This window comes from Shewanella sp. ISS20 (genome assembly GCF_056522965.1).
Genome location: NZ_JAWRZK010000001.1, coordinates 1 through 57,165, shown reverse-complemented (window position 1 = coordinate 57,165; position 57,165 = coordinate 1). Strand labels below are relative to the sequence as shown.

The following is a 57,165-nucleotide window of genomic DNA, read 5'->3' as shown; positions in this document are numbered from 1 at the left end:
TGTATTTAGGCGAAGCTGTGTGCAGCAAAAGACGCCAATTAAAATTTAAAGATTATTGGGCCATGGCGCTCGACTTAAAAGACAGTGGCAAGCAAGTGGTATTAACCACCCAAGCTTTGTTGGAAGCGGGCTCTGAACTCAGCCATTTAAAACAGATTATCGATAATGGCGAATTTATGATTGAAGCCAACGATATGGCCGCCGTTGCTATGGCAAGGCAAGCTAAGGTCGGTTTTATCGCAGGTGCTGAAATTAATCACTATAACCCTGCGACATTAAAGCTGTTACAAAGCTTTGGCATGCAAAGGTTTGTTATGCCTTATGAGTTAGATAAGGAGTGGTTAACGGATACATTAAGCGCGCAGCCAGGTTTGCGCGCTGAAGTGTTAGGATTAGGTCACTTACCTTTAGCCCATTCCGCGCGCTGCTTTACCGCCAAGCAAGCTGGGGTTAATAAGGATAACTGTCAAACCTTGTGCATCAATTACCCGCAAGGCATAGATATCGCCACGCAAGAGCAGCAACAATTATTGCGCTTAAATGGCATTCAAACTCAATCGGCCAGCCGCTGTAATTTATCCGCCCAATGGCAGCAACTTGAAGCCCTTGGCGTTGAATATTTTAGAGTATCAGTGGATAGCGAGACTGGCCTTAATGATGCGCAAATGCTAACGCGCGGCGAGAGCATCGCAAGCCAAGCGCAAGACTCCAACGGATATTGGTTTAAACAACCAGGTATTTCACTGCAAGCATCTGTAGCTAACAGCTAATCAATCGTTAATTAGGCCACTATTGCAGTCACTATTTATCAAGTGTTCAATAGTAGATGCAGCCAAAGGCATAAATAAGCCACTGTAGATTTGCTTATTTATGCCCTTTTTCATTTGAAGTTTAATCCCTGCTTGGGAGTCACTAAAAGCACCTTACTAATGCTACGCCGCAAATCTGCTCAAGTTCTCAATCAGCCGCACTCAAGTTCAAGTTCAAGTTCAAGTTCAGTGCAATGTATCCTGAAAAACACCTGTGCTCACAGTTAAATTCTCACTGCTAAATATTCACAGATAAGTTGATGGCAAGCCCATTTCCAAGCAAGATTAACTCAAATTTATGCGTAAGTATTGACATTGATACTGACTCCCGACGGCAGCACTTGGCTCCTATTGCCCAATAAATCTACAAGCTACAAGACTATAGCCAACCAAATAGAGTACTATTTGAGCGGTTAGACCCGTATTATCTCAACATTGTGAAATTATTAAAATTAATTAGTGCCATCAGACTTTTTTTAAGTAAAATATATCTAGTCACTTTATGATGATAATTATTCGCTATCGAAGTTGAGCTAAATTTACTAGCCAAAGCCTTAGCACGACGCAGGTTGATAAGTATTTATCAGTCTATTTTTACTGAGTTACTGACTGAATGAAAATGCACACCTAACGCATATCCGCATTGTATTTAGTCTTTTTTAAGGGTTACTGCCGTGGCTACAGAACAACAAAAATATAGCTTAAAGACGATGTTGACCTTCATCGTCCCTTCTTTCATCGGGATCTTGCTGTTTATGATCCCTGTGAGTTATCAAGATGCCATTACTATTCCTGTCGCCGTAATTGCTAAAGGCTTACTCGCAGCCTTAGGTGCATGGTTACCTAGCATAATTACTGTCGTGGTATGTATGACGGCATTATTTAGTGTGCTGTTTAAATTATGGCAACCTAAATGGTTTGAGCGTCACCACTTCATTCGTGACTTATTTAGTGTGCATTTACTCTGGGTCATAGTGCGAATTTTAGGCGCTATCTTCATTGTCATGAGCTTATTAAAAGTCGGCCCAGAAGCCATTATTTCTGGCAGTACTGGCTCATTAGTTCTTAATGACTTACTGCCGATTTTATTCTGCGTGTTTTTGTTTGCCGGCATGCTGCTACCGCTGCTGCTTAACTTTGGTTTACTTGAACTGTTAGGTGCCTTGCTTACTAAAATCATGAGACCTTTGTTTAACTTGCCAGGACGTAGTGCCATTGATTGCATGACATCATGGTTAGGCGATGGCAGTGTCGGGATTTTATTGACTACTAAGCAATATGAAGAGAAGTTTTATACCCAAAGAGAAGCGGCCGTAATTGGTACTACTTTCTCTGCGGTATCTATTACCTTTTCATTGGTCATCATCTCGCAGGTGAATTTGGCCCACATGTTTGCTCCTTTCTACTTAACTGTGTGTTTAGCCGGACTTGCTGCGGCGATTATCGTACCAAGACTGCCACCGTTATCACGCAAGAAAGATGCTTACATTGATGGCACGCCAAGAAGCTCAGTCGCCGAACTTAAGCCAACCGATAAGTCATTATTAGGCTGGGGCTTAGATTTAGCCATGCAAAGAGCTCAGAACTCTGGCGGCGTAAAACAGTTCCTTAATGAAGGTGTTAAAAATGCCGTTGATATGATTTTTGGCGTACTGCCAGTAGTCATGGGTATTGGTACCTTGGCATTAATTGTGGCCGAATACACACCTATCTTTACTTGGTTAGGTATGCCATTCATCCCATTTTTAGAATTATTACAGATTCCAGAAGCCGCTGAAGCCTCAAAAACTATCGTGGTCGGTTTTGCCGATATGTTTATTCCATCGATTTTAGCAGCATCGATTGAATCCGATATGACTCGCTTTGTGATAGCCGCTATGTCAGTGACTCAGCTTATTTATATGAGCGAAGTGGGCGCGTTACTGTTAGGCAGTAAGATTCCGGTCAACTTTGCTGAACTGTTTATGATCTTTATTTTGCGTACCTTAATCACGCTGCCAGTGATTGCAGGTATGGCGCACTTATTCTTTTAAGTCGTGCGTCTAAATAGTCTTAGATAAATATCAACTGTCATTTTGGCTGCCAAAATTAACCCAACGAGTAATTTAGGCAGCCAATTTTTGCAGTATCTCCGCTACACTTAGCCCATTCATCCATACTTCCCATTTTTAGTAAAGCCATAGTATAGTTATGAAATAATTAATGTTTTTGGTTTAATCATAGCGATTAATCCCTATTTTCAGGATGAAAATATGCAAGTAAGTCACATGATGAGTAATAGACTAGTCACAGTGGAAATGGATGACAAAATTAGCTTAGTCAAAGACATATTTAATCACAGTAAGCTGCATCATTTGCCCGTGGTCGAGAATCACCAGTTAGTTGGTCTAGTATCCGAGCGAGACTTATTGCGTGCACTCAATCCCAACGTTGATAACCCGCTAGCTAAAGACAGCGAACTCATATGTCTCAACAAACGAGTCCATCAAATCATGAGTCGAAAAGTGATAACCATTACAGCTGACAGCAGCTTAGCCCAAGCGGCAAGCCTGTTGGTCGAGCACAATATAGGTTGTTTGCCTGTACTTAGAGATAATCAACTGGTAGGGATTTTGACGTGGAAAGATGTGCTGAAAAGCCTTTATCACCAAGGCTTAGCAGCACAATAAATCGAGGATGTTAAATTGCCCAACCACCTAAGTAGAAGATGGCAAGACCGACGGTAATAGTGATTACTGCGACATTTAAACGGCGCCACTCACCCGCCAGTAAGCGCCCTATGGTTAAGGTCACAAAACCAAGCATAATGCCAGTGACAATATTGCAACTAAGCACAATAAATACGGCGCAGGTTAAGCCTGCCATTGCATCTATGCTGTCAGTAAAATCAAGCTTGCTGACGTTAGATAGCATTAGTAATCCAACATACATTAAGGCTGGCGCAGTCGCGTAGGCTGGTACTAAATAGCTTAATGGTGCTAAGAACATCATCAATAAAAATAACACGCCGACCACAGTGGCGGTCAAACCAGTCTTACCACCTGCAGCTGTTCCTGCTGCCGATTCAATATAGACAGCCGCTGGCGAGCCTCCAACGAGACTAGCAAAAATGGTACTCACTGAGTCTGAGGTTAAGGCTTTATCACCATCAATAATTTGATCTTTACTATCAAGTAACTTGGCTTGGCCAGCAACAGCGCGAATAGTACCTGTGGCATCAAAAATTGCTGTCATTACTAACGCTAACACTATCGGCAATATCACAGGATTAAGCGCGCCCATAATATCTAATTGCCCTATTAAGCTATGCTCGTTAGTAAAATTAGGCAGGGCAAAAAAGCCTTGGTAAGTCACATTAGGATCAAAGATTAACCCAAAAATAGATAACACTACGATGACTAACAGTATGCCGCCTGGTACGCGCTTCTTTTCAAGCCCGATAGTCGCAGCTAAACCTACGATTGCAGCTATCACGCCAAATGAATCAATGTTCCCAAGTTTTACTGGTAAGCCCGCAGAATTACCTACGATTAAGCCGACACTGTTAGCGGCAATCAGCAATAAAAACAGACCAATACCTATCCCTGTACCATGAGCAATACCAGCCGGTAAGTTAGTTAAAATCCACTGCCGTATGCCAGTGACTGAAATAACAGTAAAAGTTACCCCAGTTAAAAATATCGCCCCTAAGGTCACTCCGATACTCATGCCTTGGCCTATCACTAAACTAAAAGCTGTAAAGGCAGTCAGTGAAATAGCGCAGCCAATGGCCATAGGTAAATTGGCCCATAACCCCATAAGGAGCGAGCCAAACGCCGCAATTAAACAGGTAGCAATAAATACCGCGCCGGTGTCAAATCCAGCTTCGCCTAACATTTTCGGCACTACGATAATTGAGTAGACCATAGCGAGGAAGGTCGTTAAACCAGCAATCAACTCACGTTTTACCGTGGTTCCACGCGCTGTGATATTAAATTGGCGTTCAAGCCAGCTTGGTGTAGGAGTGTTATTTGGAGCGGAGTTATTCATGATTATCCTTGTACGATCTCTTAATTTGGGTCAATTGACCTAGGCCATGGCAGGTTAGAGCCCCACATTACTGTGGGTGAGAGATCCACAAACCCTAAGGCTTATGACCTGCAACCATCATTAAAATCGCAATAATAGCGTCATGACCTTGGTTGGCGGCAGTGTACTTGATTTTTACTCAAGGAGAACTAGTAATAGATAAAACTGAGCAATATCCAACAGTTTTTCGACTCCCCTCAGCATTTTAGTTATCTAAAGCTTCTGTTCACATCCTTTCATATTTAGACGTGATCCATTCATAGCACTAAACATTCGGGTTCATATTCTTAGTCTATTATTGATGAAGGCCAAAATTGTTGCTTCGGAGAGTCCTATTTATGAATAACAAAAACCAAGACGAGACAACCAAAGGGGGCGAGCTTAAAGCCCTAGGATTTGTCGTAGTGATCTTGTTCCCACTTCTGACTATCGGTCTGATTTCAGCCTATGGCTTCTTTATCTGGTTTTATCAAACTTTCTACGGAATTCCAGGCCACTAGATTTTAAAAAATAAATTATTGAGGACATGTCTATGAAGTGGTTACGCAATCTGTGGCGAACCTTAAGCTCGCCAGCCAAATATTTATCGTTAGGTACCATTATTCTGTGTTCTTTTGTGATGGGCATAGTGTTCTGGGGAGGTTTTAACACAGCACTGGAACACACCAACACCGAAGAATTTTGCATTAGCTGTCATGGCATGCAAAAACCCTATAAAGAATTACAAAACACAGTGCATTGGTCGAACCATTCAGGAGTGCGTGCCACCTGCCCTGATTGCCACGTCCCCCATCAATGGACCCAGAAAATTGGTCGTAAGATGGAAGCCTCAAAAGAAGTATTTGGCTGGCTAGTCAATACCATAGATACCGATGAAAAATTTGAGAACAAACGCTTAGAAATGGCAGCCCGCGAATGGAAGCGTTTCGATATGACTAATTCATTGGCTTGTAAAAACTGCCATCAATATAAATCGATGAAATGGGACACTATGTCCCCACTTGCCGTAAAACAGATGAAGCATGCGGCTGAAATCGATCAAAGTTGTATTGATTGTCATAAGGGTATTGCTCATAACTTACCTAACATGGGTACTGCCAGAGCACCTGAATTGATTGCCCAAGTTGGCCGAGGTGTTACTAGCCTGCAAATCAATGCTGACTACTACACTGCGCTCACTAAACCTCTGTATCTCGATGCTAGCTCAAAAGAAGATCAAGGCACAATTAACATTGCGACCGAAGTGAACATCTTAGAGAACAAAGATAATCGCGTTAAAGTGGCCATTAAAGGCTGGCGTAAGCGTGTTGGTTTAGGCCGCGTTATTTATGCTGATTTCGGCGTCAATATCTTAACTGCACAATTATCAAAAGATGCCGCGGCTAAAGAAGGCTTAGTTAGAGTCTTTGAAGAAAAAGTCGACCCATTAACCGGTTTAACCTGGCAACGCGTTGAAGCGGATATGTGGACAGACAAGGATTACTTATTGACTAGTGATGCGCCGCTGTGGAGCTACGCCGCTGAAACCTACAATACTTCATGCAGTGTTTGTCATACCCAACCTGCACCTAACCACTTCGATGCCAACACTTGGCCTGGAATGTTCCAAGGCATGCTCGCGTTTGTGAATATGGATCAAGATACTACAGCTCTAGTGCAGAAATACCTGCAAGAGCATTCATCCACCTTCGATAAAAGCGCTCAGCACTAGTAGGAAACTAAGATGAATAGAAGAGAATTTCTGAAAGGATTGTTATCTGTCTCGTGCGTATCTATTGCTGGCAGCTCGCTACTGTCCCCCTTTGAAGCCCTAGCCGCTGCAGGCGAAGCAGGCTCAAGCGATTACTTGGTAACAGGCTCACACTTTGGCGCCTTTAAAATTAGTCGTAAAAATGGGGTGATAGATAAGGTATTACCCTTTGATTACGATAAATACCCAAGTGATATGATCAATGGCATTAAGGGCTTGGTTTATAACAATTCCCGCGCCCGCTACCCTATGGTGCGCCTCGATTATTTAACCGGTGGTTTTGGCGCCAATCCAGATACTCGCGGCGATTTTCGTTTTGTACGCGTCACTTGGGACAAAGCCTTGTCAATGTTTATTGAGGCATTGAATCAAGTACAAACTCAATATGGACCATCAGGTTTGCACGCAGGCCAAACCGGTTGGCGCGCGGTAGGTCAGTTGCACTCATGCACCAGCCATATGCAAAGAGCCGTGGCTATGCATGGTAACTTCGTAAAAAAGGTAGGGGATTACTCAACTGGTGCGGGGCAAGTGATCTTGCCTTACGTTTTGGGTTCGACGGAAGTGTATGCCCAAGGCACCTCGTGGTCGCTGATTTTAGAACACTCAGATACCATTATTCTGTGGTCGAACGACCCCTATAAAAACTTACAGGTCGGTTGGAATACTGAAACCCACGAATCTTATGCCTACTTAGCTGAACTTAAGCAATTAGTGAAAGACGGCAAGATTCGGGTGATCAGCATAGATCCTGTAGTCAGCAAAACTCAAAATTATCTTGAATGTGAGCACCAGTACGTTAATCCGCAAACTGACGTGCCCTTAATGCTGGCTATCGCCCATGAGATGGTGACTAATAACAGGTATGACAAAGAGTTTATTGAAGGCTACAGCTTAGGCTTTGAAGAGTTTTTACCTTATATCACAGGCGAACAAGACGGCGTGCCTAAGACCCCTGAATGGGCGAGTCCTATTTGTGGCATTAGCCCCGATAAAATCCGTGAACTCGCCAAAATTATGACCACAGGTCGAGTGCAAATCATGGTGGGTTGGTGTATTCAGCGCCAGCAACATGGTGAGCAGCCGTATTGGATGTCAGCCGTGCTTGCCACCATGATAGGTCAAATTGGCTTACCTGGCGGCGGCATAAGCTATGGCCACCATTATTCAGGCATAGGCATTCCATCATCAGGGGCTGCTATGCCAGGCGCGTTCCCGCGTAACCTTGATGAAGGTATGACACCAATTTACCCAAGTGAAGACTTTAAAGGCTATTCAAGTGTTATCCCAGTAGCGCGCTGGGTTGACTCCATTTTAGAACCCGGCAAAGTGATTGATGCCAATGGCAGTAAAGTAAAATTGCCAGATGTCAAAATGATGGTGTTTTCTGGCTGTAACCCTTGGAATCACCACCAGCAACGTAACCGCATGAAAGAGGCCTATCGCCAATTAAAATGCGTGGTTACCATAGACACTAACTGGAACGCGGGTTCGCGTTTTTCAGACATAGTTCTGCCCGCTTGTACCACCTTTGAGCGCAACGATATTGATATCTATGGCGCTTATGCTAATCGCGGCGTTATTGCCATGAAGAAAATGGTGGAGCCGTTATATTCTAGCTTGTCAGATTTTGAAATCTTCACGCGCTTTGCCCGTATGTTAGGCCCAGACAAAGAGAAGCAATACACTCGCGGCATGAATGAAATGCAATGGCTAGCCATGCTCTATAACGATTGCAAAAAGGATAATGCCAAAAAATGGGACATGCCTGATTTCAATACTTTCTGGCAAAGTGGTTACTTTGATTTTGGCCCAGGCGAGCCTTGGGTTAGACACCAAGCGTTCCGTGATGACCCTGAAATCAACCCATTAGGCACACCATCTGGTTTAATTGAAATATTTAGCCGCAAGATAGCTAGCTATAACTATGATGATTGTGCAGGTCATCCGAAATGGATGGAAAAAGTGGAACGCAGCCACGGCGGCCCGGGCTCCAAGCAGCATCCTATCTGGTTGCAATCATGCCACCCAGATAAGCGCTTGCATTCGCAAATGTGTGAATCAGATACTTATCGAGAAACGTATACAGTCCAAGGGCGCGAGCCATGCTACATCAATGCTAAAGATGCTAAAGCTCGCGGCATTAACGACGGCGATATTATCCGTGTCTTTAACGACCGCGGTCAGTTACTGGCAGGCGCTATTATCTCAAGTAATTTCCCTGAAGGAGTAATTCGTATTCAAGAAGGCGCTTGGTATAGCCCTGTGGGTAAAGATGGCAGCAAACAAGGCGGCAATGAGATAGGTGCTATGGATTCTTATGGCGATCCAAATACTTGCACATTAGACATTGGCACCTCGAAATTGGCTCAAGCTTGCTCGGCATATACTTGCTTAGTCAATTATGAGAAGTATCGCGGCAAGGTGCCTGAAGTCAGCGGATTTAGTGGGCCAATCGAGGTATCAATATGAGTCAGCTAGCTAGCAGCATTAGCGAACTTGACCAAGTGAGAGCGCTGGTTTACCAGCTGCTTTCATCGCTATTTGCCCGAGAATTAGATGATGTTAGGCTCGCCGAGCTAACTCAGCCTCAAGCAACAGCTTTTTGGTTACAATTGGCGCAAGATCCTGTCGTCAAACACGACGTACAAATCATCATGGAGCAATTGTCGCAAATTAATAATGAGCGGCAATTGTTGGAGCTGGCGGCCGATTACTGCGGATTATTTTTAATTGGCAATAAGCACGCCCCAACGCCTTATGCTAGCCATTACTTGACAAAAACTAAGGAAGCGTTAGTGTTTGGAGAGCAACATCATTTGATGTGTGATTTCTTAAAACAAAGCCAATTAGCAGTGCAAAGCGATTTTAAGGAACCAGCCGATCATCTAGCGGTAATGCTTTCGTATATGGGGCATTTATGCACCCATGCAAGTTACGAGGCGCAGATGGCATTTATTGATAATTGCTTACTGTCTTGGTTACCTGCGTTTTGCCGCCAAGTTGAGCAACAAGATGCAGGGCAATTTTATCAAGCACTAGCGCGGATAACCTTATACTGGGTTAAGTCTGATAAAAGCTAAAGCTTAGTTAGCTTAGTTAGCTTAATTGGCAAAACCTAGATATTAATGAAAACACGGCTTAGGCCGCGTTTTTTTGTGCGCTTGGCATAGTCGCAAACAAATATCCTTCACCATGGACTGTCACAAATAAACCTGAACACAACTTTTGCCGTAGGCGCCGAATAATCACATCTATGGTTCTCTCATTAACATAGCTATGACGGTGATGAGTGTGCTGCATCAATCTATGGCGACTCAATACTTGCTGAGGGTAGCGCGTGAAGGCTTGCAACAATTCAAACTCAGCTTTAGTTAAGCTGATTGCTTCTTGATTGCGAAATAATTGCCGACGATTAACGCATAAATGGTAATCATCAAAATACACATCTTGGCCATAGCCGCTATTTTGCTGCAATTGCTGCCGAGTCTTAATTAACAACTGCTGGCGCCAAAGCAAATTGCGCATTCGCACTTGCAACTCTCTTAATACCAAAGGCGCCGCCATATAATCATCCGCCCCCATTTCTAATGCAATTATGGTATCAAACACATCATTGTTAGGACTGATGACCAAGATAGGAGTGACTGTAAGGCTGCGAATTTCACGAATCAACCTAATGCTATCTTGCGGCATAGTATGAGTATCAAACAAGATAAGCTCAGGGCTATGCAAGTTAAGCTCATACCACAACGGCTCTTGATTACACACTCGTCGCAATTGATACCCTAACGGCTCAAAGAACTCATAAGGTAAATGGCTTGCATCGGAAGCGGCTTGAAATAGCAAAATAGTTGGCAATATGTGTCTCCTTGGTTAGAAGACAAGTGTATTCACAATTTTTCATAAACTCAGGTTAAAATTTCATAACAAACTGATATTACGCATTAATTCCTATTAACTATTAAGCATAAATTACCTTAAGTTCCTTTTTATCGGCGTTAAACAAGCATTTTAATCGCTAAGACATATACTTATGTTTGTTAACAGGGGCTGCAAGGTAAGAAAACATGGATGATAGACGTAAATTCTCAAGGATTTTTTTTAATGCTAATGCCTATATTGCGCAAAGTAACATACGCTGGCCAACGCGAATTATTGATTTATGTTTGAATGGCGCGCTGGTTGAGCGCCCTCCGGAACTGAATGTAAAAAGTCCAGATCTGGTATTGCACTTCACTTTGCCAAGCTCAGATATTTCCTTACAAATGAAGGTTGAAACTAGTCATCAAGAAAAGGAATGGTTAGGTTTACGCACCCAACATATTGATGTGGAATCTATCAGCCACTTACGCCGCTTGATTGAATTAAACCTAGGTGACACTAGCCTGTTGGACCGAGAGTTGAGTCTATTTATTGAGCAGCACCGCAGCGGTGCTTTTAAAGAATAATCATGAGTTAAATTAAAAAGTCGTCAGCGCAGTCATAAAAACTGCGCCTGACTCGATTAAATGCGTGTTACGCGTAATTGAAGAGTCATTTAAATGATGGCATCTAACGCTTGGCTTAGCTTAGATACACCAATCACTTGCATGCCAGCAATAGGTTTTTTAGGCGCGTTCGCTTTAGGAACAATAGCGCGCTTAAAACCATGTTTAGCCGCTTCAATTAAGCGCTCTTGCCCATTAGGTACCGGACGAATTTCCCCTGATAACCCCACTTCACCAAAGACAACTAAGTCTTGATCTAAGGTATGATTTCTAAAACTTGAAACCATGGCTAGTAATAAGGCTAAGTCAGCACTGGTTTCGGTCACTTTGACGCCACCAACTACGTTCACAAATACATCTTGATCTGCCATTTGCAGGCCGCCATGACGATGCATCACAGCTAATAGCATGGCGAGTCGATTGCCATCCATCCCCACAGCCACTCGCCTTGGATGAGACATAGCAGAACTATCGACTAATACTTGAAGCTCCACTAGCAAAGGCCGAGTCCCTTCCCAAATGGACATGACTAATGAGCCTGGAGCCGCTTCATCGCGGGTTAAGAATATCGCCGACGGATTAGCAACTTCTTTCAAGCCTTTCTCTGTCATGGCAAATACCCCAAGCTCATTAACCGCCCCAAAACGGTTTTTATGAGAACGCAAAGTACGATAGCGACTATCGCTATCACCTTCAAACATGACAGAGCAATCAATACAGTGTTCAAGCACTTTAGGGCCAGCTAAGCTGCCATCTTTAGTTACATGGCCAACCATGATCACAGCTATGCCTTGCTGCTTAGCAAAACGCGTTAAAAAAGCCGCAGACTCGCGCACTTGCGACACGCTGCCAGGAGATGATTGCACATCGTTAATGTGCATCACCTGAATGGAGTCGACCACCATCACCTTAGGTTTTTCTTGTAAGGCAATATCACAAATTTGTTCGACACTGGTTTCCGATAACATTTTTAGCTGATCTATCGGTAAACCTAAACGGTGGGCTCGCATCGCCACTTGTTGTAACGATTCTTCACCCGTAACGTAGAGCGCGGGCATTTGCTGCGACAATCGACATAGGGTTTGCAGCAATAAAGTACTCTTACCAGCGCCAGGATGGCCACCAATTAAGATGGCAGAACCTGGGACTATACCGCCGCCCAGTACTCGGTCAAATTCAGCAAAGGAACTCGCTATGCGCGGCAATTCATTTAAATCAATTTGAGCTAAGGTTTGCACCTGACTACTGCCAGAACCTGCGAAGCCACTGAAATTTGCACCGCGACTTGCAGGTGCACTTCCTAAACGCACCTCAGTAATAGTGTTCCATTCTTTACACGCGTTACACTGACCTTGCCATCGAGGAAAGTCTTGTCCGCACTCATTACACACAAAGGCCGTTTTATTCTTTGCCATAATTCTCAAAAATTCGTATAAGCTAAGATAAAGTAAACAAATTTACTGCCGATAAAAAGCTTGGATGCTTTTATAAGAAACATAAATGATAATTAAAGAGTACAGCAGCCTAATAGACCAGCTCAAACCTCTCGTCATGGAAGAACACTTTCAGGAGCTGTTTGAGCAATTAACCGCGGGCGAATCGAGTTCCGATCGCTTTCTCATCAAAATGGAACTCAATCGTCTTGCGACTCACTGTACTCGAAATATTGATTTACGAGATAAAACTGAACTGCCCTGGGAGGAAGTGCTAGTAGATCAACAGAAGCATTTCTTAGATCTCCCCGCCAAAGCCATATTACTAGAGTCGATGTCACTCTATCAGCAGCATTATACCTTAGGCGTCTATGAAGAGGTCATCAATAGCCATAAACGTCGCCGCGAATCACTAAGGCTAGCAGCAAGCGCCAAAGCTAAGCAAGTGCTCGATTCGCCATTTTTTATGCCATTAAAAATACTTGGCAGCTATTTTAATCGCAATGAAGAGCGGATGCATTATAGCCTCAAGGTCGACATTCATTATCAAGGCCAAAGTTACGTGGTAAATTCCACTGATATTTCAGTCAGCGGCATTCGTCTTAAGTTACCAAAAAACCACGCCCTTTCTCTTCAAGCTAAGGTAAAGCTGTTTTTAGTGGAACTGATTAACGATGGTGTGGCTGATGAGATAAAGCAAGGCGTTGAATATCAAGTGGTACAAATTGAATCCACTGCAAATGCCGATTTCGTAAGCTTCAAACAACTTGATGCTATGCCTGCACTTTCAGAGTTATTAGAGCAGCTGCTGCAAACCTATAAGGGCCGCTATAAAATCGATGTCAGTGACGTATTAAATACCGCCACAGGTTTGGGGATTGAACGTCAATATCTGCCACACTTTCCGCACTTAGCTGTGTTTACCACCAAAAAAGAACAGCAATGGCACTTAAGTTATTTGTTATTAAGCCAAGAAAATCAAAGCATTCTGAATGACTTTGTCGACCAAAATGATATCAATCAATTACCTGCCATGTTAACTCATGCACGCATTGATAGATTACTCAAAGCGCCACAAGACATTCGCCAGCAACTGTTCATATGCTTCTCCCATAACACCAATGGTAAGCTATTTTTTTACTCCGCCACTCTGTGGGAATTAGAGCAGCAGCAATTACAGAATTTATTTTTAGGCTTCGGCGCTCGCAAAACCAGCTTTAGAATTTATCGCATCAATCCTTACGCCATCGACCACCAAATTCCTTATAAGGCTTCAGTTCTGCCGCTAGAAAGCAGCGATTACAGCCCTGGAGTTACCGAGCAGTTAACCCAGCTGCAGCACAGCTTAATAGTGCAAGATCTGGCCAATGAACAAGCTCGGTGCCTCTATCAAGCGCGCTTAGATGCAGAAAATGCCAATGCGTTAAAAGTCTTTGCCCAAGTAAAAATTAATGCTCACCAAATTCAGCAAGTGGCGATGGAGTTTTCGGAGCGACGCATGGAAGCGCGCTTTGCTTTCAAGACCTTAGTGCATATTCGTCAAGGTGACATAAATGCTAAAGCCATTTCTCAGGATATCTCTGGCCGCGGCATGCAGCTTAACCTTGATGATGTGATCGAATTTAACACTGATGAACCTTTGCTATTAAGCTTCCCGAAACTGCAGCCCTTAGCCGGTAAAGTCATGTTGGTGGAAATGCCCTATAAGCTAGTGCGCAGCAGGCGCAATAATCAAAGCTTACATCTAGTGGCAATTATGGGGCATGAGCCTCATATGGGCGTAGCGTTTTTAAAGAAACTGATTGAAGCCAATAAAGAAAAACTGCAAAAATTGACTGAAAATAATGCCGAGGCCAAAGAGCTGGCGGAAGCCTTGAAAAACTTGATGATGCGCAGCCTCCCAGGCGTACTCTGGTTTGTGGAAAAAACGATTAACAATGCCAAGCTGTCATGCCTGGCAGCCACCACAACTAAGCATTTACTTACCAATATCTTTGATAACTTTCCGCAAGGAATTGATTTAACCGCCATGCTAGGTGATGGCGTGCTTAAACGTGACTTTTTAGATCCAGTGCGGACTATGAATCCAGATTATGAGATGGATTTTTTTGAAGTGTTTATTTCAAAGCCCGCCACAGGTAACTTAACCTGTCTGCAACCGCGGATTATTGGCGATATTCATGCGCAGCTCAATTATATTGTGAAGGCGCAGCAACAAGGTCAATTCTACGCACTGCGCATTTATCGCAGCGCCGCGCATAAGCCGGATATGGCCTATATTCGCCGTGAAATTGAATATATGCGCCCTCATGCTCCGCAAAAAGTAAAAGAGTTAGAGGACATGCTTTGGCAAGTGATTGGCCTTGGCGAGATATTAGATATTAGCTCGGAAGTACTGCTGCGTTACCCTGCACTTCCGAGCAAGCAAAATTAGTTTGAGTGATATTAGTTTGAATGATTAGCCGCGGCATTTAACTCCAACCACCAATCTTTAAGCGCAGGGAAATGATCGCTGATTGCTAATGGCGAGGTGAGCATTTCTCCATGGCCATAATCCGCGCTATGACCATTAGCTTTAGCAAGCAAGGTAAACTTAGCCTGAGTTAACTGGCATTCAGCCATCATGTCTTGTACATCCCGAGGATTCCCAAGCACAGTATCGCGCGCGCCGGCAAAAAACCATGCTGGCGGCCAAGTGCAGCGTTTGGCGGCTTCACAGTAATCAAAACCATCTTGATGACCAATCCAAGGGCCTGCGACCCAGTCAATAGTTTCAAGTAACGAGGCTTGGCTTTCATTGTCCATGCCAAGGCGCCAATGGCGCGCATCAAAGTAGCCGTGCTTACGCGCTAATCGCGGCGCAATGCGGTTCCAAAGTAAATCAACCATCAAGTACTTTTTCAAGGACTGAGTCTTAATGGTGCGTTTACTGCCAAAACATACCAAAGATAACACGCTTGGCGCTATGTCTGTCATGCGCACTAAGCTACTTGCCATCAATACTCCGCCCCAGGAATGCGCGCACCAATGCACGCCCTTAGCCTTAGAATGGCGCTGCAATATCCATCGTTGCACTAATGGTAATTGCTGGCAAATCACTGATTCTTGCTGCGGATTATTATGGCGATTAAGGCTGGGCTCGCTCTGCCCGCGCCCAAAGGTATCCATGACGTACACGGCCATACCATTACGCGCCAGATAACAGCCCAAGCCTTTACCGCTATCACTATAAAACACCTTGCCATTGGACATGGCGCCATGAAGCAGCAACACCACAGGCATATCGGCGCGCACTTGCTGCGGCGCTAATATTGAGCGGACATGCAGCGCCCCATCTTCAAAGGGCAAGAAGTGAGATTGCTGCTCTAGATGAGTAATGCTCACATGCTCGAAGTGATTATGCTTAGCGTTAGTGTTTATGCTGCTCATTATGCTTGCAACCAAAATAGCAGGGCTTGTAAATCAAGGCGGTTTATCTTGGCCGCAGCAATACTTTGCAGCTTAGGTTTAGCATGAAAGGCAATGCCAAAATCAGATGCTTGCAGCATAGGAATATCATTAGCGCCATCGCCTATGGCCAAGCGCTGCCCTTGTGCTATGTGCCAACGCTGCGCGCACTGAGTTAATACCGACGCTTTATAGTTAGCATCAACTATTTCACCCAGCACTTGCCCAGTGAGTTTGCCATCCATGATTTCTAAGTGATTGGCATAAGCATCATCTAATCCCAACTTATGCTGCAGCAAGCTTACGAACGGAGTAAAACCACCTGAAGCGAGTACCAATTTCCAACCATTGTCTTTAAGGGTTTGACACATTACAGCTAACCCAGGCGTTAAAGGTAAGCGCTGGCATAAGTCAGTAATAATGCGCTCATCTGCGCCCGCTAATAATTTAACCCGTCGCCGTAAACTTTGCTCAAAATCTAACTCACCCTGCATGGCAAGCTCAGTAACTGCGGCGACTTCTGCACCAACCCCAGCCATAGCCGCTAACTCATCAATGCATTCAATGGCAATGGCGGTCGAATCCATGTCCATCAATAACAATCCCGCTTCACTCAGCTGTGGCAGCGGTGAATGGATGATTAGGCTTTCGCTATTATCCCATTGCAGTGACTGATAAATGGACTCAAGCGGCGCGCCTGCAAATTCAAGACCGACATAGTCCCCAGGTCTTACAAGCGGCGCTATAGAGAAGGATTCAAAGCCATGAGCGCAGTGGCACAGCTTAGTGATCATAGCGACATCTGATAGCCAAGAGCGCGGAAACACCCAGCGCACACAAGGTAAAATAGCGCCTTCATTATGCACAGACACAGGTCCAGATCTTAAACGCATCTGACTAAATAGCTCATCAAAATGGGCGTAACTAGGAGCAATATTTGGCGCTAGATCCATGAACTCACCTCTCCGACTGTGCCTAAGCCGCAATATCCATTATGATTAGGCAAGGATAATTATTGTAATGGTGCTCAGTGTTACATCTTAAAGGTTTGAAAAAAAGCCATAAATTTATCAGAGTGGTACAAATCATTACCGCACTGCTATTAATTTTTGCCTTAGTTCACCTCTGGCAAGCTAGCCTACTACAAGGCAAGCAATTGCTGAAAGCCCAATCAGAGAAGATGGCGCGCCTCTTAGTTCAGCAAGCCGCACAAGGCGCGGCACCTGCGTTACAGCTACAAAATGATGAACAACTTCAATGGTTAGCGACCTCGTTAGTGCAAGATCCTAAGGTTCATGCGGTCAGCATATATAGCAGTGAAGGCCATCGCCTCGCCTTTGCGCAGCAGCTCGACAACAACATAGAAAAAGATGCTTCGAATTTAAGTGATATCGCTAAAGAGTATCCGGCCTATGTTGAACCCGTCTATCAAGATGAAGTGCATTTAGGTTACGTTGAGGCGTATTTAGTCCAAGATTCCATGCTTAAACAAATTGAACAGGCCCATAACATCAACATGGAACAGCAAGAAATGATGTTATTAGTGGCGGGATTGATAGGTTTTTTACTATCGCGGGCGCTGTCGTTCAAACGCGCCGATTACGATAGGCGTAGATATAAAGTGAGGCGCTATCTAAAAGATAAAAGCGACAATAATGATAGCGATGCTAGTGACGAAAACCCATAAAAAAAGGCCCTTTTGGGCCTTTTTTCATTGCGACTAATAGAGATTACAGAGTTAATACTGCTTCTAAAGTCATTTCAATCATTTCGTTGAAGCTGGTTTGACGCTCTTCAGAAGTAGTCGCTTCACCGGTGCGGATGTGATCAGATACAGTCACAACACACAGGGCGCGAGCACCAAATTCATGAGCTACGCCATACAGGCCAGCCGCTTCCATTTCGACGCCTAAAATACCCATTTTTTCCATGGTATCAAACATGCTTGGATTTGGGGTATAGAACAGATCAGCCGAGAATACGTTACCTACGCGCACTTTAGTGCCACGAGCTTTTGCAGAATCAACCACAGCGCTCAGCAAATCGTAATCAGCAATCGCTGCGAAATCTTGGTTTTGGAAACGTAAACGGTTAACTTGTGAATCAGTACAAGCACCCATACCGATTAATACGTCACGTACTTTTACGTCAGTGCTGATAGCGCCACAAGTACCCACACGGATCAGGTTCTTAACGCCATAATCTTTAATCAGTTCAGTAGCATAGATAGAGCAAGATGGAATGCCCATGCCAGAACCCATCACAGAGACTCTTTTACCTTTATAGGTACCAGTGAAGCCCAACATGTTACGTACGTCAGTCACTTGCTCAACATTTTCTAAAAATGTATCAGCGATAAACTTGGCTCGCAGTGGATCGCCAGGGAACAATACGGTTTCTGCAAATGCGCCGTCTACTGCATTAATATGTGGAGTTGCCATCGGTTTTACCTCTGTATTTTCGTTATTTAATCACCGGCATTACGCCGGTGTTTATATTAGCGATGAATAAATGATTCACCGTATGCCATTGGCTCAAGCTCGTAATAGCTAGCAATGGATTGACCAATATCGGCAAACGTTTTACGTCTACCAAGTGAACCAGCAACTAAGCCAGCCCCTTTAACTAGTACTGGCACATGTTCACGAGTGTGATCCGATCCCTTCCAAGTAGGATCACAACCATGATCGGCCGTGAGTACTAATAAATCTTCATCATTCAGCAATGCCAATAACTCTGGCAAACGACCATCAAAGTATTCTAATGCTCTGGCATAACCAGCAACATCGCGTCTGTGGCCATAATGCGAGTCAAAATCGACAAAGTTAGTGAAAATAATAGTGCGATCACCAGCCAGCTTGATTTCTTCAAGGGTGGCATTAAACAAGTCATCTAAGCCATTGGCTTTAACTTTTTTGGTGATACCGCAATGAGCGTAAATATCGGCAATTTTACCGACACTCACAACTTCACCACCGGCGTCTTTCATCTTATCAAGCACAGTTTTTGCTGGCGGCTCAACCGCATAATCACGGCGATTACCGGTACGCGCAAAACCTGCATCCTTATTACCGATAAATGGGCGGGCAATAACGCGGCCAATGTTATAAGGAGCTAACTCTTCACGAGCGATTTCACACAGACGCAATAAGTTATCTAAACCGAAGGTTTCTTCATGGCAAGCCACTTGGAGAACTGAGTCAGCCGAGGTGTAGAAAATAGGCATGCCAGTGCGCATGTGTTCTTCACCGAGTTTATCTAAAATATCGGTGCCAGACGCGTGACAGTTGCCTAAAAATCCAGATAAACCGGCGCGAGCCAGTATTTTATTGGTTAATTCTGATGGGAATGAATTAGTTAAGTCAGAGAAATATCCCCACTCATACAATACAGGTACGCCTGCCATTTCCCAGTGACCGCTTGGGGTGTCTTTGCCAGAGCTGATTTCTTCAGCGTGGCCATAAGCACCTATGACTTCATGGTCGCCATTAAATCCCATTGGGAATTCACCAGCACTTTCCATGGCGGCATATGCTAAGCCTAAGCGTGATAAGTTTGGCAATACCAAAGGACCTTCACGGCCAACATTGGCGCGCCCTTCGGCGCACTCTTTAGCAATCGAGCCAAAGGTATTAGCCCCAACATCACCAAAGTTTACCGCGTCGGCGGACGCACCTAGACCAAAGGAGTCGAGCATTAATATCACTGTACGTTTCATATCATTACCTCAAAGATCGCTAGCACGAATGGCGCAATAAATATCAGGAGTCGCGACAGGCGCAGTATCCTCGATAATAATAGTCTGTTTCACTAGCTGCGCGGCCACATCAAATGCTTGCTGTGACTGAGCGTGGATCATCATTAATGGAGTGTGTGCGTCAACTGCTTGCCCTAATGAGCACACTTGACTTAAGCCCACACTGTAATCCAAAGCATCACCCGGTTTACGACGACCGCCGCCTAAGCTTACGACAGCAAGACCTAACTCACGGGTATCCATGGCATGCACGTAACCGGCTTTGTCAGCATAAACAGGAGCGACTATCTCAGCTTGCGCTAAATAGCGGCTTGGATTTTCAACAAAATCAGTCGGACCACCTAAACCAGATACCATTTTGGCAAACACTTCCGCGGCGTGGCCATTGTTTAATACGGTATCAAGCTTATGTTTGGCATCGGCAGCATTTTCAGCAAGACCTGCTAATAACAACATTTCTTGGCATAAGCCCATAGTAATATTGTACAAACGCGGATGACGGTACTTGCCAGTCAAGAAATTAAGCGCTTCCATCACCTCTAAGGCGTTACCCGCACATGATGCCAACACTTGGTTCATGTCAGTTAACATAGCCGTAGTGCGAGTGCCAGCGCCGTTAGCGACCGCGGCAATGCTGCGGGCTAATTCTTCTGATGCCTCATAGGTTGGCATAAAGGCGCCACTACCGACTTTTACATCCATCACTAGCGCATCAAGTCCAGCGGCCAGTTTTTTGGATAAAATAGAGGCGGTGATGAGAGAGATAGACTCAACGGTGGCAGTATTATCGCGAATAGAATAAAAACGTTTGTCGGCAGGCACTAAGTCGCCAGTTTGGCCAATAATAGCCACACCAACATCTTTCACCACTTGACGGAATAATTGACTGTCTGGCTCAGTTTGATAACCAGGGATAGCATCAAACTTATCTAAGGTGCCGCCGGTATGGCCTAAGCCGCGACCTGAGATCATAGGCACGTAGCCACCACACGCCGCCACCATAGGGCCAAGCATTAGGCTAATAACATCACCAACGCCGCCAGTACTGTGCTTATCGACAATCGGGCCATTGAGCCCCAAAGAATCCCAATTAAGTACTGTGCCTGAGTCACGCATAGCCGTTGTAATAGCAATACGCTCATCCATGGTCATGTCATTGAAATACACGGCCATACCAAAGGCAGCAATCTGTCCTTCTGAGACACTTAAATCAGTAATTCCTTGCACGAAAAATTGAATTTCTGCTGCGCTAAGTGCTTCACCGTTGCGTTTTTTACGAATAATTTCTTGAGCTAAAAACATAGTTTGGCCTCCAAGGTTGCCGTGACTAGGTTTGCAAAGAATTTAGCCCGCACAAGTCCTGTGGCAAGCTCTCGTGATTGCACTATTGCTAGGGCAATCACAGCGGAAATAAAGCTCACTCGTGCGGACACTATCGAAATTAATAACCTTGAGTACCTGCTGGCGCATCTGCCAGTTCCAAAGTGTGCAATAAGCTAGTTAACAGGCTTGACGCACCGAAACGGAAGGTACGAGGCGAGACCCAATTTTGACCTAAAATACGGCTCGCTGTTCCTAAAAACTCAGCAGCTGCTGCTGCGTCACGCACGCCACCGGCTGGCTTAAAGCCAACTTGAGTATTTTTCTCACTGATCACAGTCAGCATGATTTCAGCCGCTTCTAAGGTCGCGTTAACTGGTACTTTACCGGTAGAAGTCTTAATGAAATCAGCGCCAGCATCGATAGCTAATTCTGAGGCTTTACGAATAAGCGCAGGGTCTTGCAGCACGCCTGATTCGATAATCACTTTCAGTAATACGTCTTCACCGCACTCTTCTTTACAGGCTTTAACTAATTCAAAACCAATAGTTTCATCACCAGCCATCAGCGCGCGGTATGGGAATACCACATCCACTTCATCTGCGCCATAAGCCACAGCAGCGCGAGTTTCTAATACCGCAATCGCGATATCGTCATTGCCATGAGGGAAGTTAGTTACTGTGGCTATTTTGATATCTTCAGCGCCTAACTCAATCAGAGTTTTACGGGCGATAGGAATAAAGCGAGGGTAAATACAGATGGCGGCGGTGTTGCCGGCTGGAGTCAGGGCTTTATGACATAAATCAATGACTTTCTGATCTGTATCATCATCATTCAGAGTGGTTAAATCCATTAATTCGATAGCGCGTTGGGCCGCTAATTTTAAATCGCTCATGTTGCTCTCCAAGACATTATTCAAATGAGTAAAATTCTGTCACTTAGCAGGGTCGGCTTGGGCTTGTAAGAGGATATTATGAGCTTGGCCTTCTGACAGTGCTAAGTGCTAACTAATTGTATTCAATCGTTAACACCAAATTGTCGGTATTCAAACTTGATAACGAGTACCACGACTTGAATCCATGAAGACCGGAAGGGAGAGTCATACTCACACTGTATGTGTCTACCTTTCCGCGAAAAATCCGTTTTAGCGCGAGAAAAATATAAAGCTTACTTAAAATCAGTTAACTTAATTAAACCAGCTTTAAGTAAATTCTAACTAATCACTTTTTATGGGTTATTACTTTGCTTATTGGTTGTTTCTGTTAGATAACGGGAGCTGCATTGGCAGCTCCCGTTATCAGTTAATTTCTAATTAAAAATTATATTTAGCAGTGAAAATAACAGCATTTTGATAAGTCGCTGCGCCTAACTTGTGATCAGCATAACGATATTGAACACCAGCAGTAAACTTAGGAGTTGGAGTCCACCACAGTGCAACGGCACCATTTAGACCAGTACCAGTACCGTTGCCAACTTTATACTCGTCAGCGCGGTCAAATTCAATTTCATTCCAGTTAGAGATCATCATTGGCTGACCAGCCAACTCGAAGTTATAACCTAACACCCAGCCACCCATGTAACCGTTGAATCCGGCACCAATGAAGTTGTTATGCACATAATGTGCGCCGATGAATGGCTTAACCCATAAACCGAAATCAGTGTTGTAATCGTAGCTCACACCTAAGGTCACGTTCTGTTCGTAGAAACCTGAAGAGTCAGATAGGGTGTATAATTGACCATAGTAGTTAAAGTTGCTGTCACCCATGTTGATGGCAACAGAACCTTTAGCTGCAATACGGAAAGCTTCAGCTTGCTCTTTGACAGTTTCGTCCTTCTTTCTCCATTCACCCTTAGTTGGGTTTTCGAAATCAACAAAACCGTAGACATCACCCCAATCATAACCAGCGCCACCTTCAACTTCTAAATACACGAAGTCTTCTTTGTAGCCACCAGTACGCTCAGTCGTACCGTCAGACCAATCTAAATAATTTACAGATACGTTAGAGAAACCGTAGAACTGTTCGGCTTGAACATAACCGGCAGATAAAGCAGCAGTAGTGGCAGCAGCTAAGGCGAGCATCTTTATATTTTTCATCATCAACCCCATTTTTTGGTTTTATATGCTGTTTTCAGCAATTATTTTTAGCGTTCGCATTTTACCTGTCTCAATTGAAATCTCAACCAAAATGAGAACAGTAAATTCTAAAATGTGAACAAATCCCAGCAGTTGTTAAATTTTTATTGCAACTATCTGATCAGCCAAACTGATGTCATGGCTGCTAATCTCAATTTAACTTTGAAAATACGTTGGCAATCATTGAAATGTCCCAGCACAAGGCTGGGACATAGTGACATTACAGTGCTAAGAACAAGCCAGCTAATGTCGCGCTCATCAAGTTAGCTAAAGAACCGGCAATCACAGCACGGACGCCCATTTTAGCTAAGTCATGACGACGAGTTGGCGCCAGAGAGCCTAAACCGCCGAGCAAGATGGCAATCGATGATAAGTTAGCGAAACCACACAGAGCGAAAGAAATAATCGCTTTGGTACGGTCAGACATCACTTCACCATTAATCAGCAATCCGCCTTCAGCAACATCTTTCAGGTATGGAGCAAAGTTCAGGTAAGCCACGAATTCGTTAATAACGATCTTCTGACCAATGAATGAACCTGCAACCATAGCTTCATGCCAAGGCACACCGATTAAGAACGCCAGCGGCATAAATACATAACCCAGAATTAACTCCAAGGTCAGTTGCGGCATACCAAACCAGCTACCCACGCCACCTAACATGCCGTTGAGCATAGCAATTAAGCCTACGAAGGCTAACAGCATGGCGCCCACGTTCAGAGCTAAATGCATACCTGATGCAGCGCCAGCGGCAGCAGCATCTAATACGTTAGTAGGCTTATCAGGATCTTCTGGTAATTCATCCATTTCGTTGATGGTTTCAGCTGTTTGCGGATGCATTAACTTTGCCATCAACAAACCACCTGGAGCCGCCATGAATGATGCAGCTACCAGATATTCAATCGGTACGCCCATCTGCGCATAACCAGCCATTACTGAACCAGCGATAGACGCCAGACCACCCACCATTACGGCGAACAGTTCAGATTGAGTCATGGTTGGAATGAAAGGACGAATAACTAATGGAGCTTCAGTTTGACCAACGAAGATGTTAGCAGTCGCTGACATAGATTCGGTACGACTGGTGCCAAGAGCCTTCTGTAAGGCGCCACCAATAATACGAATAACCCATTGCATGATCCCTAAGTAATAAAGAACAGCAATCAGAGACGAGAAAAACACTATGATAGGTAATACGTTTACGGCAAAAATAAAGCCAACTTTAAAGTTGGCTAAATCACCGAAAAGGAAACCGATACCGTTTTGCGCATAACCAATAACGCTTGAAACGCCATTAGATAAGGTTTGCAGTACATCTTTACCAAATGGTACATACAGAACAAAACCACCGAAAGCTGCTTGAATAGCCAGTGCACCACCAACAGTACGAATGCTAATCGCTTTACGGTTGTTTGACAGCAGATAACCAATTGCAAGTAGAGTGACCACCCCTACCAAGCTCATCAGAATATTCATTAACCATCACCCTATTTGTTAACTTATTTTGTTTATGTTGTTAACCAACCTATTTCCGCGGCAAATTATATATGAGAAAAAAGTATAAATCGCCACTAAGATGAAAGTTTTGAAGTTTAATTTCAGTGTGTTAGCTAAAAAGCAGGGGTTAATATTGCAGCGTTCAAACAAAAAGAATTATATGTCAAAGAGTTGAGTGGCATTAGAAAACAATTGTTCTTGAATTGAGACAGTTGCAGAAGTGTGCAGTTGCGCAATTTTTGTAATCACATCAGGCAAGAGTAATGGTGTATTAAGCGCGCCGGGGACGAGTCCCATGGCCGGTGAATCGGTTTCTACCAGCATGCTTGTTAAAGGTAATTGCGATACTAACGTTTGTAATTTCATCGCATTGGGCCTCAGTAACAGCCCACCAATACCAAGACGATAACCTAAGGCTATGTATTCACGAGCAAGCTCAATACTGCCAGAAAATCCGTGAATTACCCCGCCGCGCCTTAATTTGGCATTTTTTAACATCGGCAGTAACTGATGATGCGCCCTTACGCAGTGCAATATCACTGGTAATTCAAATTCCTGCGCCATAAGTAACTGTTTATCTAACCAAGGAATTTGGCTATCCAGTGACCCTTTAAGTTTATCGAGCCCTATTTCACCGATAGCGACCAGTTTGGCGCCTTGAGCCTTACAATTAGCGGCTAAACCTTGCTCAATTAGGCCATGCAACTGTTGGCATTGTAATTCAAGTTCACCTTCCACATACCAAGGGTGGATGCCTAAGGCATAAGGCCAGTGGTACTCGTAGGCAATGAGTATCTGTTGATGCCAATGCTGCGGCGATATACCGGGTAATAATACTCCTGTGATGCCAGCCGTTTGCATTTGCGCCGCCAAAGCTGCGCGCGAGTTATCAAATTCGCTGAGATCAAGATGGGCATGAGTGTCAAACATCATTTAGTTACACCATTAGGCTTAGCGCTTGGCTTGTTGTTAATTAGGTCGTTTGATGATGGCGCCGTCAATTCTTAATCCTAAGCAATTAACACTTAATCTTTGTAAGCTTTGACACTTTTATCATTTCGCTTGACTGATACATCTACTGGTTCACTACTATAAGGCACACAAGAGCGTTTATTTTCAAGGGTTAGACCCATGCGATCACACCAAGAGATATACCTGTTCCAGCCTTGTTTTATCATTTTTAGCATAAGTGCATCCTTTGCATTTAATTCTTAGTCATGTACCACTGTGTTCTATTCTGCATTAGTGTTATCCCAACTTGCGTGAGACACCACAAAAAAGCGACCCTAAGGTCGCTTTTTAAAGGTATGACTAATCGCGTGATTAGTTTTCGCGAGTCTTAGCGAACACTACATCAGGATAGCGCTCCATCGACAGGTTCAAGTTAACCATAGTCGGCGCCACATAAGTTAAATTGTCACCGCCATCTAAGGCTAAGTTCGTACTGCACTTACGGCGGAACTCATCAAGCTTGCGCTCATCCTTGCAATATACCCAACGCGCGGTTGACACATTTACGCCTTCGTAAATCGCTTCCACGTTATATTCAGATTTTAAGCGAGCAACAACCACTTCAAACTGCAGCACACCTACAGCGCCAACAATTAAATCATTGTTGTCTAGTGGTCTAAATACCTGCACCGCACCTTCTTCGGCCAATTGCACTAAGCCTTTGAGCAATTGCTTTTGCTTTAATGGATCTTTTAAGCGAATTCGGCGGAACATTTCTGGCGCAAAGTTTGGAATACCGGTGAATTTTAAGTCTTCACCTTGTGTAAAGGTATCACCAATACGAATAGTGCCATGGTTATGTAAACCAATAATATCACCCGCGTAAGCTTCTGCTGCACGCTCACGATCGCCGGCCATAAAGGTCACAGCATCAGAAATGCTTACCGTCTTACCAATGCGAACATGCTTAAGCTTCATGCCTTGGGTATATTTACCCGACACTATGCGCATAAAGGCGATACGGTCACGGTGCTTTGGATCCATGTTGGCTTGAATTTTAAATACAAAGCCAGTGAACTTATCATCAGAAGCTTCAACTTCACGGGCATCGGTGGCTCTTGGCATAGGCGCTGGCGCCCAAGCCACTAAACCGTCAAGCATATGATCAACACCAAAGTTACCTAATGCGGTACCAAAGAATACTGGCGTTAATTCACCGCTTAAAAATAAATCAAGATCGAATTCATTCGAAGCGCCAGTCACCAGTTCAAGCTCTTCGCGCAAGGTTTCAGCTAAGTCAGAGCCGACTGCGATATCGAGCTCTGGATTATCAATACCTTTGATAATACGCACGTCTTGAATCGTATGACCATGGCCAGTTTGATACAAAATCGTCTCTTGGCGATGAATGTGGTACACGCCTTTAAACGATTTACCACAACCAATAGGCCAAGTGATAGGCGCACACATCATGTTTAATTCAGTTTCAACTTCATCCAACACTTCCATTGGATCGCGAATATCACGGTCCAACTTGTTCATGAAGGTTAAAATTGGCGTGTCACGCAAGCGAGTAACTTCCATCAGCTTACGAGTTCGGTCTTCCACACCTTTAGCCGCATCAATCACCATCAAGCACGAGTCAACCGCGGTCAGAGTACGATAAGTATCTTCCGAGAAATCTTCGTGGCCTGGGGTATCGAGTAAGTTAACTAAGCTATCGCCATAGGGAAACTGCATCACAGACGTGGTCACAGAAATACCACGTTCCTTTTCCATTTCCATCCAGTCAGATTTTGCGTGTTGGTTTGAACCACGACCTTTCACTGTACCTGCAGTTTGAATAGCACGCCCGTGTAATAACACTTTTTCAGTGATAGTAGTCTTACCGGCATCAGGGTGCGAAATGATCGCGAACGTCCGCCGTAAGGCGACTTCGGTAGCTAAAGCTGAGTTTGACATCGATTAAAATCTTCTCGTAAAGGGTTTTGCACGCATTATCAGCGCCAAAAAATACAGATTTACGGCGACTAATATGCAAGTGAACAACAATTGGGGACTATTTTCGCTGATCTGCGCCCGTTTAACAATCAATGCTTGGCTTAGGTGCTGCGATAACGGCGGATAATGTCAATAAAAGCACATAAAAAAAGCGAGTGTCTAATTCACTCGCTTGTTTAAACCCTCAGACATTTAAGCTTCTGGCGGCGGAGGCACCACTTCAAGCGTCTGCAGCGGATCTACACCATTCGATGCTAATATCTTCTGGATTAAGCCTAATTCCATGCGCGCATATCTATGTTCAACAAAATCATAAATATTGGTCGCAAGCGAGAGACGCAAATAGTTGGCGGCCTTGTCATATTGCTGACTGTCTATGGCTTGCTTGGCTAAATAAAAGTAAGCCTCACATAAACGCTGCGCATATTCCCGCGGCGAAGTTAGACCTACTTTTGCAGCCTCAAATACTTGAGCTTCGGTGGCTTTTCCTAAATAGAAATCCACTAACACACTGGCCCAAGTACCCTCTTCAATCGCACCGCGATTTTGCGCTAAAGTTTGCTTAGCTAGTATTGGGTCTGCTGCCGTTTGAATTAAATACAGCCATAAAATACGGTAAGGGTCACTTGGTTGGCGCGCGACAAAGGCTTGTAAATCTTGCTCAGCTAACTTGTCACGCCCAGCGTAATGCAAGGCAATACCGCGGTTTAAATAGGCATAATCATAACTTGGCGCGAGTTCAAGCACGCCATCAAAGGCTTCGAACGCACTGGCATACTCACCCTCTTGGGTATAATAAATCCCTAAGAAATTATAGGCATCGGCGAGATCTGGCTGAATTTTTAAGGCTTCATGAAAATCTATTCGGCCAAGTAAGCGTAAACCGACACTGTCATATAATACGCCGCGTTCATAAAGGAAGCGCGCACGCTGCACCGCAGTTAATTCAACTGTACTTAAAATTTCGTTAAGCTTAGCAAGTGTCACTTCTTGTTCATATACGGGAAGGGGCGGCACTATTTGCAAGCGGCCTTCAGCAGCTTCCATCGGGCCAAAATGAGTAGAAGCACAACCGCCACTGGTAGCAGCAACCACCGCTAAAACTAATGCTTTCAACTGCGAAGTAAATTTCATCCTTATCGCCCTTTCATCCCATCATGACTCATAATGATTTCAATCATAGCAAGCACGGCTCAAAGGAGCTATCTATTCATTAAGTTATCCATGGTAACCTCGTGAAGCGCCCATAAAAAAAGAGACCCGCAGGTTACTTGCCAAACCTTTAGCATTCAATGACTTACCTTATTAAACAATAAGATAAGTCATTTTCCAGTTGGTATTAACTACATATTACTGGGTGTTTAATGTCAAATTGTGGACAACGGCCTAAAGGTTATCGCATCCTGCAAATGGTCAGGGGCTAAGTGCGCGTAAGCCATTGTTTGCGCAATGGTTGAGTGCCCTAGTATTTTTTGTAACGTCAAAATATTCCCCCCGTTCATCACAAAGTGACTGGCGTATGAATGCCGTAACACATGCGTGGCCTGCCCTTTGGGTAACTCAAAGCCAAGGCTTTTTATTGTTACTCTAAAATCAGTATACGAGGCCGCGAAAAGCTTGCCGCTTTTCCCTGTGTAAATATCCTTGAACAATTCAATGGTTATCGGGATTGTGCGGTTTTTGCCGTTCTTGGTGTCAACGAAAGTAATTTTTCCATTAGCAAGCTGGCTCCCCTTGAGGTTTGCTGCTTCACTCCACCTAGCACCTGTATCTAAGCAAATCCTAGCAATCTTTAACGCATCACCTGACAAGTTAGCGAGCAAGGTTTGTATTTCTTCTAATGTAAGAAATGACATTTCCTTAGCTCTGACTTTCATTTTTGCGACACCTTTTAACGGGTGTTCTTGATAGTAATCACCTGATTTGATTAATACCGTAAAGACACTACTCATTAACATTTGATGTTTATTTATCGTATTAGCGCCAACGCCTTCTGCGGTGAGTCTATTTCGATAATCAAGCCAACACTTAACGTCAATTTGATAAGACTTTGGAAAGCGGAGTAATTTATCGATTCGCTTTAGGCGCATTAAATAATTTTCTCCACCTTTTAGATATTGCCCGTGATGACTGTACCAAAGTTCAACTAGCTCACTAAGCCGCCTTGCGTCCCTTGGTTTCTCAATCCAGTCATTCGCGTTTTTAGTGGCAATAACCCACCGTTCAAACTGTAACGCTTCCGCTTTTGTCTTAAATGTTTTTCTGTAGCGCTTTCCATATCGCCCTTGCGGACGTACATCGACCATATAACCGTTAGGGACTGATTTAATTGACATAACAGCCCCCTTGCATATTCCAGCGGTAAAATGCTGGTGCATTTATTTTTAAGCTTTTTTCTTTACAGCGCTTTGCATATCTTGAGTTGAGAAAGCCGGACAAACTTGACCGGCTTCTGGATTTACTTTGCCGGTCATTAGCCAGAGTGTGTATTTTTCAAACATGACATGGCTCACAATTTTTGTAACGCTAGTAATTTTTGGTTCTCCCCTCCCCGATAAATAATTTTCGATAGTTCTCAAAGGGATATCGGTCAGATCAGCAAACTCTCTTTGTGACATTCGTTCGGTTTTGATAATTGCTTTCAGCTTGTCTTTAAATTCCATAGTTGCCTACCGTAAATTTGAGTGGTAATCTCCACCAAGTTGGGCGGTGCTTGATTAAGTTGTATTGTGTTGGAACAAGTAAAACTTACAGAGGATACAGTAAATGAAAGCAAATACAGATAGTGGCGTAATGCCTGTGATTATTTTTCAGCCTGACGTGATGCCAATATCGTTAAAAGAATACGCAAGGCGTACAAATCAAAGCTTGCCCGCTGTTCGTACTCAAGCGCATGAAGGGCTTATTCCTACCTTACAGATGAAAAAAGGCTCCACGATTTACGTTAATCAATACCAAATGCTTATGGCATCTATGGAAGCCGCGGGGTGGGATGTTCGTGCTCCATCATCTCAATATTCACTATGAGTGTAGGTAGGTATCGAAAAATAAAGGGCACCACCATTGAGGTGCCCGACTGGGTACACGTCCCAGCATTAGATGAATTTAGCCCAGAAAAAAGAGAGCGCAGCAGAATTTTGATAAGGGCGTTACGCCAACGACATGGATTAGGGGACAAAACTAGCAAGCCAGAAACAAGAAAGCCATAACCGCGACAACGGTTATGGCTCATATCATCAATGAACTTAATGAGAAACATCAAATGATGAAACATAGCATAGCAGCAAGCATTATTAATACGCAAGCCCAGTCACCACAGTTCGATTTAACCAATCCTATTCATTTAAGCATTCGCAGATTGTTAGCAGATGTTTATGCCCGCCATGCCAGAGCGATTGAGCGCAAGCTGCCCTTAGATGCTGCTCAATACCGCGGCATGGGAAAAGGAATTGAGCGTGTTGCCATCCATGTTTTATGCGACCCCGCGCTTGGCTATTTGTGTGCGTCACTCAATTGCGCATTGAACGACCAGCTAACCATGCATCAATTCAAGGAGTTCGTATGAAACTTGCAGACGTAGAAAAGAGCGAAATCAATATCGCCTCTGTTTATGAGCTCAAATGCTTCATGTGTGACAAAACCTTATATATCGACTTTTTTGGTAGTGGCAGCGTTAGTGATGCCGCTAAAACCGCAGCATCCCAAGGATGGCATAGCTACGAAACGCCTTCTGAATGCTGTTCAATCGCCTGCCCTAGCTGCATCAAAGAAGTGCAAGAAGGCCTAGCAGAAACAACTGAGGAACCAACAAAATGAAAACTGCACACACTAAAAATCCAAACCATACCGACACGTTAATGCTTCAAGAAAAAATGAAGACCACTTGCACTTGTTTCGCCGACACACTAGCCAGAGCCAAAGAGCACTTTAAGGAAAATGTGGGCGAGGTCACTGAGTTTGATGCTAGCTGGCAGGGCTACTCCTACTTTCTTACTGGCGACTTTTGCCCAGTAAATCCAGAAATCGAACTGACTTATCGTGAACTCAAGGGTAACAGACAACCAAAAGCAAACCTTACAAAAAAACTAATCAAGGTCACCTGTGGCTTCTGCCCAATGTGCGGCCGCAAGCTGGCAAAAGACGGAAATCAATCATGAAACAACCAAGATTATATTTATCAGAGTTAACTGGATCAATTTACGTTGCTGAAACAAATGCCAGCGGCAAGGTTATTGGGGAAAAACATGATGTGGCATCTGATTTTTTAAAGGTGCTTGAACTTATGTATCCGGTATCAACAGTCGCAGCTATCTCGGCAGACGGAAAAGATAGGCTTCTTTTGGTCACAGCACTACCTGCAAGCGAAGTCATTATTGAAGGTGAAGTACTGACTGGTTCTGAATGGCAACACCAAAAATTAAGCCAAGAAGGTATAGAACATCTACGTAAATGCATTAGTAATGAGATTAGTGACTATTTAATGTCAATTGAACACGTTGGAGCACCAGAAACAATTAATGAGTTGTATCGAGGGCTTGTAAAGAGAACACATTTGATGTTCCAGCGTAGAGAATTAATTTCGTTAGATAAATGTGAAGCGACCACGCCCCATGTAGGGGTTCGGAATGCTTGATGCAACAAACCTCTTGAGATGCATCACTACTCAGCCTGTTGAATGTGATTAGAGGCTGAGTTCTGCTGTAAAAATCACGATCACATTCCCTTTATGGCTCGAAGTTTAACTACTGGCAGAATGAGAAAAGCAACTTGAACAAATCAAATATAAATTTAGTGCAAGTTCCTGAAACCTTGCCGCCCCTCCCCCAAAAGCCCGCTAACTCTGTCGGGCTTCTTTTTTGCTCGCCTATTTCCGCAAGACCAGATGAAGCGCAATTATTGTCGGCGTCAAAAATGACTGCCGAAGTTAGGCGACTATCTGCTAATTGGCGCTCAGGAAATTACACCGAATTTAGCCCCGCAGGGCGCCGCGAAGTGGCGAAAGGCAATAGGCTCGTCAAGGAGTGCAAAAGTCCGACAAAAAACTCTAAGGCCGCTGAAATCGCTCTTAAGCACCGCGCACTGAGTAGTTTTAGCGACTATCTGGCGGGTCGTGGCGTGGTTGCCCCAGAAATTGAGCCGCCTCATGTAGTGCGCCATGCTGCGCCTGATGAGATTCCGTTTGCGCCTGGTTTTCATGGCAATGGCGCAGTTTGTTTTGATACGGGTGAAATTCGTAGTCCGTTGCGCATTGGCGCGGGGCGTTCAGCTGTCCTTCGGGTTCTGCATCGTCAATGGTCTAATCAATGGCGCGTTAGGGTTGAGTGCTCGGCTAGTCCATCAACTCCGCCACCAACTCAAGCGGGCGAGCGCATTACCAAAGCGTTAACGCCTAAGGCGGTAAGTAAAATCATTGATTCGGGAGCATACATGGCGGTAGCTCGCGGTGGGTTTAAGTCATTTTTCACCTTCACATTCAACAAGGAAGCGCGGGAGCGTATCACCTTAGGTGAAATCACTATCGGCGGTGAAGTTAGTCGTTTTATGGATGCGGCCAACGCTATGCGTAAGCGTGGCTGGTCTTGCCGCAATAAAGTGTTGAAGGCTCAAAATGGCTTTGAGTGTATAGGCGCTAACGCCAAGGTTAATGGCTGCAAAGAACCGCTAGATTATATTTGGGTTTCCGAAAACCCCAAGAGTGCGAGTGGGGACGATAACCCCCACGTTCATGTGCTTTTTGCGTGGGAGGTTGAACCATATCTATTTTGTGATTGGGCGGCTCGAATTGAGAAAATGTGGGGGCATGGCACAGCGCACATTGAGCGCATTCGCAACCCAGAATCGGCAGGGAGTTACATCATTAAAGCCATTGGATACTTGACCAAAGGCGGCGATTACAAAAGCGCTGACCAAGGCGAAATCATTGGCAATCGTTACGGCATGTCTGCTGCTGTTCGTGCGCCAGCATGGGAGCTTATCGAGTCATTTCACGCTGAACATATGGCGTCAATTATTGGTGAAGTGAATAGCAAGCTTGAGGCAAGGGAGCGACCAACTAGGCGACTACTCAAAAAAGCCAATGAACAATTGGCAACGGCCAAGCGTGATTTTTCCGTTCTAAAAAATATTGACGCAGATAAGGCGCAGCGAGTTCGAAAGCGCATCAGGGATCTTGAGCAGAAAATAAAAACCAACGCGGAATTTATTAGTGAACGCAAGCGCAAAGTGTGGGCGCGTGATTTCCAGCTAACTGTTACGGGGAAAAATGAATTTTCTAAGTTTCTTAACTGGGCAGTTGGCGCTAGAAGCTGGTCAGCAAGATTACGCAATGGAGAGTTTTTGAATACCGAACCGGTCGTAAGAGCATTTAGCAGCGTTCGCCAGCGATTTGAAGATAATCAATATTGGTGGCGAGCCATTCTATCTAGCGAAATAAATCCAATCCTAGAGCAATGGAAGCTTTTGCTTTTCCAAATGGGTGAGGTACCTCCTGAACAATCAGAAAGAATGGATTTTAATGAGTATGAAAGCTGGTGCAGCCATGAAAATGTCGAGCAGACATAATTAATTCAGCCATAAAAAATTGCCAATAAGCTAAGGGCAATTGCTGATGGCTGAAAAAGTTTACTTAGGGATGTTATTGGTGACAGGTGAGTTTAATTCTTGAATAAGCTTAACTGCTTGTTTTATGAAATCAGTAAGATCAACACTGTCAGGTTCAGGAAGTTGTGGGAAGAAATTTTTTAAAGCTGGCACAGTTTCTAGTACATCAAATGAACTTCCGACATCATCGCTGTAAATGTTATAAGACAAATATTTAGCAACGGGCGGAAGCTGACTAATGAAATCTTGAACGTCAGCATCACTAACAAAATTACTATCCCCATATCCGGGATCAGGGGCGTATGCAGTTGCTATTGATGCGCAGAAATAGTCAATTCCATCTTCTTTGGCTTCTTCGCATAGAGATATTTGCAAGGTTTGAAAACAGATACGGTTATTAGCAAACATGAAGGAAATTCCAACCACCTGCTCATCAGAATCTAATAATTTCTGATAGTTTTTTTTGGCATATTCTATTGCTTCGTAGATGTTCATAATTTAAAACTCAATTAGTTAAATGTTGAATTAAAAGGAAATAGCGAGCAAAACAATACTATAGATGGAGGTAGTGGTAAATGGTGGTTGATGATGGCCAACTGCTTAATGACCCATACCGCTACCACGATATTGGAACTATTCCGCTAGATGAGTTGGTTGCAGAAATGAAAGCGTGGCCAAAAAACAGCAAGCTGTTGGAGCGAAATCAATGAAGGTACTCGTGCAAGGCTGTGAATCACCAGAGCAGTTTGAAATATTGCTGCAACTGACGGGGATCACCAGTGAAAATAAAAAAAATGCGCTGCGCGCTCATTTAGTCGAAGGGGTGCCAGCGGTCAGAGCTTACGCTCGCTTTCATGTTACCCAGCAGCATTTTAGTAAGGCGTTGATGCTGATGAACCGCAAAGCAGACTTAGCCATGAGGTACGCAAGCAAATAAATTTAACACTACTTAAATGGTGTTAAATTTTGCTTTTAATTGATGTCAAACCGACCATTTTAATCATTGTTTTTAGGGAGTTTATTCATCTGTTTTTTTGATGAAAAAGGCGATGAAAAACGCCTACAAACAATGATTCAACCCAGTGATTTTGTTATACTTTTTATGAATTAAGCTCGCTTGTTTTGGTTGGTTTTTTATTGTTTTTCTTGAGAGTTTAGCAATTGATTTATTGCATTAAACAAGGGGTTTTTCATTGGCAAGAAAGTCTATGGTCGAGTGTCCGCGATGTTTATCACAAGGGCGCATAGCGTCATCAAAGCGATTGGCCACCGGATTGCGCGAACTGTATTGCCAGTGTCTAAACCTGAATTGCGCAGAAGTGTTTGTTCTACATCTTTCTTTTTCGCACTACACGAAACGCACCGGCGCAAAACCTGACCCAGAGTTACAGCCAGAACTGTGCCAGGGCGAGGAGCAATTGGATATGTTTACTCAAAGTTCAGCATAATTTTTAGTGAGTAAATCGGTCAAAACAGGTGCCAAAAAATTAAGTCCGTGTAAATAACACCAAAAACGAACGATCGCGATCTAAGGCGATCATTATTTACTTACTTTTTCGCCAAATGTTTGTGAATTAAATCAAATGCTTACCGTGCAGTTCATAGCGTGGCTATGCAGTCGTGTATTTTTCGTTTTTTTAACGTGGACACTTTCGGTGTGGAGGGGAGGGAGAGCCGACGCAACGCATGCGCGCCTCCGTCACGCATAACTATGTGCGCTAGTGCATACCATTGGAGATTTATTGCTAAATGTGGGAACGAATATATGAACAGGGACGCTGGAACGGCTTAGCGCTGAACATCTTAAGCACCACGCTTGACGGTGGACAGCGCCTGCATATCAGTGAAATCCCGTATGCCGATCTACCTCTGATTAAAGTCATGGGTAGTGCGGCCAGCAATGTGTCACTTGAGGTGGTCATGGTGGGGGCTAACTCATTGGTTGATGCCAATGCGTTGCTTGCGTCTTTAGCCACTACCCCCAAGGGCGAGCTTGAGCACCCGTGGCTGGGTGAGTTGCCGCTGGTGTTTAAGACGCACTCATTAACCATCGACACTAAGCGCGGCGTGGTCACGCTATCTCTATCTTTCGTGATGGACGGCAAAGCCCCAGCGCTCAGCCCTGTGGTGGCTGGCCAAGTGGTGGATGTTGTAGCCCAAGCGGATGCGGTCATTGAGGTATCAACGGCGTCATTTATTGAGGAGATTTATGTCGCGAGTGTGGCGCAGATTAATGAAGTACGGGCGGAATTTACATCGCTTGTCACTCAGCTGCAGCGCGTATCAAATATGTTGGCCATTCCTAGTCAAATACTGTCTGAGTTAAGCACTGAGCTTAATAGTGCCTTGGTTGCCATTTCAAGCATTGCCAATGCGCCCGCGCAGTTCGCGGGGCAGCTAAGCCGTACCATCAAGCGCGTGGCCAAAGTAGTACGCAGTGAAGGCAGTTATGCCAGCACCATGTTAGCCGGTCGCGTTGGTGTTAGTGGTGGTGTCGCCAACATGTCACTGGTGAGTTCGGCCATTGATAACGCCCGCATTGCGCAAGCAGCCATGCTAAGCCTCGTTAATCCTGACAGTCCAAGCCATCATTTTAACGTGCAGCTAGTCGTTGCTGCTGCCTTGATGAATAAGGATATTGCCACCCTTGAGCAGCGAGACAGTTATTCCGTGGTGGCCTCAGGTGTGCAGCCCGTAGTGGTGTTCAATGACTTGCAACGCTTAGCCGTCCAGATAGATGCGCGCATTGTGGAAGCCACTGAAGTGTCTACCGTAGAAAGCTTGGCATTATTCAATGCCTTGGTGGTGCTCAGGGATGGTGTGGGTGCGCAAGTGGATAAGGTCAAGCTTGGCAGCGCACCAGTGCAACATGACACGCTCATGCGCGGAGTGCCTGCGCTAGCCTTGGCTCACAACCATCATGCATCCGATGCGCTTGTGGTGGCGCTTAACCCGTCACTGCACCCGTTGTTTTTATGCGGTGATGTAGCGATAGCGGTGGCCTCATGAGCACGTTAACCCTGATGGTAGCGGGTAAGCCGACAGTATTTATGAGCGCAGAGCTGACCTTTGACATAGAGCAGTTGGCGCACACCTTTAGTTGCACCATTGAGCCCATGGCTATCACCTCCCCTTTGCCGGTGGAGTTTTTGCTCAATCATGCGCGGGTATTCATTGGCACCATAGACACGGTAGGCACCAACACTGCCAGCAGTGAATACGCTATGCGCCTATCTGGGCGTTCGCTCAGTGCCAACATGATTGATTCAAAAATAACGATGGATGCACTGTATGACCAGTCGTTGCCCACGCTATTAGCGAGTGTGGCGAGTGACTTTGGTTTATCGGTGCAGTCATACGTTGACCCAAGCGCTCTTGAAGTGGTTGAGGAATTTCAAATTAATGCGGAATCGCCGGTTGATAACTTGGCGCAAATAGCCAAGGAGCAAGGCGTGGTGTTGGTTGAGCGCAATGGCGTGTTGGTGTTAGAGAACCCAGCTCACGCAGCGCTGGCAGGCATTCGCCTTGAGGTTGGCGTCAATATCGAATCACTGGCGATTGAGCGCAACTTTGCCAAGCAGTTTTATCACATTGAGGTGCAAGGCCAGTGGGATGATGCGCATGCGGTGGTGACTTACGCACCGGCGAATACTCAGCGCAAGCTGGTGATAGTGTCTGACCAATTACAAAGCGCCGATTCATGCCTGGCTCGCGCGAACTATGAACGCGACTCAGCCATTGCTCAAGGTGTCACCGTATCAACCACTATTCCTGGTCTATTCAGTGAGCTAACTGGCAACGCCATTAACCGCACCGTGAGCGTGGTTGATACGCGCCAAGGGTTCAATGAAATCATGCTGATTAAATCGGTGTCGCTATCGGTCAGTGATACCGATGCACAAACCTCGCTGTCACTGTTTAGACCCTTTGAGGAAAACACCGATGTTTAACCGATTAATGAGCCGCATTAAGAACGTATTCGCCATTGGTGACGTCACTGGTGTTGAAACCAAAGTATTGCAGATTAAGACTTCCACCGGTCGCGCCTCAGACCGCATAAAACGGCTACACAACTACGGCTTTATGAGTCGCCCCAATATCGGCGCCCGCGCGTACTTGTTGTTTTTGGGTGGCGTTCGCAGTCGCGGTGTGTCGTTTTGTGTTGAAGATGAAGAGCATGAAATGGAGTTACAGCCTGGCGAAGTCGCCATGCTTGATGACAAAGGCAATCTGGTGCACTTCACCAAGAATGGGATTGTTATCACCACTAATGAAAATGTCACGGTGAACGCCAAGAAGAATGTGGACGTCACCGCGGGCGGTGATGTTATTGCTCATGGCAAAAACATCAAGCTCAACGATGGAACGGGCGTTGTCACTTGCGAAAGCATTTGCCCGTTCACGGGGAGTCCTCATGTTGATGGCTCAAGCACAGTATTTGCGGGGAAAACCTAATGGCACTTAATCCACAGTCACTCAAAGGCAAAATAGTGACAGAAATGAAAAGCAAAGGCTTTGTTGTTGATGGCGAGTTTGCCCGCTCAGCAGCGCTTGCGGAGGCTATCGCCAACGCCGTGATTGAAGAAATCACCGCCAATGCGCTGGTGAATGTCACCAGTGGCAGCTCAGCAGGGAGTTATAAAGTGACATGAGTTATTTCACCTTACGCGCTATTAGTGCGCCTCTAGCTACCCTTGAGGGGTTAAAGCATGCCGTGCTGCAAAGTGTGCTCAATCATGGCAGCGCCACCGCCAATGACCAAGCCCGCATGGGCAACAACCAGCGCGGCGGTTGCTGGCATGATGCCTATGTGCCAGCGGTAGGTTCGCGCGACTGGACGCTTGAGCGCGAAAAGCTCACTGACCAAACCTTGAGCCGCGCCAAGCGGTTTTATGAAGACGCCCTGCAGTGGTTGGTGGATAAAGGTCACGTTGCCTCTTTTGAGGTTGAAGTGAAACGCCTATCACCAACTGCCATAAGTCGCACCGTCAAGATAACCACCAACACCGGCCTAACATTAGAGGTGCCTTTATGAGTACGCAGCGCAGCCTAGCCTCACTGATTGAGCGGGCTACATCGACCTTGATAGCCAAAACAGGGCAACGCAACCCTGCCATTGATGCGATTGCTTGCGCCATTGCTGGGGTGAGTTACGGCCAATACGGTTATCAAGACCAACTGTTTCGTGAGTTATTGCCAGAAACCGCCTCTGAGCCATGGTTATACCTTCATGCTAAGCGTCATGATGTTGAGCGGTTGCTGCCAAGTTTTGCGCAAGGCTCGGTACGCCTTGAGCAGTTAAGCGGCGCGGTACCCATCCCTAAAGGCACTGTGATAGTGAGTAAGGTAGGTCATCAATATGTCACCACGAAGGCGCAGCTCAGTGATACTGATATTGAAGTGGTATCCCTTGTTGCCGGCAACGCCTGCAATCTTGATGCGGGCGCCGTTCTTAGCCTATCAAAAGCCATTAGTGGCATTAACCCGAATAACATTATCAGTCTAGGCATTGATGGTGGCGCTGACATTGAAGATGTGGAGCATTGGCGCGAGCGTATTTGTACTGTCTTTAACATGGGCGTATTGGTTGGACGGCGCAGTGATTATGAAGCGTGGGCGCGCTCTGCGCATGCTGATGTGGATTATGCCTGGGCGCTGGATAACACCCCAGAGCGTGGCATGGTTCAGGTTTATATTGGTACTAGGCAAAACGACCCGTCACTGCCATCTGCCGTCATTGATACGGTCAAGGCATACATTGAAGATGTGCGCCTTGCGGGCTGTCACCCCAATGTGATGCTACCAACCAAAAAGCCAATCGATATTGAAATCCAAAATGTTCAAGATGAAAGCATCAGGCTCAATATCACTAAAGCCATTGAAGAGCTGTTTATGCGCAAAATGGGGCAACGTGACCATAGTGTCGTGCCGCCGGTGCCTGTGTCCTTGTCCCCTACTGAAATCGTCATCGCGATTGCACCTATCACCAGCAACTACTTGGTTAAGCGACCAACGGAAGAGTTGTTCCTCACTGACAGTGAAATCCACACGTTAGGAGAAATCACATGGACACCGCTGACTTAATCATTGAACGCAGTGACGAGGACTTTGCTCACGCACTGCGTCAATTGTTGCCCCAAGGCCAGTATTGGCAAGACCCCACCAATAGTGAGCTAAATAACTTAATTGCTGGCATGGGGGCTGACTTTAAGGTGACGCATGATGAAGTGCAGCTAGCACTACTGACTGAGTTTGATACCGAGCTGTTTGGGTGGCGCCTTAAGGACTATCAGCGCTTGATGGCTGAGCACGGTGTAAACGGCCTTGTCAGTGACAGCTCCGATACACCGAACTTAATTACTGTGATGGTTGATGCCAGTAAGGACTACAACCCGATGGTGAGTGCCTTTAATCAAGAGCGCCTGCCTCACACTGTATTTCAGTGGCAGTTTGATATTACTGCCTCTAAGCCGCCAATGAGTGCTTATGTGGGCGCTTATCATACAGTGGTGCATGAAATAACCATTGGCGACAAACCGCTTAATGTGTACGGCTCATTATTTACTGCGCCGTACTTAACAACCGTTGAACATATAGAAGTGAGATTGAAATGACAAAAATAGCGAGTGATAGCGAACAATTCGCTATTGTCACCAACATAGGAAAAACCAAGCTTAACCAGCTTGCCGCAGGACAGCGCCTTGTGATTACCGCCTTGGCACTAGGTGATGGTAATGGCACTTCCGTCATACCCAACGCAGACGGCAAAAGCCTCACTCATGAGATTGGCCGCGAAGCCATCACTGATCAGTCAAGCGACTATCTGGCCGCTGGCGTGTTTATGTCATCGGCCATGTCTGCTAAGTATCAAGGTCAGTGGCTGCGTGAGGTGGGGCTTATTGATAGTGAGGGCGATTTAATTGTATGGGGCGCACTCGCCTCCACCTTAGTATCGGCATTATCAGAGCGAACGATTATGGTGCATTTACCGCTGTCTGATGTGGATCATATTACTGTAGTCGTGGATACCGCTAAAAAGTTCGCATCTATTGATGATGTATCTCAGGCAATGATTCAGCATGCTAAAAAGGACAATCCGCATGAGCAATACACTACTCATGGTGAACTGAATGCAGCCATTAAGTCAGTTGAAAGCAAGATTCCTCACGCAGCCACTCATGATGAAGTTGCGCAAGGCGTCAATGACAAAAACTTTGTCACTCCGGAAACACTGAATAAAAAGGGACTGATTCAACAGCTACAGGACTATGCCACTCAGGCCGCGGACAAGGTCAAAGAAGATATTTATGGCGGCGTACCCGCCGTAACACTTGATACTATTAAAGAAGTGGCTGATGCGCTATCTCAAACAGGTGATGCAACCAAATCCATCCTCGCCAAGCTTGGCTCGCTCACCGCTACCGCGGATGACAATAAAAATGCGATCAATAACCATCAAGAGAGTCGTGCCGCTCACACACCTGAGCAAGTGGGTGCCGCACCAGTGGTTCACGGTCACACACCTGAGGAAGTAGGTGCCGCACCAGTGGTTCACGGTCACACACCTGAGGAAGTAGGTGCCGCACCAGCAGCTCACACTCACGCTCCTGAGCAAGTAGGTGCCGCACCAGTGGCTCACGGTCACGCTCCTGAGCAAGTGGGTGCCGCACCAGTGGTTCACGGTCACACACCTGAGCAAGTAGGTGCCGCACCAGTGGTTCACGGTCACACACCTGAGCAAGTGGGTGCTGCGCCAGCAGTTCACACTCACGCTCCTGCGCAAGTGGGTGCTGCACCAGCAGTTCACGGTCACACACCTGAGCAAGTAGGTGCCGCACCAGCAGCTCACACTCACGCTCCTGCGCAAGTGGGTGCCGCACCAGCAGCTCACACTCACGCTCCTGAGCAAGTAGGTGCCGCACCAGCAGCACACACTCACACGCCTGCGCAAGTGGGCGCTGCGCCAGCAGTTCACGGCCATACACCCGAGCAAGTAGGTGCCGCACCAGCAGCTCACACTCACGCTCCTGCGCAAGTGGGTGCCGCGCCAGCAGCGCATTCTCATGATTGGGCATCTATTGGTCAAAAACCGGCATTCTTAACGGCTGCAGATAAAATGATGACCAGAAGGTGGCGCAAAACTTTGTATGAGGAATATACAGGCAGCTCGCACACTAGCTATGACAGTGGTGAAGTCAACAACGATAGTGGTTGCGAAATGATGGTATCTATTATTGCCTGGGCAAGTAACCACACCCCAAGAGCGTCAATCAACGTAAGCACGGGTAGCGGCAGCGAATACTGCAAAATTGCTAGCGATATAATTCAAGGCACAACAGCTATGGCTACCTGTGTGGCAACAATACCCGCTAATACGACTTACAGAATTAAAGTAGTAAGTCGCATCACTGAAATATCAACGCTGAAATATTGGGGGTAGTATTGATTTATCTACAAACCCTATATGCCCCCCAATATCTAAGCGCTCGTACAAGCCTTATCATCAAGAACACTGAGCAATTTAAATCAATGATGAGCGCTCTGCGAACATCAATAGGAGCGTAAATGAATTTGTATTACACCATCATGACCTTGCGCGGTCAGCAAAAGCTTGAAGAATATTACCATGCCGATAAAACGCTAAAGCTTACCCACATGGGCTTTGGTGGTATTAATGGCGACCCCGCAAATTATATTGCTCCAGATGTAAATGCGACTGAGATTGCCCATGAGTGGGCGCGCATTGAACTTGAGCGTGCATCCACCGAAGGGTTTATTGGCGGTGGTGTTACCATTAACAATGATAATCCTGACCACAAAGGCCACTGGATATGCAACGTGGGTATTTATGATGAAGATGGGGAGCTGATATTAATCAGTGCTTACCGCCCGACACTCATAGACCCAAGTCGTTCGGTTATCGCGGCCTATATCATCAATATTCAAACGGCATTATCAAACGCAGCCAATGTTGTGGTGGTGACCGATACGTCATTGACCCACCCCACGCATGATGAACTGAATGCGGCCATTGCGTCCGTTGACAGCAAAATCCCTCTGGCAGCCACTCATGATGAAGTGACGCAAAGCGTTAATGACAAGAAGTTTGTGACGCCGGCCACCTTGAATAAAAAGGGGCTTATTCAGCAACTGCAAGACTTCGCCACCCAGACCGCAAACAAGGTCAAAGAAGATATTTATGGCGGCGTACCCGCCGCAACGCTTGATACTATCAAAGAAGTGGCTGATGCATTAACGCAAACCGGTGACGCCGTTAAATCCATCTTCACTAAGCTTGGCTCGCTCACCACGGCGGTGGATAGCAATAAAAACGCGATTAATAACCATCAAGCCAGTCATGCCGCGCACACGCCTGCGCAAGTGGGCGCTGCGCCAGCGGTTCACGGTCATACACCCGAGCAAGTGGGAGCTGCGCCCGTATCCCACTCCCACAACTGGAACAGTGTCACTGACAAACCCAGCTTCTTAAGTGCTGCCGATAAAATGATGACTAGAAGGTGGCGCAAAACTTTGTATGAGGAATATACAGGCAGCTCGCACACTAGCTATGACAGTGGTGAAGTCAACAACGATAGTGGTTGCGAAATGATGCTATCTATTATTGCCTGGGCAAGTAACAACACCCCAAGAGCGTCAATCACCGTAAGCACGGGTAGCGGCAGCGAATACTGCAAAATTGCTAGCGATATAATTCAAGGCACAACAGCTATGGCTACCTGTGTGGCAACAATACCCGCTAATACGACTTACAGAATTAAAGTAGTAAGTCGCATCACTGAAATATCAACGCTGAAATATTGGGGATAGCATTGATTCTTCTACAAATGCTATGTAGAAAGCCCCATCATTTTTAAGTGCTCGCGCAAGCCTTATTATCAATCTCAAATGACCTATTTGAGATTGATATGCCCGAAAAAGATATTGCTCGCATTGATGCCACCATGAAACACCTGGTGGCATTGACGCAAGAGCAAAACATCATCATGCGCCAAATGCTTGAGTCACTCACCGAAACCCGCACCAAGCAGGATGACCTCACCAAGCGCGTAGTAAATTTAGAGTCTGATAAAACATGGATGGTGAGACTTGTTATTGGCTCGCTCATTGCGGGCGCTTTTGGCGTTGCTAAGGCGCTCTTATGAATCGTTTTAGCCGCACTAGCGCTTCACGATTGCCGACCTGTCACCCAGACTTGCAAGCTGTCATGGAACAAGCCTTACAAGTGTGTGATTGCACGATTTTATGCGGTTATCGCAACGAGTCAGAGCAAAACGCATTATTCAGTGAAGGCAAAAGCCAATTGCACTATCCCAAAGGCAGGCACAACGCTTCACCTAGCCTTGCCGTTGATGTTGCGCCTTACCCGATTGACTGGCATGACCGCGAGCGCTTTAGTTATTTCGCCGGTGTCGTTATCGGCATTGGCGCTTCTATGGGGATTGCTATTCGCTGGGGCGGTGATTGGGATGGCGACTTTGACCTCAAAGACAACAACTTTGATGACCTGGTGCATTTTGAGTTGCGCTTATGAGTCCAGAGCAATTTAATCAATGGCGCATATGGCCACGTTTAATGAGCGTGTTTGTTGGTTGGATGTGGGTTGAGGTGAATACGTATTTTTTCTCTATCCCGATTAATGTACATAGCGAATTTGCGCTAGTGCAGTACGCTGCTATTACTGGCGTGTTTATTGGTTTTTGTAAGTTCTACATGGACACAGGGCGCGTGCATCATGCCGATTAAGTGGGTCATTGTGGCCACAGCGCTAGTATCTATATTGCTGGCTGCGCTGTTTGGGGCATATCACACCGGTTACGCTAGCGGCGCCAGCGCGGTATTGCACCAAGCGCAGCAAAGCACCATTAGCCAAACAGATAAGGCCATTAGCCTGGCTAATCAGCAGACCAAAAAACAGAGCGTGATTGTTCATCAATTGATGAACAATCAAACGGACTTTTTAGCCAGTGTGGATAAGGTCATTGCCGCAGAACACCTTGAACTAGCGCAGCCGCAGGCCACACCTGCGCCCTTAACTCAACCCGTAGATAGAGTGACTTATGATAAACAGCAAACTCTTGTTTGTGTGCATGGCATTGACGCTGACGAGCTGCGCAAGCTACAACATATCACCCAAGCCGCTAACGCCTATTGAACGCCACATTGATAGCGCACTATCAGCGCCTTGCCCACCACTGCCAATCCCTGACAGCACAGCAAAAGATGCGCACTTTCAGTGGAAAACCGCTGTCATTATCTTGTACCAGGAATGCCGCGCTAAACATCGAGCCTTGCTACAGGCGCTTAAGCCTTAATGCTCGCATTAGCCGGCACGTCATTTCAGGGGCTCTAGCCCCTCATAGCCTTTAATCGTGACAACCTCAGCCCCCACGAAATCATTTAATTCAATCACAGACTCCAACAGCGGCACCAGTTCGTTCTTATAGAAAATCCTGTCCACCTTGTTTAAGTCCCCATTACTGCTAAAGCCTTCTCGCACTATGCTCATTAGATCCAGTGGTATGCGGTGACTGGCTAACACGTCTGCCGTGGTGGTGTTCTTAATGGCCTGAAAGGCATCTTTCGCTTCCACTTGCCCAATGGGAGTCAGTTCAGGCTTTTTGCTGTCTTTACCTTTTCCGTTCACAAACAGATTTTTAAAGGCATCTTGTGTCGACAGTTTGTGCTTAATTTCTTTTTCTTGATCATCGCTGAGATTGGCGTCATTCATATACAGCAAATAACCTGCATGCGAGCCGTTGCGGTAATACTTGCGGCGAAATAAGGTCGCATCTTCATTTAGCCAGATAGAGCTTAAGGCACCTATGTATTGCGGTAATCCATACAGCTCTTGCGTTACGTCATATTCACTTAAATGGAAGACTTGCTCAGGGCGGTAATGCACTTGCCCCTCGTCACTATATTCCTTGGGTTTATATGTGTATTCGTCCACTTTGGCTTTTCTGCGCATATACAGCGCCGGTAAGTGCTTAATCGCCACCACTTGCTGCAAGCCGTTGCGCACTATCTGCAAATAGCCATTACCAAAGGTTAGGTAATCCGTCATAAAGCGCCTAAAGTCGCGCTTTTTAAGTACAGTGGATAGTGCCACCGCACTGCAAGCCATGTTGCCTTTAACATACAGCGCTGAGCCATGCATGGGGTTAGCCCGCACGGCCTTCGCCAGTGTGTCCAGTGGGATGGGCGGCGCATACAGCCCATCAATCAGCGCCACTTCCATGTAACTTAAAATATCGGCGACCATGACGCTTTCAGGGGTATCAAAAGTGATCAATGCTAGTTCCTCACAAAAACGCGATTGTTGTTTCGTTGTCGTTCATTATGTCGATGGGTTCCCAGTGCAATACGTGCATGGCTGCCCAGGCTAAATCGGCATGCGAGCCTTTTTTGGTGCGCGCTGACACCATGGTGATTTGATTGCTGGCCTTAGTGGTGTGTTGGCGGATCATCAAAAATGAATGCACCACATCATCCCAGCTATCATCAAATTGCAGGCGCCCTGCGTTAATAATTTCACGCGCCTTGTACGCCATCATGCGTTTTACATCGGGGCTATAATCCACTTCTTTAAGGCTGGGGTAGAATTTGCGCACGAGTTCAGCCACTGCCGAGCCCACGCCGCCAGTGTCCATTTCTAAATGCACCACGTTGTATTTTCTGGTGACCGCTTCAATGGCCTTGGCTTGTTCTTCATAGCTTGAGCCTTTGAGCCTGACGCGCTCTAAAAATCGAAATACGCCGCCTTTTTTGGTAGGCTTTAAGGCAATAATAAGCCCCGCATCATCCGCGCCTTCCCCTTGGCCACCGCCTCTTGGGTCATAACCCACCAACACTTCCGCATCCCCTGCGGGGCGCGGCGATTCAAAATCAACGTCTTTCCACTTGGCAGAATCAGTCTTACAGGCCAGCAGTTTATTGATACTAAAAAAGGATTCGGAATCATCCAGGAACACGCAGCGCAGCAAGTTATCAAAAATACTTTTGATGGGGTATTTGCGGCGCAGCTTGTCCATGTTGAAAAAGGTGGCGCCGCCCTTAATGGCATCATCCACCGTGATGACTTGCCGAAAAATACCATCCGCGCCTAAGCTGCCTTTTTTCAGGGCTTTATGGCTAATATCAATGCCAAGCGCTTTTGGTCCTGTCCATTTCGGGTAGGCCTCATGCGCGGTAGATGATGGCGTAGACAGGTAGGTGGTTCTGAACTTGGCTTGAATTGACATGCCGCCTGCATAATCATCCAGGCGCTGAAAGCTTGGGATCCAAAACACTTCGTCATAATACATGTGGCCGTTAAAGCCCTGACTGGTGTAGATGTTGGTTGACATGAAATGCAGCTCTGCGCCATTGCTGAGCGTGATACTGTCTTTGCCCTTAAGTTCCACCCCACCAATCTCAAGCGCGAACTTGCGAATGTAGTTTTTAAAAATTTCAGCTTGCTTGCGTGACGCCGAGATAAACACTTGGTTATCACCGTTCACCACCGCATCTTCAAACGCTTCAAATGAAAAGTAGTCACTCAAGCCAATTTGCCGCGACTTTAAATAAAAGCGCGTTTCATTGATGCTGTCATCCTGCTTTTGGGCGTGAATGGCTTTTTGGTAAGCAAAGTATTTCTTGTCGTAATACTCACGCAGCATTTCAGGGGTAATGCCTGAAATATCATTTTTAGTCTTGTTGGTTGGTCTGCCAATTGTCGCGCCACTGCGACCTTCACCTTGCTGGGTGTGGCGTTTTTTACGTTGCGCCGCTTCATCCTGCTTGTGCTTTTGCTCGAGCAGCATTTCAAGCTCTCGCATTTGCTCCGCATGCTTTCTATCAATCCACAGCAAATACGCAATGCGCTGGCGCAGCATTAATTCAACGGGTGAATCATCGCGCATCTTTTTCCACGCGAATTTAGAGATCCATTGCTGAACAGTGCGCGCATTCACACTGAGCTCAGTCGCAATTTCTTTGGTGTCGTATTGACGTAAATACAACCCCAGCGCCTGAGTTTGCGCGTGGGTGTAAATCGGTGTTTCAGTCTGCATACCGTCCTTTCATTCATCCTTTGGGCGCCAGCCATTAGCGCGCTCGCGCCTTCAATGCTTTTAGTGTGCGACAGAAAGCGAAATCACTCAGTAATCCTTGTTTCTACAAAGGCTTATATAGAATGCGCGCCGCTGTAAAAGGTAGGGGTGAGTGGGTAAATTGAGATAACGACAATCAGAGGGAATACACATGTTTCAATCAGAGCCGGTTTGTATCTTGACGGCAGGCCCAACTATTGACGGTCGCTATATTGAGCAGAAAGCTATTGATGATATGGCAGAGCTGTACGACCCCAAGAAATACAACGCCCGCATTAATGCTGAGCATTCTTTTTGGAGTGAGAAGTACGGTTCAGTGCTGAGCCTTGAGGCGCGAGGCAGCGAACTGTGGGCTGTCCTTAAGCCCAACTCCAAGATGTTGGCGTCGATAGAACGCGATCAACTTTTGCATACCTCCTGCGAAATTGAGCCGAATTACTGCAATACGGGCAAAAGCTATTTAACTGGCTTAGCACTGACGGATGAACCTGCATCACTGGGGACTACCCAAATACACCTATCTTCCAAGAGCGTGGGTGACGATGGCAAAGCCTTTTTATCTTCTGGCGCCACAATGGGCGGTCATGGCGAATTGGCAACAACGCACAAGCCTGCGACACCGCATAAGCCGGCAACCAACACGCCTGCGCTGGACGGTGAAGATAAAAGCCTATTTAAGCGGCTGGTAACTTTCCTGACTAGCCACCCTGATTTTACTGAGTCAGATGCTCATGAATCAAATAACCAAGAGGATGAATCCGTGGATAAAGAACTTAAAGAATTACTCTCAAAAAACAACGAACAGAACGCCGCAATCCAAACGAGCCTGAACGCGTTAACTGGCGCCATTACTAAGCTGTCCGCAGGCGCGACCACCACTGATGATGGTGATACGCCGCCAGAAGGTGAAACCACCGCCCTTGAAAAGCTCACCGCTCAAGTCGAAACGTTAAGCGCTGAATCGGCGGAAATGAAAACATTGCTCAGCAAAATCAATGATGGCGGTGACCGTACCCTTGCGGGCGGTGGTGAGGATGCAGATTGGCTATAAGCCACACCCAGCACTAAGCGCACAACTCATTCATTAGTTTATATTTTTCAGAGCGAAATATTATGCAAGAAGCAACCAAAATTCAGCTAGCCAAGTACGTGCAGACTGTGGCCAAGCAACATGGCGTGGCGGATGCCACCGAAAAATTCAGCGTCACCCCTGCTGCCACGCAGCACATTGTGGCGAAACTGCGCGAAAGTAACTGGTTTTTAAGCCGCATCAACATTGTTCCAGTGAACAACCAAAAAGGCGAAGCCTTGGGGCTGGGAGTATCAGGCATGATTGCCGGTCGCACCAATACCAAAGAGGGCGCCATTCGCAAAACTAAAAGCGTGTTTGATTTAACGCCTATGCCGTATTTATGCGAGCAAGTGAACTTTGATACTCACATTCGCTATAGCCAGTTGGATGCGTTCGCTCACCTGCCAAACTTTGCGCCCCTGATTGCTGCGCAAACCCGTGACCAGATTGCGGCCAACCAAATCACGATTGGCTTTTACGGTAAGGAGTGCGCCGCTGACACCAACGCCACTACCCACCCCAATGGTGAAGACGTGTGCAAAGGCTGGTTCCAAGCCATTCGTGAGCACAACCCAGGCGCCATGATGACCGAAGGCGCAACAACGGGTGAAATTCGCATTGGTGAAGGGGGTGATTACCTCAACCTTGACTTGGCCGTCATGAACGTTAAGGGATTACTGAGTGATGCTTGCGCTAACTCGCCAGACTTAGTGGCCATTATTGGTACGGATTTGCTGGCGTATGAAAAAGCCAAGTTCTATGCGGCGCAAGGCAACACACCTAGCGAAAAAGCCAAGATTGAAGACTTACAGGTCATTGGTACTTACGGCGGCTTACCTGCGGTCACAGTGCCAGGTTTCCCTGCCAGTGGCATTTTGGTCACTAGCTATAAGAACTTATCCATTTACATTCAAAACGGCTCAGTGCGCCGCGCTGTGGGCAAGAAAAACGATGAGCGCGACCAAGTAGAAAACTTTGAGTCCATGAACATGGCCTATGTGATTGAAGAGCTGGGCAAAGCCGCTGCCGTTGAATTTGATAACGTAAAACTCTTGATTGATGGCGCGTGGGTATAACCCGCCGCTAAACCGACTCCACCCCGTGTAGGCTCTCGATTGCGCTATCAAGAAAATGCGTTTCTTGTGACACGCTGCCGTTGAGCCTGCATTCCAAAGGATTATTTATGTCTCGTATGGCGTTTGTGGGTGATAAGAATGAAGTCTTTGATGGCCGCTTACCCGCGACCAATAGCTATCCCACCCTCAGTGTGGCTGAGTTTCAAGGGCTATTTCACTTCTTAAGCAATGAAACCGAAAACGGCATGTTGCACCGCCTAGGTTTAGCGCGCATCACAGTGCATCAAGAGTTAGCCGCCGCCATTGCCAAACATGATTCACTGGATGCGTTATCACTGCACTGGTTTGGCGATTCTGCCGCTGGGATAGCGCTGTACAAGCAAGCGGTATTTTCACTGGCCGCGCACAACGTCATTGGCAACAAACTCAGCACAGACGCGACCGCCGAAGCCGCCGACAGGCAAGAGGCACTGCAGAGCAAAGCCGAACATTGTCTGGTGCAATATCGCCAAGCCGTGGACTTATTGCTTAACGGCAAGCCCATGTACACCTTTGAGGTTGTCTAACCATGAAAGCACTGCAAAGCCTGACTGAATTGTTTACCCAGTCCATTGTTGACCCTAAGAACCTTGAAGTGTGGGCGGAGGACGGAAGCCTAGAGTGCGCTCAAGGGCTCACCATTGATGGCTTTGATATTAGTTACCTGGTGCACGTGAACATGACTGATGTGAACGTGCAGCCACACATTTTGATGATGCACTTAGTGAACTGGCTTAATCAGTTTGATGTTGACCGCTCAAGCAAGGGGCTAGAGTCGCCATCATTTGCCACGCAGCGACTGGATAACGGCAATTTTGACCTGTACTTAAAAATCCCAATGCGCGAAGCCTATTCCCTCAGTGAGAACCCTGCGGGCATTTGGCAGCAAGGCAGCACCCGCTTTGAATGTATGAGTGACTTTGCGCTAGCGGCCATTGAGTCAGAGCTGCCGCCCCTTGAGTTTGTTGGCGTGATTGGGGGGCTGTGTGATGGAGCTTTATAGCCCCAAGCCATTAACTGACATGCTGGAAGGTGCTGCGCTTTCGCCCACTCAAAAAATAGCACTTAACCGCATGCTGGCCAACCATCCTCGCAAGTTCTTTCGTGGTCAAATTCGCCAGCAGCGAGATATAGATGGCGCGCCCTATCAGCCGCGCTCAACCAAGCTACGAACGCGCAACCGTTTAGCGCAAAAAGAAGCGATTAACACCAACAGTTCACGAAACATGTTGGCGGGATTAAGTCGCTCATTAAGAACCCAAGCAGATGCTGTGGGGTTTGAAGTTGGCCTGACAGGCATTGCCGCCAAGATTGGCCGCGAGCACAACGACGGCGCCACCTTGTCATTTGCCACTCGCGTAAAAGGTTTTTATGACACCCGCACCAATAAGTGGGGCGGCGGTCGCCTACAAAAACGAAATTACCGCATGGCCAAGCGAACCTTTATCGGTTGGACGCCAACCCTTGAGCGTGAACTCATGAGCATGATGCGCGCTGAATTACTTAAGAATGTGGAGGATTAAATGTCTGTATTCAACATTAAACCGACCAGTAAAACCTTACTGGTACGCGACCCAATCACCCGCGCACCATTGGCGCAAAAAGGGGAAACCAAACCGCGCAGCAGTTATTGGTTGCGCCGCATCATGGATGGCTCTGTGGTCATGATGAATGATAAGAACAAGCAAGGGGAATAACCGTGAGTATTAGCTTTAGTGAAGTACCCAGCAATGCCCGTGTACCAGGTGTGTACATTGAAATTGATAACAGCTTAGCCAATAGCGCCGAGCAGCAGCAATCCATACTGGTGATTGGCAACGCGCTACCCGCTGGCTCAACGAAACCCAATAACGCTGAACAAACAGCGCCCACTACACCGGCTAATAAAGTCGTCTTGTGCATGAATGAAGACACCGCCATTGAGCAATTTGGCGCAGGCTCTGACATTGCCAAAATGATGCGCTACTTAGATAAGCAGCAAGTCACGCTGCCGATTTACGCCATTAGCGTGGCGGGTGATGACATTGCGATGGCATTGGCCGCGCTAGGTGACACGCAATATCACCATATTATTTGCGCGCTCAACGATGACACTACTATTCGTGATTTAGGTGAATTTTTAGAGGCGCGTTATAGCGCATTAGAAATGATCCCCGGCATTGCCTATATCCCCAAAAAAGGAAGCCATGCTGAGCTTGTCACCTTTGGCAATAAATCCAATTGCCCTTTAATCAACATCTTGTCGATTAATGCGCTGTGCGACTCAAATAACGTCCTACTTGCCGATAGCGAAGCTGTGGCAGCGTGGGCAGGCCAAATTGCGAAATCACTGGCAAATGACCCGTGTCGCCCACTGCAAACCTTGGGGCTTAATGGCGTGTACTCAATGGCGGCCAGTGAGTTTGATTGGACTGAGCGCAACCTGCTACTGCATGAAGGCATGAGCACGTACACCGTGACCGCGACCGGCGCGGTGCAAGTGGAGCGCGCTGTTACTGCCTACACCGAAAATGCCGCTGGCGTGAGTGATGACAGTTACCTCGATGTTATGACACCAGCAACGGCCATGTACTTTCGTGAAAAGCAGCGTTCATTGATTTTAAGCCGCTACGGTCGCCACAAATTGGCCGCTGATGGCACGAGCTTTGCGCAAGGGCAAGCCATTGCCACCCCAACCATGGTCAAGGGTGAATTGCTGGCGCTGTACCGCACCTTAGAGTATGCGGGCATAGTGCAGGATTTTGACGGCTACAAAAAGAGCCTCATTGTCACACTCGATAAGAACAACAAAACTCGCCTCAACTATCAAGACAGCCCGCAGTTCGTCAACGGTCTGATTATTGTTGCTGGCAAAATTCAATTTCGTAAATAGCAACGGAGTAAGCAATGAGCACAAAAATAACTAGCCGTGGCTTTTTAGATGCAGGCTCCCTTGGGCGCCTACCTACCAAAGACGGCGGCACCTTGTCTTTTGGCGGTGTTACCCGCGAGCCTGTTTATGGTGATGCTGGAGTGCTGGGGCATTCTGAATCGTTCAGCACTGCGCCAAGCATTAAAGTGACCATAGTCCATGCTGCAAGCACTGATGAAACCGCTATTGCTAACTTTGTAGGGGAAAACCTCACCCTTAACTTAAACAGCGGCAAAAGTTACACCCTAATGAATGCCTGGGTAAGTAACCCGCTAGAGCTGGCGGTTAAAGACGGCCAGCTTGAAGTTACGTTTATCGGTACCGAACTCATTCCACAATAAGGGATAGCCATGCAGACGTTACTTAAAAAACGCCAGGCACGAGCTGCCGTGAAAGCTGCGTTAGTTGCTGCGGCTAATGCAACACCAGCGGCAGCGCCTTTTGCCTTAGGTGAAACCACCGAAGAAAGCGCACCGCAAGGCAGTGAAGTGAGCACAGGAAAAAGCGCAAGCAACACAGCAACCAATCTGCCTATCCATAACCCACTGAAAGGTAAGTCATGGAGTGATATTCAGTACATGCTGGAGGTTGACTTAGAGCTGGTGCGCACACTGGCAGGCTTTGATGAAAAAAACGCCTTTAGAGCGGAGCTGATTAAGAAGTACCAAGCCACCGCGCAAGAGCTATTAGCGACCAAAAAGAGCTTTGAAGGACTGGATTTATTGTGGTGGTACTTCTTGTGGCAAGTGGACTGCGGCCAACTTGAGCAAGTGCATGATGACTTTAAGGCCGCGGTCGAGCGTGGACTTAGCACCCCGAGGCGCTGGAACACCAACGGCCAAACCGCCTTTTGTGACATCGTGTTTAAACATGCTCATGCGGCGCGCATTGAAAAGCGCAAATTTAACCGCATTAACTTAGTGCAATTGGTGGCGGATATTTCTCATGGCAAGTTTGCCATTAATTCGGCGCTGAAAGTGAAAATGTACCGCCTTGTGGGGGATTTGATGCTGGAAGATGGCCGAAAGCAAGAAGCGCTAATCCTATTTAAAGCCGTGATGACCATCGACCCTAATCGCGGCGGGCGTAAAACCCTGGTGCAAGAGCTAACTGAAGAACTTGGTGACATTGATGACTCAAAAAACAGTTAACGTAACCCTAGCCAAGCCGTTTGAGAAGGCGGGCGCCATGATTGACACGATTGAGCTGCGTAAACCGTGCGCTGGCGACTTGCGCGGCCTAACCTTGGTCGATGTTGTGCAAATGGACTTTGCGGCCTGTGGCACCCTGTTAACGCGCATTAGCTGCCTGAATGAGCGCGACTTGCTTAACCTTGATGTTGAGAACTTAACGCCACTACTGTTGCAGATTGCCAGTTTTTTCGTCAACACGAACAAATAGCGCATCAACTCAATCATGTAGAGGACTTTTATGCCGACCTTGCGGTGGTATTTCACTGGCCACCCAGTGAGATTGATAAACTAAGTTTCGATGATTTGATTTTGTTTCGTGAAATGGCGCGAGTTCGCCACCAAAGGGAGGGCTAACGCTCTCCCTTTTTTTATAAGGAATAATTACCATGAAAATGAACCTCTCAGTAGTCATGGGGTTGATTGATAAAGTTAGCGCCCCACTCAAAGCTATATCTAGCGAATCCAATCACCACACAAGAAAAATCAAAGAGATGCAGCAAGCGCAATCAGATACCGGCGCCGCGCTGCACATGATTGACTCGCACCGGCTAATCAATAAAGAAATGGAGAAAAACACCTTAAGCCTGAATGAAGCCAAGGACAAGTTAGCCGAACTGCAAGCCAAAGAAGATGCCAGCGCCAAGAAAAAACAGGCGCTCAATGATGCTATCACTGAGCAAACCGAGCAATTAGCCAGGCAAACAGAACAGCTCGCCAAACTCAAGGCTGGGACTGAAAACTCCACCGCCGCTAGCAGTAAGCTTAACGCCAAAATTATCGCCCAATCAAAAGCACTTGAAGCGCTAAAGGCTAATGCTGCTGCCGCCAACAAGCCTAATCACGCCCTCACTATGGCGATATTTAGACAAACTGAGCGAGTCGATAAGCTTACCCAAGCCAGTGATGACCACGCGCTACGACTTAAGCAAAACAGCAAGGGCATGAAAAAAGCAGGCATTGATGCCAGCCAGCTTGATAGTGAATATGCGCGATTAACAGAGCGCTTTGATAAACACGGTAAAGCGGTGGATAAAGTCAGTAAGCGTTATGACACGCTAAAAAAGTACGGCGCGCCCCTCAAAAAGATGAATAACGCCATCAAGCTGCCCTCAATGGAAGCCGTCAAAGGCGCCGCGGCCATTGGCGTAGGAGCGCTGGCATCAGTTGCGGCTTATGGCGCCATCATTAACGACACCGCTAACCAGGTAAAGCAGTTATCCCTTGCCGCTAAAGATGTTTCTATGCCCGTAGAACAACTGCAAGCCCTGCGCCTACAGGCACAAATGGCAGGGGCAGAAGTTGATGACATGGACGCCGCCATTAAAGAAATGAGCTTGCGCTGGGGTGAAATGAAAAGCCTAGGCTCTGGCGCCATGAATGACTATTTCAAAGACACTGGCAACAGGCAGGCTTATAACGACCTTAAGAATGCAAAAGACGTCATGGCCGCTTACGAGGTCATCGTTCGTGAAATTGCCAGAGAAACTGATGTGGCTAAGCAAAACTTTATGGCGGACGAGTTCTTTGGTGGTGACAGTGAGAAAATGCTGTCAGTGCTTAAAGGCGGTGTTGATGGCCTGAACAAAGCCAAGCAAGAGCTGCGCGACACAGGCGGTCCTATTGATGAAAGCTCAATCACTGCCGCCGGTGATTTTAGTGCGGGGCTTAAAAAGCTACTGCGCATCATGGACTCGCTCAAGGTCAGCGCGCTAACCCCAGTAATGAAAGAGCTATCAGTGGTATTTAGCGACCTAGCTGAAAACATGAAAAACATGGACTGGCGCAACGATGCCATAGTGCAGCTTAGGGAAACCGTAAGCAGCGTGTTTACCGTGTTTAAATCCCTGGGCGGCGGCATTCTCTTTTTAAGTGAAAACTTCAAAGAAATTATCGCCACCATTGCGCTGGTAAAACTGGGATTTGTCGCACTGAATGTCGCTATGTACGCCAACCCTATCGGCTTAATCGTGACCGGTATTGCGGCAGCAGTTGTTGCCGTGACATACCTTATTGATAAGTTCGTGGGACTGGGCTACATCATGGACTCAGTAAAAAACCTTTTTAACTGGGGAAGTGATGCAGACGAACCTATCAATCAAATAAATGAGATATCCAGCAAAATGGATGAACTCAACGGCAAACGCGCAAAACTGGATATAACCACCAATGAAGCCATTAACACCAAGAGCACTCACCTATTTGAACGCGCCGGCACAGACCCGACACTAAGCCAGCTACAAGACCTGCAAGCTATGGCGCAGCAACTAGAGATTAGAAATCCGAACACGAAAGACACCGCAGCCAACCACAAAAGCAGCGATGGCAATCCAGAACTGGCCAAACTTAGCCCAATGAAACCTATTGCCCCACTGATGAACTATGCGGTGCAAAGCCAATCTGAAGTGGCGCTGACCATTAAATCAGACAAGCCCGTGGTCGTGGATAAAGTGAAAAGCGACAAAGGCACCAGCCTCAATGTAGATGTTGGCAGCATGGCAATGAGTTATT

At 46.2% G+C, this 57,165-nt stretch carries 62 protein-coding genes (1 of these 62 only partly in view); 43 read left to right on the top strand and 19 right to left on the bottom strand.

What is annotated here, in order from left to right; translation table 11 throughout:
• From AC1HDP_RS00310 to AC1HDP_RS00300, 3 genes are all read left to right on the top strand, one after another.
• Positions 1-770, top strand: partial view of a U32 family peptidase gene (locus AC1HDP_RS00310; RefSeq protein WP_479637203.1) — the 3' portion only. It extends 94 nt beyond the left edge of the window; the window shows 770 of its 864 coding nt (coding positions 95-864); its start codon lies beyond the left edge, outside the window; its stop codon occupies positions 768-770.
• Between the two features lie 713 nt (positions 771-1,483).
• Positions 1,484-2,842 carry a YjiH family protein gene (locus tag AC1HDP_RS00305; protein ID WP_479637202.1) on the top strand — a complete coding sequence of 453 codons (1,359 nt, stop codon included), beginning with the start codon at positions 1,484-1,486 and terminating at the stop codon, positions 2,840-2,842.
• Positions 2,843-3,076: 234 nt separating this feature from the next.
• Entirely contained in the window at positions 3,077-3,478 is a 402-nt protein-coding gene (locus AC1HDP_RS00300) for a CBS domain-containing protein (RefSeq protein WP_479637201.1), read from the top strand.
• Between the two features lie 10 nt (positions 3,479-3,488).
• On the opposite strand, the gene AC1HDP_RS00295 is transcribed toward AC1HDP_RS00300, so the two are convergent.
• On the bottom strand, positions 3,489-4,838 hold the full coding sequence (locus AC1HDP_RS00295; RefSeq protein ID WP_479637200.1) for an NCS2 family permease: 1,350 nt from the start codon (positions 4,836-4,838) through the stop codon (positions 3,489-3,491).
• 377 nt (positions 4,839-5,215) lie between these two features.
• Here AC1HDP_RS00295 and AC1HDP_RS00290 point away from each other — a divergent pair, with 377 nt between their 5' ends.
• Genes AC1HDP_RS00290 through torD form a run of 4 tightly spaced genes read left to right on the top strand, consistent with a single transcriptional unit; the run spans position 5,216 to position 9,710 of the window.
• Positions 5,216-5,377: a periplasmic nitrate reductase, NapE protein gene (locus AC1HDP_RS00290; RefSeq protein ID WP_479637199.1), complete on the top strand. Its 162-nt coding sequence runs from the start codon at positions 5,216-5,218 to the stop codon at positions 5,375-5,377.
• 32 nt (positions 5,378-5,409) lie between these two features.
• Complete coding sequence (gene torC / locus AC1HDP_RS00285; protein ID WP_479637198.1) at positions 5,410-6,588, top strand: pentaheme c-type cytochrome TorC; 1,179 nt, start codon at positions 5,410-5,412, stop codon at positions 6,586-6,588.
• Between the two features lie 12 nt (positions 6,589-6,600).
• Complete coding sequence (gene torA, locus AC1HDP_RS00280) at positions 6,601-9,099, top strand: trimethylamine-N-oxide reductase TorA (RefSeq protein ID WP_479637197.1); 2,499 nt, start codon at positions 6,601-6,603, stop codon at positions 9,097-9,099.
• The gene (gene torD, locus AC1HDP_RS00275) at positions 9,096-9,710 is read left to right on the top strand and encodes a molecular chaperone TorD (RefSeq protein ID WP_479637196.1); all 615 of its coding nucleotides are present in this window, start codon (positions 9,096-9,098) and stop codon (positions 9,708-9,710) included. The genes torA and torD overlap by 4 nt, the downstream gene beginning before the upstream one ends.
• A gap of 58 nt (positions 9,711-9,768) precedes the next feature.
• On the opposite strand, the gene AC1HDP_RS00270 is transcribed toward torD, so the two are convergent.
• Positions 9,769-10,488, bottom strand: coding sequence for a winged helix-turn-helix domain-containing protein (locus tag AC1HDP_RS00270; protein WP_479637195.1), 720 nt, complete (start codon positions 10,486-10,488; stop codon positions 9,769-9,771).
• A gap of 209 nt (positions 10,489-10,697) precedes the next feature.
• On the opposite strand from AC1HDP_RS00270, the gene AC1HDP_RS00265 reads away from it, so the two are divergent.
• Positions 10,698-11,078: a PilZ domain-containing protein gene (locus AC1HDP_RS00265; RefSeq protein WP_479637194.1), complete on the top strand. Its 381-nt coding sequence runs from the start codon at positions 10,698-10,700 to the stop codon at positions 11,076-11,078.
• Positions 11,079-11,167: 89 nt separating this feature from the next.
• Here the strand turns inward: AC1HDP_RS00265 and radA are convergent, their stop codons facing one another.
• Entirely contained in the window at positions 11,168-12,532 is a 1,365-nt protein-coding gene (gene radA / locus AC1HDP_RS00260; RefSeq protein ID WP_140931711.1) for a DNA repair protein RadA, read from the bottom strand.
• An 85-nt stretch (positions 12,533-12,617) separates the two neighbouring features.
• Between radA and AC1HDP_RS00255 the strand changes: the two genes are divergently transcribed.
• Entirely contained in the window at positions 12,618-14,984 is a 2,367-nt protein-coding gene (locus tag AC1HDP_RS00255; RefSeq protein ID WP_479637193.1) for a PilZ domain-containing protein, read from the top strand.
• An 11-nt stretch (positions 14,985-14,995) separates the two neighbouring features.
• Here the strand turns inward: AC1HDP_RS00255 and AC1HDP_RS00250 are convergent, their stop codons facing one another.
• Together AC1HDP_RS00250 and serB are read right to left on the bottom strand one after the other, a co-directional pair.
• A complete protein-coding gene (locus tag AC1HDP_RS00250) occupies positions 14,996-15,979 on the bottom strand; it encodes an alpha/beta fold hydrolase (protein WP_479637192.1) in 984 nt (327 codons plus the stop codon).
• The gene (gene serB / locus AC1HDP_RS00245; RefSeq protein WP_479637191.1) at positions 15,979-16,950 is read right to left on the bottom strand and encodes a phosphoserine phosphatase SerB; all 972 of its coding nucleotides are present in this window, start codon (positions 16,948-16,950) and stop codon (positions 15,979-15,981) included. The genes AC1HDP_RS00250 and serB overlap by 1 nt, the downstream gene beginning before the upstream one ends.
• Before the next feature lie 77 nt (positions 16,951-17,027).
• Here serB and AC1HDP_RS00240 point away from each other — a divergent pair, with 77 nt between their 5' ends.
• Positions 17,028-17,684, top strand: a complete 657-nt coding sequence (locus AC1HDP_RS00240) for an AhpA/YtjB family protein (RefSeq protein WP_479637190.1) — start codon at positions 17,028-17,030, stop codon at positions 17,682-17,684.
• 43 nt (positions 17,685-17,727) lie between these two features.
• Here AC1HDP_RS00240 and deoD read toward each other — a convergent pair whose 3' ends face one another.
• The 11 genes from deoD to AC1HDP_RS00185 all read right to left on the bottom strand — a co-directional run bounded on the left by deoD (position 17,728) and on the right by AC1HDP_RS00185 (position 30,318).
• Complete coding sequence (deoD, locus tag AC1HDP_RS00235) at positions 17,728-18,438, bottom strand: purine-nucleoside phosphorylase (RefSeq protein WP_479637189.1); 711 nt, start codon at positions 18,436-18,438, stop codon at positions 17,728-17,730.
• A gap of 56 nt (positions 18,439-18,494) precedes the next feature.
• The gene (locus tag AC1HDP_RS00230; RefSeq protein ID WP_479637188.1) at positions 18,495-19,715 is read right to left on the bottom strand and encodes a phosphopentomutase; all 1,221 of its coding nucleotides are present in this window, start codon (positions 19,713-19,715) and stop codon (positions 18,495-18,497) included.
• A 9-nt stretch (positions 19,716-19,724) separates the two neighbouring features.
• On the bottom strand, positions 19,725-21,056 hold the full coding sequence (deoA, locus tag AC1HDP_RS00225) for a thymidine phosphorylase (protein WP_479637187.1): 1,332 nt from the start codon (positions 21,054-21,056) through the stop codon (positions 19,725-19,727).
• 139 nt (positions 21,057-21,195) lie between these two features.
• Positions 21,196-21,969, bottom strand: coding sequence for a deoxyribose-phosphate aldolase (deoC, locus tag AC1HDP_RS00220; protein ID WP_479637186.1), 774 nt, complete (start codon positions 21,967-21,969; stop codon positions 21,196-21,198).
• A 417-nt stretch (positions 21,970-22,386) separates the two neighbouring features.
• A complete protein-coding gene (locus AC1HDP_RS00215) occupies positions 22,387-23,172 on the bottom strand; it encodes an outer membrane protein OmpK (protein WP_479637185.1) in 786 nt (261 codons plus the stop codon).
• Between the two features lie 256 nt (positions 23,173-23,428).
• Positions 23,429-24,682: a NupC/NupG family nucleoside CNT transporter gene (locus AC1HDP_RS00210; RefSeq protein ID WP_140931693.1), complete on the bottom strand. Its 1,254-nt coding sequence runs from the start codon at positions 24,680-24,682 to the stop codon at positions 23,429-23,431.
• 177 nt (positions 24,683-24,859) lie between these two features.
• Entirely contained in the window at positions 24,860-25,636 is a 777-nt protein-coding gene (locus tag AC1HDP_RS00205) for a TatD family hydrolase (RefSeq protein WP_479637184.1), read from the bottom strand.
• A 390-nt stretch (positions 25,637-26,026) separates the two neighbouring features.
• On the bottom strand, positions 26,027-27,616 hold the full coding sequence (gene prfC / locus AC1HDP_RS00200) for a peptide chain release factor 3 (protein WP_479637183.1): 1,590 nt from the start codon (positions 27,614-27,616) through the stop codon (positions 26,027-26,029).
• 231 nt (positions 27,617-27,847) lie between these two features.
• On the bottom strand, positions 27,848-28,789 hold the full coding sequence (gene nlpI, locus AC1HDP_RS00195; protein ID WP_479637182.1) for a lipoprotein NlpI: 942 nt from the start codon (positions 28,787-28,789) through the stop codon (positions 27,848-27,850).
• Between the two features lie 233 nt (positions 28,790-29,022).
• Entirely contained in the window at positions 29,023-29,991 is a 969-nt protein-coding gene (locus AC1HDP_RS00190) for a phage integrase (protein ID WP_479637181.1), read from the bottom strand.
• Positions 29,992-30,039: 48 nt separating this feature from the next.
• A complete protein-coding gene (locus tag AC1HDP_RS00185; RefSeq protein WP_479637180.1) occupies positions 30,040-30,318 on the bottom strand; it encodes a helix-turn-helix domain-containing protein in 279 nt (92 codons plus the stop codon).
• 103 nt (positions 30,319-30,421) lie between these two features.
• Here AC1HDP_RS00185 and AC1HDP_RS00180 point away from each other — a divergent pair, with 103 nt between their 5' ends.
• The 6 genes from AC1HDP_RS00180 to AC1HDP_RS00155 all read left to right on the top strand — a co-directional run bounded on the left by AC1HDP_RS00180 (position 30,422) and on the right by AC1HDP_RS00155 (position 34,216).
• The gene (locus AC1HDP_RS00180) at positions 30,422-30,682 is read left to right on the top strand and encodes a hypothetical protein (protein WP_479637179.1); all 261 of its coding nucleotides are present in this window, start codon (positions 30,422-30,424) and stop codon (positions 30,680-30,682) included.
• 196 nt (positions 30,683-30,878) lie between these two features.
• Complete coding sequence (locus AC1HDP_RS00175; protein ID WP_479637178.1) at positions 30,879-31,220, top strand: hypothetical protein; 342 nt, start codon at positions 30,879-30,881, stop codon at positions 31,218-31,220.
• A complete protein-coding gene (locus AC1HDP_RS00170) occupies positions 31,217-31,471 on the top strand; it encodes a hypothetical protein (protein WP_479637177.1) in 255 nt (84 codons plus the stop codon). Before AC1HDP_RS00175 ends, AC1HDP_RS00170 begins: the two co-directional genes overlap by 4 nt.
• Positions 31,468-31,812, top strand: a complete 345-nt coding sequence (locus AC1HDP_RS00165) for a hypothetical protein (RefSeq protein WP_479637176.1) — start codon at positions 31,468-31,470, stop codon at positions 31,810-31,812. Before AC1HDP_RS00170 ends, AC1HDP_RS00165 begins: the two co-directional genes overlap by 4 nt.
• A complete protein-coding gene (locus AC1HDP_RS00160; protein WP_479637175.1) occupies positions 31,809-32,288 on the top strand; it encodes a DUF7446 family protein in 480 nt (159 codons plus the stop codon). Before AC1HDP_RS00165 ends, AC1HDP_RS00160 begins: the two co-directional genes overlap by 4 nt.
• A 134-nt stretch (positions 32,289-32,422) precedes the next feature.
• Positions 32,423-34,216, top strand: coding sequence for a rolling circle replication-associated protein (locus AC1HDP_RS00155; RefSeq protein WP_479637174.1), 1,794 nt, complete (start codon positions 32,423-32,425; stop codon positions 34,214-34,216).
• Between the two features lie 60 nt (positions 34,217-34,276).
• Here AC1HDP_RS00155 and AC1HDP_RS00150 read toward each other — a convergent pair whose 3' ends face one another.
• On the bottom strand, positions 34,277-34,750 hold the full coding sequence (locus tag AC1HDP_RS00150; RefSeq protein WP_479637173.1) for a hypothetical protein: 474 nt from the start codon (positions 34,748-34,750) through the stop codon (positions 34,277-34,279).
• A 175-nt stretch (positions 34,751-34,925) separates the two neighbouring features.
• Here AC1HDP_RS00150 and AC1HDP_RS00145 point away from each other — a divergent pair, with 175 nt between their 5' ends.
• The 15 genes from AC1HDP_RS00145 to AC1HDP_RS00075 all read left to right on the top strand — a co-directional run bounded on the left by AC1HDP_RS00145 (position 34,926) and on the right by AC1HDP_RS00075 (position 45,428).
• On the top strand, positions 34,926-35,192 hold the full coding sequence (locus tag AC1HDP_RS00145) for a PapB/FocB family fimbrial expression transcriptional regulator (protein ID WP_479637172.1): 267 nt from the start codon (positions 34,926-34,928) through the stop codon (positions 35,190-35,192).
• A 271-nt stretch (positions 35,193-35,463) separates the two neighbouring features.
• On the top strand, positions 35,464-35,703 hold the full coding sequence (locus tag AC1HDP_RS00140; RefSeq protein ID WP_479639787.1) for an ogr/Delta-like zinc finger family protein: 240 nt from the start codon (positions 35,464-35,466) through the stop codon (positions 35,701-35,703).
• A gap of 301 nt (positions 35,704-36,004) precedes the next feature.
• Positions 36,005-37,264: a DNA circularization N-terminal domain-containing protein gene (locus AC1HDP_RS00135; RefSeq protein ID WP_479637171.1), complete on the top strand. Its 1,260-nt coding sequence runs from the start codon at positions 36,005-36,007 to the stop codon at positions 37,262-37,264.
• The gene (locus AC1HDP_RS00130) at positions 37,261-38,205 is read left to right on the top strand and encodes a hypothetical protein (protein WP_479637170.1); all 945 of its coding nucleotides are present in this window, start codon (positions 37,261-37,263) and stop codon (positions 38,203-38,205) included. Before AC1HDP_RS00135 ends, AC1HDP_RS00130 begins: the two co-directional genes overlap by 4 nt.
• The gene (locus AC1HDP_RS00125; RefSeq protein WP_479637169.1) at positions 38,198-38,710 is read left to right on the top strand and encodes a phage baseplate assembly protein domain-containing protein; all 513 of its coding nucleotides are present in this window, start codon (positions 38,198-38,200) and stop codon (positions 38,708-38,710) included. Before AC1HDP_RS00130 ends, AC1HDP_RS00125 begins: the two co-directional genes overlap by 8 nt.
• Complete coding sequence (locus AC1HDP_RS00120) at positions 38,710-38,907, top strand: hypothetical protein (RefSeq protein WP_479637168.1); 198 nt, start codon at positions 38,710-38,712, stop codon at positions 38,905-38,907. Before AC1HDP_RS00125 ends, AC1HDP_RS00120 begins: the two co-directional genes overlap by 1 nt.
• Positions 38,904-39,290 carry a phage GP46 family protein gene (locus tag AC1HDP_RS00115; protein WP_479637167.1) on the top strand — a complete coding sequence of 129 codons (387 nt, stop codon included), beginning with the start codon at positions 38,904-38,906 and terminating at the stop codon, positions 39,288-39,290. Before AC1HDP_RS00120 ends, AC1HDP_RS00115 begins: the two co-directional genes overlap by 4 nt.
• The gene (locus AC1HDP_RS00110; protein WP_479637166.1) at positions 39,287-40,339 is read left to right on the top strand and encodes a baseplate J/gp47 family protein; all 1,053 of its coding nucleotides are present in this window, start codon (positions 39,287-39,289) and stop codon (positions 40,337-40,339) included. Before AC1HDP_RS00115 ends, AC1HDP_RS00110 begins: the two co-directional genes overlap by 4 nt.
• Positions 40,321-40,869 (top strand): hypothetical protein, encoded by a 549-nt coding sequence (locus AC1HDP_RS00105; RefSeq protein ID WP_479637165.1) that lies wholly within the window; start codon positions 40,321-40,323, stop codon positions 40,867-40,869. Before AC1HDP_RS00110 ends, AC1HDP_RS00105 begins: the two co-directional genes overlap by 19 nt.
• Positions 40,866-42,695 (top strand): phage tail-collar fiber domain-containing protein, encoded by a 1,830-nt coding sequence (locus AC1HDP_RS00100; protein ID WP_479637164.1) that lies wholly within the window; start codon positions 40,866-40,868, stop codon positions 42,693-42,695. Before AC1HDP_RS00105 ends, AC1HDP_RS00100 begins: the two co-directional genes overlap by 4 nt.
• A 125-nt stretch (positions 42,696-42,820) precedes the next feature.
• A complete protein-coding gene (locus AC1HDP_RS00095) occupies positions 42,821-44,083 on the top strand; it encodes a phage tail-collar fiber domain-containing protein (protein WP_479637163.1) in 1,263 nt (420 codons plus the stop codon).
• A 98-nt stretch (positions 44,084-44,181) separates the two neighbouring features.
• Positions 44,182-44,418, top strand: coding sequence for a hypothetical protein (locus AC1HDP_RS00090; protein ID WP_479637162.1), 237 nt, complete (start codon positions 44,182-44,184; stop codon positions 44,416-44,418).
• Entirely contained in the window at positions 44,415-44,807 is a 393-nt protein-coding gene (locus AC1HDP_RS00085) for a M15 family metallopeptidase (RefSeq protein ID WP_479637161.1), read from the top strand. Before AC1HDP_RS00090 ends, AC1HDP_RS00085 begins: the two co-directional genes overlap by 4 nt.
• A complete protein-coding gene (locus tag AC1HDP_RS00080; RefSeq protein WP_479637160.1) occupies positions 44,804-45,019 on the top strand; it encodes a hypothetical protein in 216 nt (71 codons plus the stop codon). The genes AC1HDP_RS00085 and AC1HDP_RS00080 overlap by 4 nt, the downstream gene beginning before the upstream one ends.
• Entirely contained in the window at positions 45,009-45,428 is a 420-nt protein-coding gene (locus AC1HDP_RS00075) for a hypothetical protein (RefSeq protein ID WP_479637159.1), read from the top strand. The genes AC1HDP_RS00080 and AC1HDP_RS00075 overlap by 11 nt, the downstream gene beginning before the upstream one ends.
• 180 nt (positions 45,429-45,608) lie before the next feature.
• Here the strand turns inward: AC1HDP_RS00075 and AC1HDP_RS00070 are convergent, their stop codons facing one another.
• Both AC1HDP_RS00070 and AC1HDP_RS00065 read right to left on the bottom strand, forming a co-directional pair.
• Positions 45,609-46,568 carry a phage portal protein gene (locus AC1HDP_RS00070; RefSeq protein WP_479637158.1) on the bottom strand — a complete coding sequence of 320 codons (960 nt, stop codon included), beginning with the start codon at positions 46,566-46,568 and terminating at the stop codon, positions 45,609-45,611.
• 10 nt (positions 46,569-46,578) lie between these two features.
• Positions 46,579-48,327: a terminase large subunit domain-containing protein gene (locus AC1HDP_RS00065; protein ID WP_479637157.1), complete on the bottom strand. Its 1,749-nt coding sequence runs from the start codon at positions 48,325-48,327 to the stop codon at positions 46,579-46,581.
• 190 nt (positions 48,328-48,517) lie between these two features.
• Here AC1HDP_RS00065 and AC1HDP_RS00060 point away from each other — a divergent pair, with 190 nt between their 5' ends.
• The 12 genes from AC1HDP_RS00060 to AC1HDP_RS00005 all read left to right on the top strand — a co-directional run.
• The gene (locus AC1HDP_RS00060) at positions 48,518-49,417 is read left to right on the top strand and encodes a GPO family capsid scaffolding protein (RefSeq protein ID WP_479637156.1); all 900 of its coding nucleotides are present in this window, start codon (positions 48,518-48,520) and stop codon (positions 49,415-49,417) included.
• 62 nt (positions 49,418-49,479) lie between these two features.
• On the top strand, positions 49,480-50,514 hold the full coding sequence (locus AC1HDP_RS00055) for a phage major capsid protein, P2 family (protein ID WP_479637155.1): 1,035 nt from the start codon (positions 49,480-49,482) through the stop codon (positions 50,512-50,514).
• 107 nt (positions 50,515-50,621) lie between these two features.
• On the top strand, positions 50,622-51,080 hold the full coding sequence (locus AC1HDP_RS00050; RefSeq protein ID WP_479637154.1) for a head completion/stabilization protein: 459 nt from the start codon (positions 50,622-50,624) through the stop codon (positions 51,078-51,080).
• Positions 51,081-51,082: 2 nt separating this feature from the next.
• Positions 51,083-51,556, top strand: coding sequence for a phage tail protein (locus AC1HDP_RS00045; RefSeq protein ID WP_479637153.1), 474 nt, complete (start codon positions 51,083-51,085; stop codon positions 51,554-51,556).
• Positions 51,543-52,076 (top strand): phage virion morphogenesis family protein, encoded by a 534-nt coding sequence (locus tag AC1HDP_RS00040; protein ID WP_479639786.1) that lies wholly within the window; start codon positions 51,543-51,545, stop codon positions 52,074-52,076. The genes AC1HDP_RS00045 and AC1HDP_RS00040 overlap by 14 nt, the downstream gene beginning before the upstream one ends.
• A complete protein-coding gene (locus AC1HDP_RS00035; RefSeq protein WP_479637152.1) occupies positions 52,077-52,250 on the top strand; it encodes a DUF2635 domain-containing protein in 174 nt (57 codons plus the stop codon). It abuts the gene before it with no gap.
• Positions 52,251-52,252: 2 nt separating this feature from the next.
• Positions 52,253-53,425, top strand: coding sequence for a phage tail sheath subtilisin-like domain-containing protein (locus tag AC1HDP_RS00030; RefSeq protein ID WP_479637151.1), 1,173 nt, complete (start codon positions 52,253-52,255; stop codon positions 53,423-53,425).
• Between the two features lie 14 nt (positions 53,426-53,439).
• The gene (locus AC1HDP_RS00025; RefSeq protein WP_479637150.1) at positions 53,440-53,805 is read left to right on the top strand and encodes a phage tail tube protein; all 366 of its coding nucleotides are present in this window, start codon (positions 53,440-53,442) and stop codon (positions 53,803-53,805) included.
• A gap of 9 nt (positions 53,806-53,814) precedes the next feature.
• Entirely contained in the window at positions 53,815-54,615 is an 801-nt protein-coding gene (gene gpM / locus AC1HDP_RS00020; protein ID WP_479637149.1) for a phage terminase small subunit, read from the top strand.
• Positions 54,596-54,865 carry a phage tail assembly protein gene (locus tag AC1HDP_RS00015; RefSeq protein WP_479637148.1) on the top strand — a complete coding sequence of 90 codons (270 nt, stop codon included), beginning with the start codon at positions 54,596-54,598 and terminating at the stop codon, positions 54,863-54,865. Before gpM ends, AC1HDP_RS00015 begins: the two co-directional genes overlap by 20 nt.
• A 44-nt stretch (positions 54,866-54,909) precedes the next feature.
• Positions 54,910-55,011 (top strand): GpE family phage tail protein, encoded by a 102-nt coding sequence (locus tag AC1HDP_RS00010; protein ID WP_479637147.1) that lies wholly within the window; start codon positions 54,910-54,912, stop codon positions 55,009-55,011.
• Positions 55,012-55,043: 32 nt separating this feature from the next.
• On the top strand, positions 55,044-57,165 hold a 2,122-nt coding region (locus AC1HDP_RS00005), incomplete at its 3' end, for a hypothetical protein (RefSeq protein ID WP_479637146.1).

Excerpts from the sequence above, each read along its gene's own strand:
- torA (WP_479637197.1), top strand. The coding sequence starts at position 6,601 with ATGAATAGAAGAGAATTTCTGAAAGGATTGTTATCTGTCTCGTGCGTA.
- AC1HDP_RS00085 (WP_479637161.1), top strand. The coding sequence starts at position 44,415 with ATGAATCGTTTTAGCCGCACTAGCGCTTCACGATTGCCGACCTGTCAC.
- serB (WP_479637191.1), bottom strand. The coding sequence starts at position 16,950 with ATGGATCTAGCGCCAAATATTGCTCCTAGTTACGCCCATTTTGATGAG.
- AC1HDP_RS00110 (WP_479637166.1), top strand. The coding sequence starts at position 39,287 with ATGAGTACGCAGCGCAGCCTAGCCTCACTGATTGAGCGGGCTACATCG.
- AC1HDP_RS00190 (WP_479637181.1), bottom strand. The coding sequence starts at position 29,991 with ATGTCAATTAAATCAGTCCCTAACGGTTATATGGTCGATGTACGTCCG.
- AC1HDP_RS00230 (WP_479637188.1), bottom strand. The coding sequence starts at position 19,715 with ATGAAACGTACAGTGATATTAATGCTCGACTCCTTTGGTCTAGGTGCG.
- torC (WP_479637198.1), top strand. The coding sequence starts at position 5,410 with ATGAAGTGGTTACGCAATCTGTGGCGAACCTTAAGCTCGCCAGCCAAA.
- AC1HDP_RS00165 (WP_479637176.1), top strand. The coding sequence starts at position 31,468 with ATGAAAACTGCACACACTAAAAATCCAAACCATACCGACACGTTAATG.
- AC1HDP_RS00180 (WP_479637179.1), top strand. The coding sequence starts at position 30,422 with ATGAAAGCAAATACAGATAGTGGCGTAATGCCTGTGATTATTTTTCAG.
- AC1HDP_RS00140 (WP_479639787.1), top strand. The coding sequence starts at position 35,464 with ATGGTCGAGTGTCCGCGATGTTTATCACAAGGGCGCATAGCGTCATCA.
- AC1HDP_RS00105 (WP_479637165.1), top strand. The coding sequence starts at position 40,321 with ATGGACACCGCTGACTTAATCATTGAACGCAGTGACGAGGACTTTGCT.
- radA (WP_140931711.1), bottom strand. The coding sequence starts at position 12,532 with ATGGCAAAGAATAAAACGGCCTTTGTGTGTAATGAGTGCGGACAAGAC.
- AC1HDP_RS00080 (WP_479637160.1), top strand. The coding sequence starts at position 44,804 with ATGAGTCCAGAGCAATTTAATCAATGGCGCATATGGCCACGTTTAATG.
- AC1HDP_RS00130 (WP_479637170.1), top strand. The coding sequence starts at position 37,261 with ATGAGCACGTTAACCCTGATGGTAGCGGGTAAGCCGACAGTATTTATG.
- deoA (WP_479637187.1), bottom strand. The coding sequence starts at position 21,056 with ATGTTTTTAGCTCAAGAAATTATTCGTAAAAAACGCAACGGTGAAGCA.
- AC1HDP_RS00210 (WP_140931693.1), bottom strand. The coding sequence starts at position 24,682 with ATGAATATTCTGATGAGCTTGGTAGGGGTGGTCACTCTACTTGCAATT.
- AC1HDP_RS00150 (WP_479637173.1), bottom strand. The coding sequence starts at position 34,750 with ATGAACATCTACGAAGCAATAGAATATGCCAAAAAAAACTATCAGAAA.
- AC1HDP_RS00295 (WP_479637200.1), bottom strand. The coding sequence starts at position 4,838 with ATGAATAACTCCGCTCCAAATAACACTCCTACACCAAGCTGGCTTGAA.
- AC1HDP_RS00075 (WP_479637159.1), top strand. The coding sequence starts at position 45,009 with ATGCCGATTAAGTGGGTCATTGTGGCCACAGCGCTAGTATCTATATTG.
- AC1HDP_RS00025 (WP_479637150.1), top strand. The coding sequence starts at position 53,440 with ATGAGCACAAAAATAACTAGCCGTGGCTTTTTAGATGCAGGCTCCCTT.
- AC1HDP_RS00125 (WP_479637169.1), top strand. The coding sequence starts at position 38,198 with ATGTTTAACCGATTAATGAGCCGCATTAAGAACGTATTCGCCATTGGT.
- AC1HDP_RS00100 (WP_479637164.1), top strand. The coding sequence starts at position 40,866 with ATGACAAAAATAGCGAGTGATAGCGAACAATTCGCTATTGTCACCAAC.
- AC1HDP_RS00090 (WP_479637162.1), top strand. The coding sequence starts at position 44,182 with ATGCCCGAAAAAGATATTGCTCGCATTGATGCCACCATGAAACACCTG.
- deoD (WP_479637189.1), bottom strand. The coding sequence starts at position 18,438 with ATGGCAACTCCACATATTAATGCAGTAGACGGCGCATTTGCAGAAACC.
- AC1HDP_RS00060 (WP_479637156.1), top strand. The coding sequence starts at position 48,518 with ATGTTTCAATCAGAGCCGGTTTGTATCTTGACGGCAGGCCCAACTATT.
- AC1HDP_RS00095 (WP_479637163.1), top strand. The coding sequence starts at position 42,821 with ATGAATTTGTATTACACCATCATGACCTTGCGCGGTCAGCAAAAGCTT.
- AC1HDP_RS00160 (WP_479637175.1), top strand. The coding sequence starts at position 31,809 with ATGAAACAACCAAGATTATATTTATCAGAGTTAACTGGATCAATTTAC.
- AC1HDP_RS00290 (WP_479637199.1), top strand. The coding sequence starts at position 5,216 with ATGAATAACAAAAACCAAGACGAGACAACCAAAGGGGGCGAGCTTAAA.
- AC1HDP_RS00250 (WP_479637192.1), bottom strand. The coding sequence starts at position 15,979 with ATGAGCAGCATAAACACTAACGCTAAGCATAATCACTTCGAGCATGTG.
- gpM (WP_479637149.1), top strand. The coding sequence starts at position 53,815 with ATGCAGACGTTACTTAAAAAACGCCAGGCACGAGCTGCCGTGAAAGCT.
- AC1HDP_RS00065 (WP_479637157.1), bottom strand. The coding sequence starts at position 48,327 with ATGCAGACTGAAACACCGATTTACACCCACGCGCAAACTCAGGCGCTG.
- AC1HDP_RS00040 (WP_479639786.1), top strand. The coding sequence starts at position 51,543 with ATGGAGCTTTATAGCCCCAAGCCATTAACTGACATGCTGGAAGGTGCT.
- AC1HDP_RS00170 (WP_479637177.1), top strand. The coding sequence starts at position 31,217 with ATGAAACTTGCAGACGTAGAAAAGAGCGAAATCAATATCGCCTCTGTT.
- AC1HDP_RS00055 (WP_479637155.1), top strand. The coding sequence starts at position 49,480 with ATGCAAGAAGCAACCAAAATTCAGCTAGCCAAGTACGTGCAGACTGTG.
- AC1HDP_RS00120 (WP_479637168.1), top strand. The coding sequence starts at position 38,710 with ATGGCACTTAATCCACAGTCACTCAAAGGCAAAATAGTGACAGAAATG.
- AC1HDP_RS00265 (WP_479637194.1), top strand. The coding sequence starts at position 10,698 with ATGGATGATAGACGTAAATTCTCAAGGATTTTTTTTAATGCTAATGCC.
- AC1HDP_RS00035 (WP_479637152.1), top strand. The coding sequence starts at position 52,077 with ATGTCTGTATTCAACATTAAACCGACCAGTAAAACCTTACTGGTACGC.
- AC1HDP_RS00185 (WP_479637180.1), bottom strand. The coding sequence starts at position 30,318 with ATGGAATTTAAAGACAAGCTGAAAGCAATTATCAAAACCGAACGAATG.
- AC1HDP_RS00115 (WP_479637167.1), top strand. The coding sequence starts at position 38,904 with ATGAGTTATTTCACCTTACGCGCTATTAGTGCGCCTCTAGCTACCCTT.
- torD (WP_479637196.1), top strand. The coding sequence starts at position 9,096 with ATGAGTCAGCTAGCTAGCAGCATTAGCGAACTTGACCAAGTGAGAGCG.
- AC1HDP_RS00015 (WP_479637148.1), top strand. The coding sequence starts at position 54,596 with ATGACTCAAAAAACAGTTAACGTAACCCTAGCCAAGCCGTTTGAGAAG.
- deoC (WP_479637186.1), bottom strand. The coding sequence starts at position 21,969 with ATGAGCGATTTAAAATTAGCGGCCCAACGCGCTATCGAATTAATGGAT.
- AC1HDP_RS00215 (WP_479637185.1), bottom strand. The coding sequence starts at position 23,172 with ATGATGAAAAATATAAAGATGCTCGCCTTAGCTGCTGCCACTACTGCT.
- AC1HDP_RS00255 (WP_479637193.1), top strand. The coding sequence starts at position 12,618 with ATGATAATTAAAGAGTACAGCAGCCTAATAGACCAGCTCAAACCTCTC.
- nlpI (WP_479637182.1), bottom strand. The coding sequence starts at position 28,789 with ATGAAATTTACTTCGCAGTTGAAAGCATTAGTTTTAGCGGTGGTTGCT.
- AC1HDP_RS00175 (WP_479637178.1), top strand. The coding sequence starts at position 30,879 with ATGGCTCATATCATCAATGAACTTAATGAGAAACATCAAATGATGAAA.
- AC1HDP_RS00045 (WP_479637153.1), top strand. The coding sequence starts at position 51,083 with ATGAAAGCACTGCAAAGCCTGACTGAATTGTTTACCCAGTCCATTGTT.
- AC1HDP_RS00135 (WP_479637171.1), top strand. The coding sequence starts at position 36,005 with ATGTGGGAACGAATATATGAACAGGGACGCTGGAACGGCTTAGCGCTG.
- AC1HDP_RS00300 (WP_479637201.1), top strand. The coding sequence starts at position 3,077 with ATGATGAGTAATAGACTAGTCACAGTGGAAATGGATGACAAAATTAGC.
- prfC (WP_479637183.1), bottom strand. The coding sequence starts at position 27,616 with ATGTCAAACTCAGCTTTAGCTACCGAAGTCGCCTTACGGCGGACGTTC.
- AC1HDP_RS00050 (WP_479637154.1), top strand. The coding sequence starts at position 50,622 with ATGTCTCGTATGGCGTTTGTGGGTGATAAGAATGAAGTCTTTGATGGC.
- AC1HDP_RS00205 (WP_479637184.1), bottom strand. The coding sequence starts at position 25,636 with ATGATGTTTGACACTCATGCCCATCTTGATCTCAGCGAATTTGATAAC.